General features: G+C 71.5%; 30 protein-coding genes and 1 tRNA gene. 10 read left to right on the top strand and 21 right to left on the bottom strand.

All coding sequences use genetic code 11. From position 1 onward, the window contains the following. The first annotated feature begins 136 nt into the window (after positions 1-136). Complete coding sequence (locus BQ9890_RS10545; RefSeq protein WP_075893055.1) at positions 137-778, top strand: anthranilate synthase component II; 642 nt, start codon at positions 137-139, stop codon at positions 776-778. 136 nt (positions 779-914) lie between these two features. Here BQ9890_RS10545 and pknB read toward each other — a convergent pair whose 3' ends face one another. The 10 genes from pknB to BQ9890_RS10490 form a co-directional block, all read right to left on the bottom strand. Next, positions 915-2,909, bottom strand: coding sequence for a Stk1 family PASTA domain-containing Ser/Thr kinase (gene pknB / locus BQ9890_RS10540; protein WP_075891394.1), 1,995 nt, complete (start codon positions 2,907-2,909; stop codon positions 915-917). Next, positions 2,882-4,834 carry a serine/threonine protein kinase gene (locus BQ9890_RS10535; protein WP_075893053.1) on the bottom strand — a complete coding sequence of 651 codons (1,953 nt, stop codon included), beginning with the start codon at positions 4,832-4,834 and terminating at the stop codon, positions 2,882-2,884. Before BQ9890_RS10535 ends, pknB begins: the two co-directional genes overlap by 28 nt. 23 nt (positions 4,835-4,857) lie before the next feature. After that, positions 4,858-6,315 (bottom strand): peptidoglycan D,D-transpeptidase FtsI family protein, encoded by a 1,458-nt coding sequence (locus BQ9890_RS10530; protein ID WP_075891392.1) that lies wholly within the window; start codon positions 6,313-6,315, stop codon positions 4,858-4,860. Further along, entirely contained in the window at positions 6,312-7,922 is a 1,611-nt protein-coding gene (locus BQ9890_RS10525; protein WP_078062384.1) for an FtsW/RodA/SpoVE family cell cycle protein, read from the bottom strand. Before BQ9890_RS10525 ends, BQ9890_RS10530 begins: the two co-directional genes overlap by 4 nt. Next, the gene (locus BQ9890_RS10520) at positions 7,922-9,253 is read right to left on the bottom strand and encodes a PP2C family protein-serine/threonine phosphatase (RefSeq protein ID WP_075891390.1); all 1,332 of its coding nucleotides are present in this window, start codon (positions 9,251-9,253) and stop codon (positions 7,922-7,924) included. Before BQ9890_RS10520 ends, BQ9890_RS10525 begins: the two co-directional genes overlap by 1 nt. Before the next feature lies 1 nt (position 9,254). Continuing rightward, entirely contained in the window at positions 9,255-9,752 is a 498-nt protein-coding gene (locus BQ9890_RS10515; RefSeq protein ID WP_075891388.1) for an FHA domain-containing protein FhaB/FipA, read from the bottom strand. Further along, positions 9,752-10,462: an FhaA domain-containing protein gene (locus BQ9890_RS10510; RefSeq protein WP_075891386.1), complete on the bottom strand. Its 711-nt coding sequence runs from the start codon at positions 10,460-10,462 to the stop codon at positions 9,752-9,754. The genes BQ9890_RS10515 and BQ9890_RS10510 overlap by 1 nt, the downstream gene beginning before the upstream one ends. A gap of 206 nt (positions 10,463-10,668) precedes the next feature. Further along, positions 10,669-10,755 (bottom strand) — tRNA-Leu (locus BQ9890_RS10505). A 540-nt stretch (positions 10,756-11,295) separates the two neighbouring features. Then, positions 11,296-12,150, bottom strand: coding sequence for an energy-coupling factor transporter transmembrane component T family protein (locus BQ9890_RS10495; protein WP_195907666.1), 855 nt, complete (start codon positions 12,148-12,150; stop codon positions 11,296-11,298). Between the two features lie 56 nt (positions 12,151-12,206). Then, positions 12,207-14,579 (bottom strand): ABC transporter ATP-binding protein, encoded by a 2,373-nt coding sequence (locus BQ9890_RS10490; RefSeq protein WP_230297904.1) that lies wholly within the window; start codon positions 14,577-14,579, stop codon positions 12,207-12,209. Positions 14,580-15,154: 575 nt separating this feature from the next. On the opposite strand from BQ9890_RS10490, the gene BQ9890_RS10485 reads away from it, so the two are divergent. Genes BQ9890_RS10485 through BQ9890_RS10470 form a run of 4 tightly spaced genes read left to right on the top strand, consistent with a single transcriptional unit; the run spans position 15,155 to position 22,613 of the window. Further along, a complete protein-coding gene (locus BQ9890_RS10485) occupies positions 15,155-16,615 on the top strand; it encodes a DUF3375 domain-containing protein (protein WP_075891384.1) in 1,461 nt (486 codons plus the stop codon). Further along, positions 16,602-17,471 (top strand): DUF4194 domain-containing protein, encoded by an 870-nt coding sequence (locus BQ9890_RS10480; protein WP_078062381.1) that lies wholly within the window; start codon positions 16,602-16,604, stop codon positions 17,469-17,471. Before BQ9890_RS10485 ends, BQ9890_RS10480 begins: the two co-directional genes overlap by 14 nt. Before the next feature lie 44 nt (positions 17,472-17,515). Next, entirely contained in the window at positions 17,516-21,187 is a 3,672-nt protein-coding gene (locus BQ9890_RS10475; protein WP_075891382.1) for an ATP-binding protein, read from the top strand. Beyond that, positions 21,174-22,613: a DUF3322 domain-containing protein gene (locus tag BQ9890_RS10470; protein ID WP_195907665.1), complete on the top strand. Its 1,440-nt coding sequence runs from the start codon at positions 21,174-21,176 to the stop codon at positions 22,611-22,613. The genes BQ9890_RS10475 and BQ9890_RS10470 overlap by 14 nt, the downstream gene beginning before the upstream one ends. 48 nt (positions 22,614-22,661) lie before the next feature. Here BQ9890_RS10470 and BQ9890_RS10465 read toward each other — a convergent pair whose 3' ends face one another. Further along, positions 22,662-22,979: a YbjQ family protein gene (locus BQ9890_RS10465; protein WP_075891378.1), complete on the bottom strand. Its 318-nt coding sequence runs from the start codon at positions 22,977-22,979 to the stop codon at positions 22,662-22,664. 215 nt (positions 22,980-23,194) lie between these two features. Then, entirely contained in the window at positions 23,195-24,175 is a 981-nt protein-coding gene (locus tag BQ9890_RS10460; RefSeq protein WP_075891376.1) for a DUF1684 domain-containing protein, read from the bottom strand. A gap of 22 nt (positions 24,176-24,197) precedes the next feature. Between BQ9890_RS10460 and BQ9890_RS15420 the strand changes: the two genes are divergently transcribed. After that, on the top strand, positions 24,198-24,392 hold the full coding sequence (locus tag BQ9890_RS15420; RefSeq protein ID WP_075891374.1) for a hypothetical protein: 195 nt from the start codon (positions 24,198-24,200) through the stop codon (positions 24,390-24,392). A gap of 24 nt (positions 24,393-24,416) precedes the next feature. Here BQ9890_RS15420 and chaB read toward each other — a convergent pair whose 3' ends face one another. Together chaB and nrdF are read right to left on the bottom strand one after the other, a co-directional pair. Then, complete coding sequence (gene chaB, locus BQ9890_RS10450; protein WP_075891372.1) at positions 24,417-24,650, bottom strand: putative cation transport regulator ChaB; 234 nt, start codon at positions 24,648-24,650, stop codon at positions 24,417-24,419. A 267-nt stretch (positions 24,651-24,917) separates the two neighbouring features. Then, complete coding sequence (nrdF, locus tag BQ9890_RS10445) at positions 24,918-25,922, bottom strand: class 1b ribonucleoside-diphosphate reductase subunit beta (RefSeq protein ID WP_075891370.1); 1,005 nt, start codon at positions 25,920-25,922, stop codon at positions 24,918-24,920. 661 nt (positions 25,923-26,583) lie between these two features. Between nrdF and BQ9890_RS10435 the strand changes: the two genes are divergently transcribed. Continuing rightward, entirely contained in the window at positions 26,584-27,951 is a 1,368-nt protein-coding gene (locus BQ9890_RS10435; RefSeq protein ID WP_230297903.1) for a magnesium transporter, read from the top strand. 90 nt (positions 27,952-28,041) lie between these two features. Here the strand turns inward: BQ9890_RS10435 and BQ9890_RS10430 are convergent, their stop codons facing one another. The 3 genes from BQ9890_RS10430 to BQ9890_RS10420 all read right to left on the bottom strand — a co-directional run bounded on the left by BQ9890_RS10430 (position 28,042) and on the right by BQ9890_RS10420 (position 31,368). Further along, positions 28,042-29,145, bottom strand: a complete 1,104-nt coding sequence (locus BQ9890_RS10430) for a ketopantoate reductase family protein (RefSeq protein ID WP_075891366.1) — start codon at positions 29,143-29,145, stop codon at positions 28,042-28,044. 149 nt (positions 29,146-29,294) lie between these two features. Further along, positions 29,295-30,056: a TetR/AcrR family transcriptional regulator gene (locus BQ9890_RS15930; protein ID WP_078062377.1), complete on the bottom strand. Its 762-nt coding sequence runs from the start codon at positions 30,054-30,056 to the stop codon at positions 29,295-29,297. Beyond that, positions 30,049-31,368: an alpha/beta fold hydrolase gene (locus BQ9890_RS10420; RefSeq protein ID WP_075891362.1), complete on the bottom strand. Its 1,320-nt coding sequence runs from the start codon at positions 31,366-31,368 to the stop codon at positions 30,049-30,051. Before BQ9890_RS10420 ends, BQ9890_RS15930 begins: the two co-directional genes overlap by 8 nt. 268 nt (positions 31,369-31,636) lie before the next feature. On the opposite strand from BQ9890_RS10420, the gene BQ9890_RS10415 reads away from it, so the two are divergent. Continuing rightward, positions 31,637-33,079: an amidohydrolase family protein gene (locus BQ9890_RS10415; protein ID WP_075891360.1), complete on the top strand. Its 1,443-nt coding sequence runs from the start codon at positions 31,637-31,639 to the stop codon at positions 33,077-33,079. Between the two features lie 152 nt (positions 33,080-33,231). Here BQ9890_RS10415 and BQ9890_RS10410 read toward each other — a convergent pair whose 3' ends face one another. Both BQ9890_RS10410 and BQ9890_RS10405 read right to left on the bottom strand, forming a co-directional pair. Further along, on the bottom strand, positions 33,232-34,206 hold the full coding sequence (locus BQ9890_RS10410) for a ribonuclease H family protein (protein ID WP_075893045.1): 975 nt from the start codon (positions 34,204-34,206) through the stop codon (positions 33,232-33,234). A gap of 247 nt (positions 34,207-34,453) precedes the next feature. After that, a complete protein-coding gene (locus tag BQ9890_RS10405; protein WP_230297902.1) occupies positions 34,454-35,119 on the bottom strand; it encodes a LuxR C-terminal-related transcriptional regulator in 666 nt (221 codons plus the stop codon). Between the two features lie 204 nt (positions 35,120-35,323). Between BQ9890_RS10405 and BQ9890_RS10400 the strand changes: the two genes are divergently transcribed. Continuing rightward, on the top strand, positions 35,324-37,801 hold the full coding sequence (locus BQ9890_RS10400; protein ID WP_075891358.1) for a sensor histidine kinase: 2,478 nt from the start codon (positions 35,324-35,326) through the stop codon (positions 37,799-37,801). Positions 37,802-38,288: 487 nt separating this feature from the next. Here BQ9890_RS10400 and BQ9890_RS10395 read toward each other — a convergent pair whose 3' ends face one another. Beyond that, positions 38,289-40,637, bottom strand: a complete 2,349-nt coding sequence (locus BQ9890_RS10395; protein WP_075891356.1) for a S9 family peptidase — start codon at positions 40,635-40,637, stop codon at positions 38,289-38,291. A 97-nt stretch (positions 40,638-40,734) separates the two neighbouring features. Here BQ9890_RS10395 and BQ9890_RS10390 point away from each other — a divergent pair, with 97 nt between their 5' ends. Continuing rightward, positions 40,735-41,634 carry a patatin-like phospholipase family protein gene (locus tag BQ9890_RS10390; RefSeq protein ID WP_075891354.1) on the top strand — a complete coding sequence of 300 codons (900 nt, stop codon included), beginning with the start codon at positions 40,735-40,737 and terminating at the stop codon, positions 41,632-41,634. A 113-nt stretch (positions 41,635-41,747) separates the two neighbouring features. Here the strand turns inward: BQ9890_RS10390 and BQ9890_RS10385 are convergent. Then, a partial coding sequence (locus BQ9890_RS10385) for an ABC transporter ATP-binding protein (RefSeq protein WP_143226444.1) occupies positions 41,748-42,583 on the bottom strand: 836 nt, incomplete at its 5' end.

The raw sequence follows: 42,583 nt of genomic DNA, 5'->3' as shown, positions 1-42,583 counted from the left end.
GTCGACGAGGGCGGCCCGGCTTCCGCTGGTCGGCGACTGGGCGACGAGGGCGGCCCGGCTTCCGCTGGTCGGTCACCGGAGGGCGGGGGCGGCGCACGCGTGGGAGGATCGCCCCAGTGGAAGGGGAGTGATCGTCATGGCGCGCATCCTGTGCGTGGACAACTACGACAGCTTCGTCTGGACGATTGTCGGGTACCTGCGCCACATGGGGGCCCAGGTCGACGTCGTCCGCAACGATGCGGTGGATCCCCGGTGGTGGGTCACCGGCTCCTACGACGGCGTCCTGGTCTCCCCGGGTCCCGGGGACCCCAAGGGGGCGGGAGCCTCGCTGCAGGTCATCGCGGACTGTGCGGAGCACGGCGTTCCCATGTTGGGTGTGTGCCTGGGCCACCAGGCCCTCGGTGAGCTCTTCGGTGGGACGGTGGGTCACGCCCCCGAACTGATGCACGGCAAGACGTCGTCGATCACCCACGACGGTCGCGGCGTGTTCGCAGGCGTGCCCTCACCGCTGACGGTCACGCGTTACCACTCCCTGGCGGTCGACCCGGCAACCGTACCGGACGAGTTGGAGGTGTCCGCGGCGACCGACTCCGGCATCGTCATGGGTCTGCGGCACCGGACCCTGCCACTGGAGGGCGTGCAGTTCCACCCCGAGTCCGTCATGACGGACCACGGTCACCTCATGCTCGCCAACTGGCTGGCGACCTGTGGCGACCTCTCCGCGCCGTCCCGGGCGGCCACGATGGCCCCCATGGTCGCTGCGCGCTCGACGCTGTGAACTCCTGACCCGCCGCACGCCCGCGGCCGCAGGCACCGGCGGACGCGCACGCCCGCGTCCTGCCCGGGGACACAGTGGCGGGGTGCCACGGGAGGTGGCCCGTCAGACCCCTCCGGTGACACCCCGCCCGTGTGCCTCAGCTGTCCGTGGGATCAGGTGTGGGAGACGTCGGTGCCGGCGAGGCCGGTCCCGTGGACACGACCACTGTCACGTTGGTGTCGATGGGCACCAGACCCGATGCACTGATGCTGATCACTTCGCCCGCAGGAGCCGCGTTCACCTCCTCCGTCACGGTGGTGTTGAGCTTGAGCTGGTTCAACTGGCCCACGACGTCGTCCCGGCTCTTGCCGACGAGGCCGTCGGGGATCCTCACGTTGCCGGAGCCGACCACGATGTTGACGCTGGAGCCCTTCGGGACGGTCTGCCCGGCGGCCGGATCCGTGGAGACCACGATGTCCTTGGCGACACCCGGTGCGTCCTGCGTCGTGAACTGACCGACCGAGAGTTCAGCGGCCTGCAGGGCCTGCCGTGCCGCGGACTGGGTCTGGTTGGTGACATCGGGGACCGTGGACGAGCTCGATCCCGAGGAGATGTTCGCGGTGACGGTGCCACCCTTGGCGATGGGTTCCCCGGAGGCCGGGGAGACCTTCGCGACCTTCCCCTCGTCGACGTCGTCGGAGGCCACCGTCGGGCCCTCCGCCCAGGTGAGCCCGGCGTCCTCCACCGCCTTCTGCGCGTCGGCGGGACTCATGCCCACGAGGCCGTCGGGGACCGAGATCGTCGAGGGTCCCGAGGAGAGGGTCGCCGTCACGGTGGAGCCCTCGTCGACCATCGTGCCCTCGGCGGGATCGACCTTGGCGACGTCGCCCTCGGCGACGTCGTCGGAGGCCACGGTGTCGTCCGAGACCTCCCACACGAGCCCGGCGGCCTCGACCTTCGCCTGGGCGTCGGCGGGGGCACTGTTGACCAGACCCTCCGGTACGGCCACCTGCTCGGGCGCACGGTTCTGGTTCATCGCCAACGCGATTCCACCGGCGACGAGGGCGACGGCCAGGATCACCAGGGCGATGATCCACCCGGTCCGCTTCTTCTTCTGCGGCTCCTGCCCGTCCTCCCCGTCCTCGCCCACAGCCGTCATCGTCGAGGTCGGTGAGGCGACCGGCGCGCCGGTGTGGTCCGGTGGGGGTGGCGGCGCGATGGCCAGGGTCTGGGTGGCACCGTCATTCGCGGCTGCTGCGGCCCACACCTGGGTGGCGGGGGCGTTGACATCTGCGCCGCGGACCGCGCGGATCAGGTCGGCGCGCATGGCGGCCGCCGAGGAGTAGCGGTCGTCGCGGTTCTTCGCCAGAGTCTTCATGACCACGCGGTCCAGTGACTCGGGCACGTCCGGGGTGATGGAGGAGGGGGTGGGCGGAATGGCTGAGACGTGCTGGTAGGCCACCGCCACCGCGGAGTCACCGCGGAAGGGCGGGCGCCCGGTGAGGAGTTCGAAGAGGACGACACCGGTGGAGTACAGGTCGGAGCGGGCGTCCACCTGCTCCCCGCGGGCCTGCTCGGGGGAGAGGTACTGGGCGGTCCCGACCACGGCGTTGGTCTGGGTCATCGTCGCCTGGGAGTCGGCCAGGGCCCTCGCGATGCCGAAGTCCATCACCTTCACCTTGCCGTCTGTGGTGAGCATGATGTTGCCCGGCTTGATGTCGCGGTGGACCAGGCCCGCGGCGTGGGAGTACTCCAGTGCGGAGAGCACACCGGAGACGATCTCGACGGCCTCGTCGATGGGGACGGGGGTGCCGTCGGCCAGGAGCTCCTTGACCGTGTGCCCCTCGACGTACTCCATGACGATGTAGGGCACGGAGACGCCACGGCCGTCAGGGGCGGTGATGACCTCCTCGCCGGTGTCGTAGACGGCGACGATGTTGGGGTGGTTGAGGGAGGCCGCAGCCTGGGCCTCGCGCCGGAAGCGGGCCTGGAAGATCGAGTCGCGGGCCAGGTCGATGCGCAGCATCTTGATGGCGACGATCCGGTGGAGGCGGGTGTCGAACCCCAGGTGCACCTCCGCCATGCCGCCCCTCCCGATGAGGGAGCGCACCTCGTAGCGTCCGCCTAGACGGTGGTCCATGGAATCGGACATGTCCGAGCCTCCTCGATGACGTGGGCTCCCGCTCCCAGGAGGGAGGTGAGGGACCCGAACCTGTTCTGGATCGTAGCGACTGCGATGAGGATGATCGTCAGGACGATGAGTCCGACGACCACCCACCGGCCGATCCGCTCCACCAGTGGTACGGGCGGGGCGACGACCGAGCGGTTGAACCTGGTGCGCGGCGGGCGCCGGTGGGGGGCGCCCCCTGTCACGACACTGCCGGGGTGGATGGGATGCCAGCCGGGCCGGGCGTCGGCACCGGTGGAGGGGCGTTCCGGTGTGCGCTGGCGACGGGTGAGGGAACGCCGCGTGACGGGCGCTGCCTGGGCGAGCGGGGCACCTGAGGACCGGTTCGACCGGGCACGTGTACCGGCAGGCGACCCGGCGCGTGACGGATCGCGCGACTCCGCCTGTCCGTGACGTCGGGACTGCCCGTGCAGTCGGGACCCGTCGTCCTGCTGGTCACCGCGCGGAGTCCTGTCAGGACGGGGGCCCTCAGCCGGTGGTCCGGCGTGGCGCGCGCGTCTCCCGGGTGTCGGGTGTCCGGAAGTCGTCTCCTGTCCGGACCCGGAGGGTGTGGCGGCCTGCCGGGAACGCCCGGGGGCCGCAGGGGCAGTCGGCGCGGCGCCCGCGCCCGTGCGTGTCCCGGGGGCGAGTGCCTGGCGGTGGTGCGGGCGGTCGGCGTCCCGGTCCACGGACCGGGCAGTGGGAGCAGAGGTGTCGGGTGCATCCGCAGTCGGGGTCGGGGTCGGGGCCGGGGTCCCGGTGCCGGTAGCGGGCCTCAGCGCGCGCCAGTGCCGCGGCGGCGGTGTCCCGTCACGGCCGGCAGCGGAGACGGACGAGTCCGCCTGCGGGGACTGCGGGGATGCCGGGGACCGTGGCGTCCGGGCAGGTGTGCGGGAGGCGCCCTCGTCGGTGACAGGTGTGCGGGAGTCGCCCTCGTCCGCGGTGGGGGGACGCAGCATCTCCTCGGGGAGGACCCGTCGCCGCTCGTGCAGGACCGGGGCCACGGGGACGCGGAGGGCCTCGGGGGGCCCCGCCGTGTCGGGAGAGGGGGAGTCCCCGCCGGAGGGGGCGGGGAGCGGGTGCGGATCGACCGGCATGTCGAGGGTGCGCGCCGCCGCGACGATCTCCCTGACGAGGGCGGCACCGGTGGTCGGTCGCCGGTGGGGGTCCTTCTCCAGGAGGTGGAGGACGACCTTCGCGAAGGGGAGGGGGACGTCCTCGGGGAGGGCGGGCACGGGGTCGTTGACGTGGGAGAACGCGATGTCCACCTGGGTGGCCCCGGTGAAGGGGCGGCGTCCCGCAGCTGCCTCGTAGGCGATGACACCCAGGGCGTAGAGGTCGCCGGAGGAGGTCGCCGTCTCACCCATGGCCTGCTCGGGTGGGAGGTACTGGGCCGTGCCCATCACCATGCCGGCAGCGGTGAGGTTGGCCTGGTCGGAGGTGCGCGAGATCCCGAAGTCGGTGAGCTTCACGACCCCGTCGGGACGGATGAGGATGTTCGCGGGCTTGATGTCGCGGTGGACCACGCCGGCGGCTGCCGCTGCGTCGAGTGCCAGGGCCACCTGGATGACCACCGGGACCAGGTCCTCCACCGGGACACGCGCGCCCCCTCTGAGGTAGTCGGTGAGAGGACGTCCCTCGACGAGTTCCATGACGATCCAGCCCCGGCCGTCCTCCTCCCCGGAGTCGAGGACGGAGGCGATGTTGGGGTGTTGGATGCGCATGGCATTGCGGGCCTCGATGCGCAGCCGTGACAGGGACAGTTCCTCGCCGGAGAGCTCCGGGCGCAGGACCTTGGCGGCCACCATCCGTCCGGTCTCGCGGTCACGGGCCTTCCAGACCTCGCCCATGCCGCCCTGGGCGATGGGCGTGAGCAGGGTGTAACGACCACCCAGGAGGTGGCCGGCCATGTGGCGCTCGGTGGTGGGAGGGGTCACTTCAGCCCCGCTTCCAGGAGGGCACGGGCGATCGGTCCGGCCACGGTGCCACCGTGGGGGGCGGGATCGGTGTCGTCGCCCTCGACGATGACGGCGAAGGCGATCTGCGGGTCCTCGGCCGGGGCGAAGCCGACGGCCCAGGCGTTGGCACGCCCCGATCCGTCACCGAGCTCGGCGGTGCCGGTCTTCGCCGCGACGTCGACGCCCTCGATCGCCATGGAGGTCCCCGTGCCGTAGGGCTGGGAGACGACGCCCTTCATGAGCTCCGTCATCTGTGAGGCGATGTCGGAGGAGATCGGGGTCCCCAGCTCCGAGGGATCCGTGGAGGAGCGGACCTGGAGGTCCGCATCGACGACGTCCTTGACCAGGTAGGGGTGCATCATGGTGCCCCCGTTGGCGATCGCCTGGGCCACGAGGGCCATCTGGAGGGGCGTCACCTGCACGGAGTACTGGCCGATGGCGGACATGGCGAGTTGCGAGGCGTCCGTCTCGGCGGGGAAGACCGAGGGGGTGACCTCCAGGGGGATGTCGATCTGCTGGCCGAACCCGAAGCTCTCGGCCACGTCGGCCAGGTCCGCGTGGGTCAGGTCCTGGGAGGCGAGGACGAAGGTGGTGTTGCAGGAACGGGCGAAGGCCTCGGCCAGGGTGGGTTTGCCGTCACCGCACGCCACTGACTCCACGTTGGAGATCTCCGTGGCCGTCCCGGGGAGAGTGGTCGTGACGGGGGAATCCATGGGGGTGTCCGTCTGGACGATCCCCTTCTCCAGCAGGGCGATGGTGGTGAGGATCTTGAAGGTCGAACCCGGGGCGTAGCGGTCGCCGGCGATCGCGCGGTTGACCAGGGGACGTGAGGCGTCCTTGTTGAGGGTGGTGAAGGCGCTGTTCGCGGAGGCCGAGTTGAACGTGGCCAGTTCATTCGGGTCGAAACTGGGCGAGGAGTACAGGGCGAGCACCGCGCCCGTCTTCGCATCGAGTGCCACGACGGCGCCCCGGCGTCCCTGGAGCTGGTCGGCCGCCACCTGTTGCACGGCCGGGTCCAGTGTGAGCACGACGCCTCCGCCCTGGCGTCCCGAGCCCGTGAAGAGATTGCGCAGACGCTGGGCGAGCAGGTCGGGGGAGTTCCCCTCCAGCACGGACTCCGCGGCCTTCTCCATCCCGGAGGAGTCGGCGAAGACGGAGGAGAAGTAGCCGGTGACCGGCGCGTAGAGGGGTCCCTGGGAGTAGACGCGCTGGTAGCGGGTGGATCCCTCCACACGCTGGGAGGAGGCGATGGCGTCACCGGCGACGATGATGGGGCCGCGGTCCAGCTCTGCGGCGTGCAGGATCGTGCGGGAGTTGCGTCCGTCCGCGTTGAGAGCGGGTGCCTGCAGGAACTGGATGTTGGTGGCGGCCAGCCCCAGGGCGGCGAACATCACCAGCACCACCACGAAGAGCTTCCTGATCTGTGCGTTCACGAGCGTGCCTCCCCGTGGTCGGGGGTGTCGGGCAGGCGGGGGTCGCTCGGGTAGTCCGGGTCCTCGGGCAGGTCACCCTCGATGATGTCCAGGCCGGTGTCCTGTCCGGTGTCGCGCGGGGACGGGCCCACGGTGTGGGCGTCCTCCGTGGAGGGACGGCGGCGGGTGGGGGTGGTCGGCGTGTCCGTGGCGCCGGGAGCGGGGTCCGTGATGGCCGCCTGGAGGCCGGTGGTCCAGGGTGCGGGGGTGGAGACGGGGCGCCGCGCGGCGTCCGAGATGCGCACGAGGATGGCGACCGTCAGCCACGAGGACACCATCGAGGAGCCGCCCGAGGCAAGGAACGGTGCGGTCAGACCGGTGAGGGGGATGACACGGGTGATCCCGCCCAGGACCACGAAGACCTGCAGTGCCAGGGAGAAGCTCAGGCCGGCGGCGAGCAGCTTCCCGAACCCGTCGCGCACACCGATCGAGGCGCGCAGCCCCCGCTCGATGAGGATCAGGTAGAGGACGAGGATCGCCAACAGGCCGGTGAGTCCCAGTTCCTCCGCCAGGGAGGAGAGGATGAAGTCGGACTGGGCGAAGGGGACCAGGTGCGGGTAGCCGCGTCCCCACCCGGTGCCCATCAGTCCCCCGGAGGCCTGGCCGAAGAGGCCCAGGACGACCTGGCCGGACCCGCCCACCGCGTCGTAGACCGCAGGATCCATGGCGTGGAGCCACACGGTGAAGCGTCTCTGCACGTGGGGGAACGTCCGCACGGCCAGCGCGGCGGCCGGGAGGAACATCAGCGCCCCGATGACCAGCCAGGACACCCGGTCCGTGGCCACGTACAGCAGGGCCACGAAGAGCCCGAAGAAGAGCAGCGAGGTCCCGAGGTCGCGCTGGAGGACGAGGACCGCGATCCCGATCAGCCACACGACGAGGATCGGACCGAGGTCACGTGCGCGGGGCAGACGCATGCCGAGGACCCGGGGTCCCCCGATCGCCAGGTTGTCCCTGTTGGTGACCAGGTACCCGGAGAAGAAGACGGCCAGCGTGATCTTGACCAGCTCGGCGGGCTGCAGGCTGAGGGGCCCGAGCTGGATCCAGATCCGCGCCCCGAGGTGCTCCACCCCGATGCCCGGGATGAGCGGGAGCACCAGCAGGAGCAGCGAGGCCAGCCCGAAGAGGTAGGTGAAGCGGCGCAGGACCTTGTGGTCCCGGACCCAGACCAGCAGAACAGCAGCCGCCACCAGCGCGACACCCACCATCATCAGCTGCTTGGTGCCCACCACCGCGTACTGGTGGGAGGGGTCGGAGATCGACTGGTTGAGCGTCAGGTAGGACAGGTCGATGCGGTAGATCATGGCCAGTCCGATGCCCGTCAGGGCGACGGCGATGGGCAGGATCACCGGATCCGCGTAGGGCGCGAGGAAGTGCATGCCGACCTCGGCCACGACCGCGACGATGACGAGGATGAGGACGTGCTGACCGAGGTTCTCGGGTACTGCGCCCGTACGGTTGAGCGCCGTGAGCGCGTAGCCCCCGATGCCCAGCGCGAGGGCGAGGAGCATGAGCGCCATCTCCAGGACGCGGCGCGGGCGGGCGGGGGCAATGGTGACGGTGGCCATCAGCGGCTCTCCGAGGGTGACGGCGCGGGGGAGGCCGTGGAACCCGGGTCGGTGGGAGCGGGGGTGACGGCGCTGGGTGAGGAGCTGGGTGAGGGTGTCGGCGAGGGCGTGGTGTTCCTGCTGGCCTGGTCCTCGAGCTGGGTGACGTAGGCGTCGATCTCCTCGCGGGAGGAACGCACGACGGGCTCCCTCAGCCGTTCACGGTCGACGCTGGAGAGGTCCGAGAGGGCGATGTCGGTGACCTCGGTGCGGTGTGAGAGACTCCACGGCCCCAGTGTCTGGGGAATCCCCTGGTAGATGACGACGCTCCCGGACTCCCCGATCGCGAAGTACTGCGTCTGGGTCCACAGGTAGCCGAGCCAGCCGCCACCGGCGACCAGGGCGGCGACGAGCAGTGTCAGGACGGGTGCCCGCCAACGGTGCTTGCCGTCCTCGTCCTCGTCCTCGTCCCCGTTGTCGTCCTCGTCCCCGTGGTCCTGGGAACCATTGGCGAGGGCGGCTGCGCGCGCCGCTGCACCGGATCCCCCGCGTGAGGGTGCGCTGCGGTCGATGGCCGCGGCACCCACGATCTGCGGGGCGGTCTGCCCGGACGTGCCCGAGGGGACCACGTCGGCGATGACGCAGGTGACGTTGTCGGGTCCCCCGCCCAGCAGTGCGAGATGGATCAGCTCCTCCGCGCAGGCACCCGGGTCGTCGAAGTCGGAGAGGACCTGGCCGATCGTCTCCGCCGAGACCACTCCGGAGAGTCCGTCGGAGCAGAGCAGCCAGCGGTCACCGAGGATGGCCTCGCGCACGGTCTCGTCCGGGGTGACATCGGCCTGGGAGTCGCCCAGGACCCGCAGGACGACATTGCGCTGGGGGTGGTGTTCGGCCTCCTCGGGGGTGATCTGGCCGGTGTCGACCAGGTACTGGACGAAGGAGTGGTCCGTGGTGACCTGGGTGAGCGTGTCCCCACGCAGCAGGTACGCCCGGGAGTCCCCGATGTGGACCATGGCCAACTTGTTGCCGGCACGCATGATCGCGATGCAGGTGGTGCCCAGACCCTTGAGCTCCGAGTCCTGGGCGGAGCGCTCGGTGAGGTCCTCGTGGGCGGCATTCAGCGCGGCCCGCAGGAGGGGGAGCATGGCCTCGGCGGGGTGGCTCTCCGAGTCGAGCGGTACGAGGTGGGCCAGCGCCACGGAGGAGGCGATGTCGCCTCCTGCGGGGCCTCCCATGCCGTCGGCGAGGACCAGGAGGTTCGGTCCGGCGTACCCGGAGTCCTGGTTGTTGCGCCGTGTCAGGCCCACGTCCGAGCGGGCGGCATAGCGGAATTCGACGGGCTCAGCCGGCATGTCACCTCACCAGTTCGAGCGTCGTCTGTCCGATGCGCACGGTGGTGCCGGGCTGGAGGGTGCGGGGCTCGGTGATCCTCTCGTCGTCGACGAAGGTCCCGTTGCGGGACCCGAGGTCCTCGATCACCCACTGGCCTCCCTGCGGGGAGAGCCTGGCGTGGCGGGCGGAGGCGTACTCGTCGTCAAGGACCAGCGTGGAGGCGGGAGAACGTCCGATGACGATCGGGGCGGTTCCCAGGGGCATCATCGTGCCGACCAGCGGGCCACCGGTGATGAGCAGGTTGTGGGGCGTGGTGTCGGCGGGTCCGGCTCCCTCGCTGCGACGTTCACGGCGCGACTTGCGGCGCTCCTTGTCGGCCCGTCGCCGGCCCTTCCCCCGCGGGGTGACGACCGTGCCGAAGATGTCGCGGCGCAGGATCGCCACGGCCCCGAAGACCATGGCCCACAGGAGTGCCAGGTATCCGATGCGGAAGACGGTGAAGGCGAGGTCGGAGGTCATCACCGGTCCTGTTCGTGATCGGATGCGGGACGTGTCCAGAACAGGATGCGAGTGCGCCCGATGACGATCTGGTTGCCGTCGACGAGCGTGGCTGCGTCAATGCGATGGCCCTCGACGAAGGTGCCGTTGGTGGAGCCCAGATCAGTCGCGATGACCCCGGTGGGGGTCACGCGCAGCTCCAGGTGTCGCCTGGACACACCGGAGTCGGGGACGGTGATGTCGGCCTCGGAGCCGCGTCCGATGACCGTGACCGGCTCGGTGAGCAGCCACTTCTCACCGTCGACCTCGACGATGGGGTGCTGGGGCGAGGCGGAGACGGCGGTGGCGGGCGCCGCAGCACCGCGACGCGTGGAGGCCTGGACGTCGAGCTGGCCGGAGGCCTCGTCCTCGGAGGCCTCGAACTCGACGGTGACGGGGCCCAGCAGCGCGTAGCTCTGGTCCTCGGCGTACTGCGTGGCTTCCTGCTGGAGCTCGTCGGCGAGGACCGTGAGCTCCTCGCCGAGGCCGGTCAGATCGGCCGGGGAGATCCTCACGACGAAGTGGTTGGGGGCCACGAACCTGTCGGCGGAGAGCTCGCGCACGTTGTCGTCCATCGCGCGCCGGATCGCCGTGTTGATGTCCACAGGCTTGAGTCCCGACTTGAAGACCCTCGAGAACGCGTTGTTGACGCCCTTCTCGACAGCATTCTCGAAGCGGTCGAAGATGCCCATCCTGCCTCCTTCCCCGAGGTGCCCGGGGTCCACCCGGGAAGCCCGGGACGTGGTGCGGGCCGAGCCCGCACGTGTCAGTCTAGTCGGGGGGTCCGTCCCTGCCGTGCAGGTCCGGCACTGCGACGTGTTCCGGACCGGAACGGTGCGCCCGGGCCGGAATGAGGAGAAGCTCCGAGACCCTGGGGCCTCGGAGCTCCTCACTCCACTGGTGCGCGAGGGGGGAGTTGAACCCCCACTCCATTTCTGGAACACGGACCTGAACCGTGCGCGTCTGCCTGTTCCGCCACTCGCGCGCGCTCAGAAACAATACGAGGCGGGTGCATCCCACGTCAAACCGGGGAGCTGTGGCGTGGGACGGGAGCGTCCGGAGGTCGGGACCGTGTGGGATCCCGGAACCCCATGGGCCTGCGCCCGGACTGCCGTGTGCGCCGTTCGGCCGGGAGTCCAGCCGTGGCGTGGAGTGCACCGCGAGGTGCCCCGGGAGGGCGCGTGTCGTCGGTCGGGTGGGTCCGGCTGTGGCGCGGAGTGCGTCGCGGGGCGCTTCGGGAGGGCGCGTGTTGTCGAACGGTGGACTTCTCACCGAGAGGTGGCCATATACCCCCACCGTTCGGTGAGAAGTCCACCACTCGGCGCGGGTGCGGCTGCGGGTGCCGGTGCAGGTACGGGTGCAGATGCGGGTGTGGGTCTGGTTCTGGGTGCGGCTGCAGGTACTGGTGCGCGTACGGGTGCCGGTGCCGGCGGTGCACGTGCGGGTACGGCCGCCCTCGTCTGCCGGGAGGCGGAACGGGGACCTGTGGCCGCCCTCGTCGGCCGGTCGCAGGGGAGCGGGCCCCTCAGGAGGGACCGAGGACCTGGAACGGATCGGGGATCGCCCCCACCGCCACGGCCACCACCAGTCCGGCGGCCGCCCCCGTGAGGACCAGCGCGATCCCGTCGCGCCAACCGAGGCGGACGCGCTCCCGTGGCACCGGGGGCACCCCGCCGCGCAGGGTCATGGCCCGACCCGTGTCCGAGGCCCGCCGGGAGGATGCCGAGAGGGAGGCCGTGATGATGTCGACCATCAGGCGCAACCCTTCCTTGAACCCGTCGGGTGGCTTGCCGCCCGAGCGCAGGCGCGCGGTGTCCGTGACGGCGGCGGCCTCGTCACGCAGGGAGGGGATCCCACGCAGTGCCAGTCCCATCGAGGCGGACCACTCGTCGACGGGGAGGCGCAGCCAGCGCATCGGCGTCATCAGGCTGCGGAAGGCGGGGGTGAGCCGGTCGGGGGCAGTGGACCAGATCAGGAGCATGGACCCCCACACGACGAGGGCGGCGACCACCAGTGAGCGGACGAAGATCCACAGTCCGCCCCCCAGCGTGGCCCCGATCATGGCGCCCCCGATCCCGCTCCAGAACCACAGGGGCAGACGGGGCAGTGCCTGCAGGGGGACACGGGCCGCCACGGAGCCCGCGAGGAGGAGGACTGAGACCGCGGCCAGGGTGGACCACATCGGGCGCAGCAGCAGGGCGCTGGTGAGGACCGTCAGGCAGATGATCTTGGTCCCCGGCCACATGCGTGTCATCGCGGACTCCCACGGCAGGGTGCGCGGCAGGACCCCGCCTGAGGGGCGTCGGGGACGTCCCCGGCCAGTGGCCAGGGCACGGATCCGTGCGCGGGTGTCGGCCGTGCCCGTCCGGTGTTGGTCCACGCCCGGACCTTCCCCACCCGGACCCTTCATATCCGGAGCACTCATGCCAGGATCCCTCATGTCAGGACCCCCGCCTCGAGGTGCATCTCACGCTGGCACAGGGCGCCGAGGCCCTCCACGTCATGGGAGATCACGAGTACCCCCAGGCCGCGTCGGCGCCGGGACTCCAGGGTCGCCACCACCTGGGCGCGGGAGTCTGGGTCGAGCCCCGCCAAGGGCTCGTCGAGTATGAGGACCTTCGGCTGCGAGGCGAGGAGCCCGGCGAGCGCGACGCGCCGCATCTGGCCACCGGAGAGCTGATCGATGCCGCGCCCGGCGATCCCGGCACCGAGACCGACCTCGTCGAGTGCCTCCTCGACGAGACGGTCACCGTCTGCCGCGGGCAGGTCATGGGGAGCCCGGGCCGCCGCGAGGATGTCGGAGCGCACGGAGGGGCGCTGCAGTTGCAGGCGCGCGTACTGCATGGACAGCGCCACCTCCCCCACCTTGGTCGTCATGGGCTCACCGTCCAGGGTGCAGCGTCCCCAGGTGGGCGCCATGAGACCGGTGAGGATGCGCGACAGTGTCGTCTTTCCGGAACCGTTGTCCCCGGTCACGAGCACTCCCTCGCCCTGGGAGAGGATCAGTGACACCTCGTTGATGACGGGCGTGGCCCACGGGGTGCCGACGTCGTAGACGTGCGAGACGCGATCCGCCCAGAGGCGCTCGACGCGCTCCCAGGGCTCCGGGATCCACTGCGGCGAGGGGGTCGCGGGGGCGGACGAGGGCGAGCCCGGAGTGCGACCGGAGTCCGTCGGTGCCAGCGGACTCCCGGGGGCGGACGAGGGCGACGCGGTGGTCGGTCCCGTCCCGGGTGTCGTCGGGTCCGGGTCGGACTGCCCTGTCGTGCTGGCCGGGTCGGGGTCGACGGCGGCAGTGTCCGGGCCGGGCCGGTCGCCCGCACGCTGCGGCGGGACCCATCCCGCCGGATCCGCGCACGGGGGGCCGTCGAAGGTGATGTGTCCGGAGTCCAGGCGCACCAGCCGGTCCGCGCCACACGCTTCGGTCGGGTCGTGGGTGATGTGGACGACCGTGGTGCCCCGTCCCGGCAGGGCGGCGAGGAGGCTGATCAGTTCCCGACGCCCGGCTGCGTCGATCATGGCGGTGGACTCGTCGGAGATGATCAGGCGGGGGTGGCGTGCGAGCACCCCTGCCAGGGCGAGGCGCTGGAGTTGGCCTCCGGAGAGGTTGCGTGTGGGCGTGTCCCCCAGGCCCGACAACCCGACCTGGTCCAGGAGACCCTCCACGTCCACGTCGTCCTGCTCCTGCACGGGCATTCCCCACACGACGTCCTCGGCGACGGTCTCCCCGAGCATCTGGAGTTCGGAGCGCTGGGCGAGCAGGGCCACCCCGCCGGGAAGGCCGAGTCCGAGAGGACCCGGACGGGTCACCGTACCGGAGGTCGGTTCGGCCCCCGACAGGACCAGGGCCAGGGTCGACTTGCCCGAGCCGTTCGGACCGGCGACGACGACGAACTCGCCCTCGTCGATGTCCAGGTCGATGCCGGCCAGCGCATCCTCGCCCGAGCCGGGGTAACGGAAGCGGACGTCGCGCAGACGGGTGGGGAGCGGATCGGGAGCGGTGGGGCCAGCGGTCGCCTCAGTGGCGACGGACCGGGCGAGGGCGGGGCGCAGCGGGTCCCAGTCATCGCCCAATTGCAGGCGGGAGAGGACGACTCCGATGATCCAGTGGGCCAGGAGCACGGTGACGGCGACACCGACGAGGGCGGAGAGGGGGATCCACAGCCACCACCAGCCCAGGACGACCTCCAGCAGCCGGATGGCTCCGTCACTTGCGGGCGCCAGCACCTCCCAGCGGCCCAGTAGCTGCAGGTAGCCCGTCGCGGAGACGCGGATGGACTCCAGCATGAGGTCGCGCAGATCGGCCAGGACCCACAGGAACAGGTCCGTGAACGCGCCGATCACCGCGCCGAGGAGCACTCCCACTGCCAGCACCCCGGCGCGGCGCGTCCCGCGGCGGTACAGGATGCCCACGACGGCACCGAAGATCGCGGACTGGCCGACGACCAACGCGGTGTGGAGTCCCCCGAGCGCCAGGGAGACCAGCAGTGTGGTGGCGACGGTCGCGACCGAGGCGCGCGTGCGCAGACGCACGGCCACCATCGCCACAGGCACTGCGGCGAGGACCTGGAAGAGCATGTTGAAGAAGGGCATGACGGCCGCGAGGAGGCCGAGGACGACAGCCAGGCCCGAGAGGATCCCACAGGTCGCGAGTTCCACCGGGGTCAGGGGACCCCGACGTGGGGCGACGCTGGTGCTGGTGCTGGTGCTGGTGCTGGTGCTGGTGCTGGTGCTGGTGCTCGTGCTGTTCTGCATGGCGTCGGTGGTGCCTGTCACCTCCTCGGCCCGGGTCGGTCGCGGTTTCCTCATGGTCACAAGTCTGCCGTGGATTCCTGGACGGGGCACTTGCGCAGCGCGTGGTGACACCCCGGGACGTGTCCGGCAACGCGTCCGGCAACCTGTCCGTGCAGCTGCCCGTGGACTCGTCGGCCCGCCTGCCCGGTTACCCGCCCGGCCGTCGGGCCGTCGGGTCGTCGAACGGCCCCGGACCACCCCAGCGCCACCGGGCCCCGGAGTCCTCAGCCCCGGTCGTGGTGGGGCCGGGGTGACAGGAGTGCGCTCTGACCACGAAGCCCGGGGGTCCATTTCCGCACACCCGCCCCCACCATCTCCGCGCACCCACACCCAGGAGACGATCCGGGCGGGGCTCCCCCCGGGACCCGGGACCCGGGACCCGGGCCCCGGCGCCGACCCAGGTGCACCCGGGGACCCATACAGTGGTGACCGGACTCGAAGGCGCGGCGTTCTCCGACCGTCATGCACTCAGGATTCCGTTGTCGTCCCGCATGCGCAGGACCCGGAGGGACCCAGGGGGCGTGCATCCCCCGGGAGACCGGACCGGTGGGAGCACTCGGACACCGGAGGAGAAATGGAAGGGGAGACGGATGTCGGCAGTGACGAAGGCGCTCGCGCTGCGCCGCCTGCGCGAGGACTCCCCCGTCATCTCGCTCATGCGCCAGGACACCATGGCGGTCATCGCTGCGGAGCTCTCGGAACACCTGGGTGGGGTCGAGCGTTCCGTCCCCTCCGCGGAGCTGTACGACCTGGTCGATGCCGATCTCGATGAGCTGCGGCGGCACGGCTTCGACCTGCCGCGCTCCGCCCAGGCCTACTGCGCCGACTGGCTGCGCGCCGGCTTCCTCTCTCGACACCCCGCAGCCAGCGGTCGCGGCGAGGTCTTCGAGATGTCCGCTGCCGGGCACGAGGCGATCCGCATCCTGGAGCGACTCTCCGAACCCCGGCCGGCTGCCACCGAATCACGCCTGTCCATGATCAGCAACGAGTTGGTGCGGCTGGCCACGGACACGGACGAGTCCATCACCTCACGCGTCTCGACCCTGGAGGCCGAGCGCGACCGCCTCGACGCCGCCATCGAGGAGACCCGACGCGGACACTTCGCCCCGGCGGACCCCGAGGTCGCCGCCGCCCGGCTGCTCGACCTCGCCCAGCAGGCCCGGGACGTGCCAGCGGATTTCGCCCGTGTGAGGGACTCGATGGACTCGCTCAACCGGCAGCTGCGCCACGACATCATCGAGGACGACGCGCCCCAGGGAGCGGTGCTCGACGACGTCTTCCTGGGCGTGGACCGCATCCACGACAGCCCGGAGGGCCGTTCCTTCGATGCCTTCCACGCGATGGTCATGGACCCCGAGGCGGACGCGCGGTTCACGGAGGCCGTCGAGGACATCGCGTCGCGCGACTTCGCCGCAACGGTGGACCCCCAGACCTTGGCCTTCCTCCGTGACTACATGGTCAATCTCCAGCACGAGTCCCTCGACGTCGCCCATTCCATGGGGTCCTTCTCGCGTTCCCTGCGCGAGTTCGTCCAGTCCCGTCAGTTCGAGGCCTTCCGGGAGCTCGCCGACCGACTGCGTTCGGCGCAGCGCACCGGCATTGAGGCCGCGCGGGTCCTGCGACTCCTCGACCGCATGCAGTGGCAGTTGGAGTTGACCAGTCCGGAACTGCGCTCCGTGGGACGCCTGGCACTCCACGTGCCCTCCGAGGTCCAGGCCCCCGAAGAGGTCATCAGCCACACCGTCGACAGCGTCGACTGGGAGGACCTGCGCCGCAGGGTGCGCGAGTCCGAGATCGACATCGCCGAGGTCCAGGGCTGGGTGGCGGAGACCGTCGGTGCCCGCGGTGCGAGCACGGTCGGTGAGGTCCTGGCACGTCATCCGGCCACCCAGGGGCTGGCCTCCGTGGTCGGCCTGTGCATCACGGGTGCGCGTCACGGCGTGGTCCGCGACCAACCGGAGTCCGTGTCCTGGCAGACCGACTCCCTTCGCGTCGCCGCTGTCCTGTCCACCACATTCACCTTCGAGGAGGTTCCCGATGAGTGGACCTGAGTCGTTCCCCGCCGAGCCGACTGACGAGGGCGGCGCCGCCCTCGTCGACGGGGACGCCCCGGCGGGCGGAGCGCGGCACGCGGGGAGCCGCCGTTCCCCGGTACCGGAGGAGGGAGGGGGTGCGTGGGAGGGTGGGCGACCCGGCGGGGAGACGGGGCTGTGGCCCGGCGACACGGGGGAACTGCCCGGTGAGGTCCGTCGGGTGCTCGTCCAGCTGGTGCGTGGCCCCTACGTCTCCCAGCAGCGCACTCCCAATCTCTGGGCGACACTGGTCGCGCACGAGGCGGTGGTGCGCTCCCGCCTGGCCGACCTGTTCCTGGAACTGGCCATCGACACGGACAATGAGATCGCCTTCGCGCGCAACGCCCGGGCAGAGGACGAGCCCGTGCCAGCCATGATGCGGCGCACCACCCTGTCCTTCGTGGACACCGCCCTGTTGCTGCACCTGCGCCACCTCCTCCTGCGGGCCTCCGCCCAGGGGGAGCGGGCCTTCGTCAGCATGGAGGAGATCGTGGACCACATCGCCCAGTACCGTGCTCCCGGCGACACGGACCGCGCGCTGGTGGCCAAGCGTGCGCGGGCCTCCGTCAAGCGGATGAAGGAGTACGCGATCCTCGACAAGACCGACACCACGGACCGGTTCGAGATCATGGCGATCCTGGGCCTCATCATCACCCCCGAAGTCGTGAGTGGCCTCGAGGGCGAGTACCGCGCTGCCCTCGAACACGGGGGAGTGACCACAGGTCTGGAGGGCCCGGACGGCGCGCCCGACGTGGATGACGGTGCCGATGCGGATGACGGTGGCGACGGGGTCTCCGGCGGGGGCGGGGACACCCGGGACCGCGAGGAGGTCTGAGCAGCGTGCAGGAGCACCCGGGGTTGCAGGGAGGGCACAGGAGCATGGGGACGAGCGAGGCGACACTGTTCGACATCGACGCAGGGTCGGGTGCCGGCACGGAGGCCGTCGGCAGTGCTGACGCGGGAGGACGGGCCGGAGGTGGCGCGGAGGCCGTGGAGGGTGCAGGAGCCCGGGGACGTGGCCGCGGAGGAGGCCGTGGAGCTCCCGGCGGGGGAACCGCGGTCCGTGGGGTCGGGGCCGGTGGGATCGATGCCGCCGGGCAGTGGCGGCTCGCACGCCTCCAGGTCCTGGACTGGGGCACCTTCTCCGGACACCACGACCTTCCCGTCCCGCGTCGGGGGTTGCTGCTCACGGGGGAGTCCGGATCCGGGAAGTCCTCCCTGCTGGACGCCATCTCCGCCGTGATGGTCCCTCCCGCCGAAGCCCACTTCAACGCCGCCGCCACCGATGCCGTCGGAGGTGACCGCGACCGGACCCCCATGTCCTACGTCCGCGGCGCGCACCGTCGCCTCACCGACGCCGAGACCCAGGAGATCCACACCGCCTACCTGCGCGAGGGACCGACCTGCTCGGCCATCGCCATGACCTGGGAGGACGGACGGGGAGAGGTCGCCAGTGCCGTGCGCGTCTTCCACGTGAGGGGACGCTCGCTGCAGGCCCAGGACCTGCGCACGGCCTTCGTCCTCCTGGACGACGAGGTCGACCTGGCCGAGTGGCGACCCGTGATCGCGGGTGGCATCGACCAGCGACGTCTCAGGGCCGCCTTCCCGGGGGCAGTGGTCGAGCAGACCTACAGGGGATTCGGACCCCGCCTGAGGCGCCGTCTCGGCATCGGGTCCACCACGGCCCTCAAGCTGCTCCACCGGGCCATGTCCGCCAAGAGCCTGCGCTCCCTGGATGCCCTGCTGCGAGATTTCATGCTCGACGAGCCCAGCACCTTCGGACTGGCCGACACGGCCGTCGAGCAGTTCGTCGAGTTGCGCACCGCGCACGAGACGGTCCTGGACGCGCGCGACCAGGTCGACGTCCTCGCTCCCCTGCGCCAGACGTGGCAGGCACGCACGCGTGCCCTGGAGCGCAGGGACGCGGCGGAGAAGGGCCTGGCACATCTCCCGATCCTCCAGGCCGTGGTCACCGAGCGTGACGCCAGTCGGGAACTCGACGAGGTCCTGGCCCAGCAGCGGAGGATCTCCGCCCTGCAGGAGGACCAGGAGGCAGGTGCCCGGGCCAATGACCAGGAGCTCGAGGCAGCGCGCAGCAGCCTTTTCGAGCAGGGCGGAGGCGAGATCGAGCGGGCCCATTCCGATGTGCGCACCCAGCAGGAGCACCTGGCGGAAGTCGAGGAGGCGCGGGGTGCGTTCCAGGCACTCCTGGACCGGCTCGACGCCCAGTCGCCCGGCTCACGTGAGGAGCATGCCCGGGTCGTGGACCTGGCACGCAGGGAGCGCGCGGAGCTGGGCGACGTCAGGGACTCGGGCAGGTTCGACGATCCGATGGGTCGGCGCATGGCTGCCCGCACTGAAGGCACGCGACTGGAGGAGGAGATCCGCTCGCTGTCCCGGCGGCGCACCCGGATCCCTGCCCGGTTGGCGGGCGTGCGTGACGCGCTCGCCTCCGAGATCGGGGTCCCCCCGGGAGGTCTCCCCTTCGCCGGGGAGCTGGCCGACATCTCCGACCGTTCCTGGGCGGGAGCCCTGGAGCGACTGATGGGTGGCTTCGCCCGTACCCTGGTCGTCCCCGAGGAGCTGTTCGCACCGGTGGCCTCCTGGGTGGACCGGCACCACCTCGGTCTCCGGCTCGCCTTCGAGCGTGCGGACCTCACCGGGGGCGAGGTCGCCCGGACCGACGTGGGCTCGGCCGCCCGCAAGCTCACGGTGGCACAGGGGAGATTCGAGCACTGGATGCTCCGCCAGCTCGCCCGCCGCTTCCCGCACGTCTGTGTCGAGGACGCCTCCGACCTGGGCGACCACGAGCGTGCACTCACCCGTCACGGCTTGGTCCGCGACCGTCGCCGTCACGTCAAGGACGACAGCTTCCGCATCGAGGACGAGTCACGCTGGGTGATCGGCACCGACAACGCGCTGCTGGTCGACCAGCTGCGCGCCGAACTGGAGCGGGTGCGTGAGCGGGGCGCCACCGCCCAGCGGGAGATCGACGCCATCGATGCCCAGACGGTGGCGCGCCAGGACCGCATCCTCACTCTGGACCAGGTCGCACGCACGCCGTGGGACGGGATCGATGTCGAGGGTGCCGCCCGTGGACTCGACCGGGCGCGTGAGCACCTCGACCTCGTCATGCGCTCCCACGCCGACCTGGAACCGCTGCGCCTGGAGGTCGCCCGTCTGGAGGAGGTGCGCGCCGCCCTCGTCCGCGACGGTCAGGACCTCGCAACACAGCAGGGGGCACTGCAGAACCGTCGTGCCGCCTGCGAGGCAGCGATCGCGGAGGCGCGGGTCACCCTGGACGCGGTCGAGCGCGACCCCGACCTGGAGGCCGACCTGCAGGCGCGTGTGCGGGCGCACGCCCGTACCGTCAACCGGGAGAGGATCGCGACCCTGGTGGAGGTCGTGCGTCAAGAGCTCCAGACGGAGGTCCGCAGCTCACAGGGGCAGGTGACGGCGGCGGAGAACGTCATCCAGCGCGCCCAGGTGGCCTACACGCAGCGGTGGCCCGGCCACTCCGCCGACCTGGTCGTCGAGGTCACGGGGACACCGGACTTCCTGGCCGTCCTGGACCGCCTCCAGACCGATCGCCTGCCCGAGTTCGAGGAGCGTTTCCGCAGGTTGCTCAGTGAACAGTCACAGCAGAACCTGGCGGCCCTCAACTGGCAGATCGGGAGGGCGTCGGAGGAGGTGGTCAAGAGGATCGCGCCCGTGAACGAGTCACTGGCCCAGACCCCCTTCGACCGCGAGCGGGGGCGATTCCTGCGTCTGGAGGCCAGAAGCGTCCACTCCGGTGAGGTCCGTGACTTCGTGGATGCCCTGCGCTCCGTCACGGAGGGGGCTTTCAACTCCTCCACGGAGACCGAGGCCCACGCCGAGGAGCGTTTCGCCCGTATGGACGACCTGCTGCAGAGGCTCGGTTCGACGTTGCCCACCGACCGCCAGTGGCGTGCCCGCGTCCTGGACACGCGCCTGCACATGACCTTCATCGCCGTCGAACGTGACGCCGAGGGAAACCAGACCGATGTCTACCAGGGCAGTGGCGGGAGGTCGGGCGGGCAGGGCCAGAAGCTGGTGACCTTCTGCCTGGCGGCGGCGTTGCGCTACCAGCTGGCCGACGCCGGATCCCTGGTGCCCCGCTACGGGACGGTGGCCCTGGACGAGGCCTTCGACAAGACCGACGTCAACTTCACGAGGGCGGGACTGGGGGTCTTCCGGACCTTCCAGTTCCAGCTGCTGCTGGCCACACCGCTGAAGATGCTCCAGACGATCGAGCACTACGTCGGGGGAGCCGCCATGGTGTCGAACGTGTCCGGCGCCGCCTCCACCCTCAGCTCCATCCGTTTCGAGGAGCTTGAGGAGGCCGGTGCGGGCGGCTCGGACGGGGAGACGGGTCAGCCCACGGGACATGGCGTCGCCGGGCACCCCCGGGGGGTCGTCGGGGGACCGGACCCGGGTCGCGAGGGTGGCGCGGACGGGACGGTGGCCGTGGAGTCAGACCCGTCCCCCACGGGCGATGGAGCCGATGGGGGTGCCGATGCGCACTCCTGAGGATGTCCGCACGGCCCTCCGCACCCGCTACCGACGCTCCGTGGTGTCGTGGCTGGCCCTGCCTCCGCCACAGTCCGGGACGGGTGTCGGCGTGCGGGTCTCACTGCCGCTGGACCCTCCCACCGCACGTGTGGCGCGCGATGACGCCACGGCAGTTGCTGCGTGGATCGGGTCGTGGACGAGGGCGACCGCTGGCTCGTTGCCCTGGTCAGTGACCTGGGAGGAGCGACGATGGGCCGGGTTCGGGATCCAGGCGCTACCGGTGCGTGTCGGGGTCGAGGGTCCTGCGGCCGTCGCCCGTCTGGCCGGTCAGGACACCGACTGGCGCCTGCTCTCTGCCCGGATCGAGGAACTGGTCCGGCGGTGGGTGCCGGATGCGGAGGAGTCCGACGGAGCGGGTGCGGGTCGCGGGGGACCGGTGTCCCCCCGGACCGGGGCCGGGGCCGGGGCCGGGACCGGCACCGGGAGCGAAGCCGGTGTCGGGACAGGGGGTGGAGACGGGATCGGACCCGCGCCGCGGCAGGTCCTGGCCCATGCGGTCGGCTCGTGCCTCGCAGACCTCCGGGCGTGCGAGGACGCCGACTTCGATCGCTCGCTGCGGGTGGTCGACTGGGTCGTCACCCACCCGGGTTCGGGTCTGCTGCTGCGCCAGGTACCGGTGGAGGGGATGGACACGAAGTGGTTGGAGCGTCACCGTCGGCTCGTGTCCGTGCTGGTGGCAGCCCTGCGGCGGCTCCGGGACCTGGAGGGTGGGGACGACCTGGGTCTGAGGCGTGAGGCGGAGGCCCGGGACGTCGTGGTGCTCGACCCGCAGCTCCGTCCCGGTCGAGGTCCCGGACCGGGGTTGCCCGGCCTGCGCCACGTGCGCCTCGACGTCACCGAGCTGGCCCACCTGTGGGCCGTGCCCGCAGCGCCGGTCGCGGCGGGACCCGGCCCGGGACCATCAGCCCCGGGGCCGCACGCGCAGGACGCCCCGCGTCCCGAGGTGCTCCTGGTCTGCGAGAACAGACAGTCGATCGTTGCTCTGCCAGACCTTCCCGGAGTGGTGGCACTGCACGGGGGTGGGTACGCGGTCTCGGAGCTGCACCACCTCGCCTGGGCGCGGGACCTGCCCGTCCTCTACTGGGGTGATCTTGACGTGGACGGGTTCGCGATCCTCAACAGGCTGCGCCACCACCACCCGAGGGTGGTCTCGGTGCTGATGGATGTCGCCACCCTGGACGAACACCTCGGACTCGCAGTTCCGGACCCGAACACCGGAGGGATCGAGCTGGGCGCGCTCACCGAGGGGGAGTGGCTGGCGCTGGCCCGACTGCGCGAGCTCGGTGGTCTGCGTCTGGAGCAGGAACGGCTCGCCTGGCCCTGGGTCGCCCGGCGACTGGGCGACGCCCTCGCCGATCTTCGGAACCCGACCACGGAGGACTGAACGGGGCCCCGGAGTCCTTGCTGCACGCCGCGTGCGTTGCCCTGCACCTCAGACCAGGACGGCGGTCCCGTTGGCCACGGCTGCCAGCATCCCGTTGTCGCTGCCCAGGGTGAAGTAGTCCACGCGCACGCCGACGACCGCATTGGCGCCCATGGCCTCGGCCCGCTGGCACATCTCATTGACGGCGGTGGAGTAGGCCTGCTGGAGCTCCTGCTCGTAGGCGGTGGAACGCCCACCGACGAGGTTGCGGAACCCGGCCCCGATGTCCTTGAACATGTTGACTCCGGCGATGGTCTCCCCGGAGACCAGTCCGATGTACTGGCGGATCGGTTGTCCCTCGATGGTGGGGGTGGTGACGGCGAACATGGTGCTTCCTCTTCCTGGGTTGGGGGATGGGGTCGGAGGGAGGGGACGGACGCTGGGGTCGCAAGTCCTCTTCCCGGGCTGGGGACGGCGGTGGACGCGGAGGTCGGTGTGCAGTGCGAACGGGAGGTGTGGCAGGTGGTCGTGTGGGTCCCGGGCCGACCCGGTGCCACGCGCGGTGCTGCGGTCCTCCCGACAGTGGGTGAGCAGCACCGACGTCACGGTGCGGGGGGTGCCGGTGCCTTCTCGCCCGCGCGCACGGGCACCGGTACGTCGTTGCCCTCGATGGGGGTGGGACAGGTCCCGTAGGGCGTGAAGTGTGCGGGGAAGTTGACGGAGCGGTTGAAGTCGACCTCTGCGGTGGCGTCCCCCGTCGGCCTCACGGGAGCCCTGCGCCAGCCGGAGGTCTCGGTTCCGTTGGTCGGGTCGTGGAAGATGACACCCCACTCGTCCTCGCCGGAACCCACGACGTCCAGGTCGACCGATGAACCATCGGGCAGTGAGACGTGCACACGGCCCGCGACGCTCAGCGATGTGGACCTCCCGGCCTGGGCGCCCGGGACCGTCCGGTCCACAGGAGTGTCCAGGCGGGTGAGTGCCGCAGGACGTACCCAGCTCGGGTCGAAGTCCCACACGGGGACGCCGGTGAAACCGGTCCGTGTCGGGGCGTGGGGATCGCGCACCCGCACGCACACACCGTCACCGCGGCGTGCGACCTCGGCAGTCACGTCGCCCCGCGCGAGGGACATGTCCTGCTCACCGGGTCCGAGCACCCACTCCTGGGGGCCTTCCACGGCGACGCCGTCGCGGGTGAAGCCGATGTCCTGACCGGGTTCGAACCTCACGCGGAACACGCCGGAGGGTCCACCCTCGCTCCCGGACACGCTCCCGGTTCCCGCACCTGCGGAGGACGCAGCGCTCGCGGCGGTCCCGGTGGCGCCCTCGCTCCCGGACCTGCTCCCGGCTCCGTCCACACCCTGGTCCTCACCGGCCTCCAGGGGCAGGGCGGTCCAGGAGGCCGGGAAGTCGGGCACGCCCGTGGGTTCGGGACCCAGCCAGGTCAGGGACGTCAGGGAGAGCCAGCCGGTGGGCCTGCGCAGCTCCTCCTCACGTCCCTCGTGCCACTTCGCCCATTCCTCCCGCGGATCCGGTGGACCGGTCGGGTCGTCGGAAGGTCCGTCCTGGGAGTGTGTGCTCATCTCGATCCCCATCATCGTGGCAGTGGCAGTGGCAGTGGCAGTGGCAGTGGCAGTGGCAGTGGCAGTGGCAGTGGCAGTGGCAGTGGCAGTGGCAGTGTTCGTGGTCGCGCTCGTGGTCAAGGCCCTGGCCGTGGTCGTGCATGTGCGTGTGCTCAGGGTCATGGGTGGCCCGCAGTCGGTCGCGCGGTGCCGGGGAGGTCCGGGCTGGACCCCGTGACACTGCAGGGCGGGACGGGGCAGCTCAGTCGGACCCCGGGTGCCACTTGTCGTCGTCGCCCTTGTGGTACTTGGCCTTCACCGCGGCCCAGGCGACACGGTGCGCCGTCTCCTCCCGGTCCTCGGAACCCCTGCGCTTCGAGGGATCCGCGTACTGCTCCCAGGCGCTGTCGTAGGCCTCCTTGTAGATGTCCTGTGCGTGCTTGGGCAGGACCCTGCGGACCGCGTCGGGCAGGTCCTCGATGCGTGGGTACGGCATCGCTCCTCCTCGGTGGGGACGGACGTGGTCGTGCCAGTGTCCACCCTCACACTGTGATGCGCGCGGCGGAGGCGTTGGCGCGCCCGCGCGGGCCGTGCGGCGGCAGCCGGAGGAGTCCGGAGTCCAGGAGCTCGGGAACCCGGGAGCCGAGGAGCTCAGGAGTCCAGTGGTCCAGGGCCCGAGGAGCTCAGGAGTCCAGTGGTCCAGGGCCCGAGGAGCTCAGAAGGCCAGTGGTCCAGGGCCCGAGGAGCTCAGGATCTCAGGAGCTCAGAAGTCCCAGTCCTCGTCCTCGGTCTCCACGACCTCGCCCATGACGTAGGAGGAACCCGACCCGGAGAAGAAGTCGTGGTTCTCGTCCGCGTTCGGGGACAGGGCGGCGAGGATCGCGGGGTTCACGTTCGTGGCGTCGTGGGGGAAGAGCGCCTCGTAGCCCAGGTTCATCAGGGCCTTGTTCGCGTTGTAGCGCAGGAACTTCTTGACGTCCTCGGTCAGGCCGAGGGGGTCGTAGAGGTCCTCCGTGTACTGCTCCTCGTTCTCGTGGAGTTCGAAGAGCAGCTCGAAGGTGTAGTCCTTGAGCTCCTGGCGCCGCTGCTCCGAGGCCTCGGCGAGGGCGACCTGGTACTTGTACCCGATGTAGTACCCGTGGACGGCCTCGTCGCGGATGATCAGGCGGATCAGGTCGGCGGTGTTCGTCAGCTTGGCGTGCGCGCTCCAGTACATCGGCGCGTAGAAGCCTGAGTAGAAGAGGAAGGACTCCAGCATCGTCGAGGCGACCTTGCGCTTCTCGGGGTCGTCGCCCTCGTAGTAGGAGTCGACGATGCGCGCCTTGCGCTGGAGCGCCTCGTTGGCCTCAGACCACTCGAAGGACTCGTTGATCTCCTCCGTGGACAGCAGGGTGGAGAAGATCGAGGAGTACGACTTCGCGTGCACCGACTCCATGAAGGCGATGTTCGTGTACACCGCCTCCTCGTGGGGGGTGCGCGCATCGGGGATGAGGCTGACCGCGCCGACCGTGCCCTGCAGCGTGTCCAGCAGCGTGAGGCCCGTGAAGACGCGGTTCGTCATCAGCTGCTCGACGGGGTTCAGGGTCTTCCAGGACTGGATGTCGTTGGACAGCGGGATCTTCTCGGGCAGCCAGAAGTTGCCGGTGAGCCGGTCCCAGACCTCCAGGTCCTTCTCGTCCTCGATGCGGTTCCAGTTGATGGCCTCGAAGACCGGGTTGTGGCGCACGGTTGCGTCCTCCTGTCGACATCCTGTGTGTGGTACGGGCATCCCCGACGAGGGCGACGCAGGTTGGTCCGTCGGCTCCTGGGGCACTGCGACCAGAGTAGCCGCGGGGCGGGCGCAGGAGCCGTCCGGGCGGGGTGGGTGTCACCACCCGCGGGTCCACACTCCTCGGAGCGCAGGTCGGGGAGCGGAGGTCAGTGTGTTCGGGGTGGGGGCGTGCGGGGCGGGGGCCTGGGTGGGGGCGTGCGGGGCGGGGAGGACCCCAGGTAGGCCTGCACGGCGGGGAGCAGTGACTGTGGCGTGGCTCCCATGGGGTGGTCCCCCCGCACGGCCGGGGGCATACTGGCCCGCGGACACATTGGATCGCGAACCGAGGAGGTGGTCCCGATGGAGGGTTCCGGTAGTCACCCGTCCCGGGATGACGACCTCGGTCGCGCCTTCCGCTGACGGGTCACCCGTCCGCGCCGTCCTCGTCATCTCCCAGTCCCGTGCGCCCCGCGCACACCTCCGGGCCCGGTCCCCGTGCGGACCGCCCATGGATCCAGGGAGAAACACCATGCGTCTGCACCTGCCCACGCGCGCCGTCGCGCCCACCCGTGCCACCCGTCCCATTCCCGCAGAGGCCCACTAGGTCCTCGCCGCCCGCACCCCGACCGCGCTGGCGCTGTGGCTCGCCGCCACCCCTCCCGACACCGTGGACGCCCAGGTGGTCGGACTGGAGCGCGCCGACCTGTGCGCGCTGGTCGACCTCCTCACCCCCGCCACGGCCCGTACCCTCATGGACTTGCTCTCCTCGCACACCGCCGCACACCTGGTCACCGCGGTGCTGGCCGCCACGGGTGCGGGCCTGCTCGACGTCCTCCCCGATGACGAGGCCTCCCGCATCGCCCGACTCCTCGAGGAGGGGGACGGCACCCGGGTCCTGGAGGCCCTGCCGCGATCCCGCTCGGCCCTGCTCAGGGGGCTCCTGGCCTGGCCGGACGAGTCCGCGGCCGCGTGGATGCGCCCCTCCTTCCTCCACGTGGGCCCCGGATCGACCCTGGCCGACGCCGTCGAGGCGGCGCGCCGCCGTCCCGAGGACCTCGACGAGGGCGTCTTCGTGCTGGCCGGGACCCACGCCACGGCACCGGGCGGGACGCCGTTCACCCCGCACGGCACGGATGAGGGGAGCACGCCGACGGGTGCACAGCACGCTCCGCGGACCACGGGTGGGGCAGGGGCCGTCGTCGCGGGCGTGTCCCACCCCGGGGAACTGCTCGGATGGGTGGCGCCCTCCGACCTGGTGCTCGGCGACCCGGACACCGTGGTCGACGAGGTGATGGTGGAGGCGTCCACGGTGCTGGGCTGGTCCGTGGCCGCCCTCGCCGACCAGGAGACGGTCGTCTCCCGTGCGGGGGGATCCCCCGCCGGGATGGTCCCGGTGGTCGACGGGGACCGGCTGATCGGGGTCATCATTCGGGAGGCCGTGGCCGACATCTCCCACGAGGAGTCGGGCGAGGACACGGCGCTGCAGGGTGGGACCTCACCGCTGGGCATGCCCTACCTGCAGGCCGGACCCCACCGCCTGTGGAGGACCAGGGTGCCGTGGCTGGCCGCCCTGTTCCTGGCGGTGATGTACACGGGGACCGTGCTGCGCCACTTCGAGGGCGAGCTCGAGCAGGTGGTGGCACTGTCCTTCTTCATCCCGCTCCTGATCGGCACCGGCGGCAACGTCGGGACCCAGATCACCACGACCCTGATCCGGGCCATGGGGGCCGAGGGGCTGCGCCTGCGCGACCTGTGGCGCGTGGTGTGGAAGGAGTTCGGCACGGGCATCCTGCTGGGGGCGTCGATGGCGGTGCTCGGGGGAGTGAGGGCATGGACCCTGGGTGTCGGTGGCCCCGTCATCGTCACGGTCATGGTGGCCCTGGCCTGCATCTGCGTGTGGTCCTCGCTGATCGCCGCCGTGCTGCCCATGCTGCTGCGACGCGTGGGGGTGGACCCCGCAGTGGTGTCGTCCCCGATGATCGCCACCATCGTCGACGGGACCGGGCTGATGATCTACTTCATGCTGGCCAAGGCCATCGTGCTGTGAGTGCCGGGGCCGTGGGGATCAGGGACGTGGGGGCCGGGAGTGCGGTCGGGATCGCTCCCGCGACCCGGCCCGCTCCCCCGACGGGTGCTGTCACCGGTGCCCGCGGAGTGCGATCCGGGCGATGCCCTGCTCGTACGCCGCGTGGAAGTGCGGGGTGGGCACGCCGAGGCGGCGGCCCTCCTCCTCGACGCTGCGGCAGATGAACACGAGGTCCGCAGGGTTCGAGTGCAGTGTCATGATCCGACGGGTCAGGGCGTTGCGGGCGAACATCCGCCTCATGACGGGCGCAGCCAGGAGTGCGGGGATCCGGTAGGGCGCGACCTCCCCGCGGAACCGGGCCAGGTCGACGCCTCTGGCCGCGACGATCGCGAGGCACTCCCGGATGGAGACGATGACGCGGCGAAGCCGTGACGTGCTGTCCATGAGCCGCTCGGCGGCGGCGGAGGGGTCGGAGAGGTCGGCGCCGCGTGCGGCCTCACTGATCACCGCGGCATTGATCGCCATGTGGACCCAGATCCACTGCAGCATGTCGGCGGGGGTATCGCAGGTGAGTCCCACGGAGGAGAAGGCACGCCGGGCTGCGGTGAGCGTGCCGGGATCGGCGTACCCGCCCCCGTCGCCGCTGTCCCCGTCCCGACGTCCGGCGTTCCCGCTGCTGTCGCCGTCGCCGCGACCCGTGTTCCGTCCGCGGCTTGTGTCCCCGCGACGTGCGTTCCCACTGAGCTCGTTCCCGCCCTCGAGCACCACGTGGTCGAAGACGACGGCGTCCAGCTCGCGCGCGGGTCGGTCCAGCCGACCACCCGCCACCGGGTAGCCGAGGGCGTGCGGCCGACCGGCCAGGGCCTCCTCGATGTGGGAGCGGTCCGCCCAGGTCCCGGAGAACAGGAGCAGCGGCCCCGCAAGGGAGTTCGTCGAGAGCGTGTCCACGACTGCGGGGAGGTCCAGGCACCCGATGGCGCACACGATCAGGTCGTAGGAGGTGCCGGGCCGGACGTGGGTGACCGTGTACGTGCCGGTCCACGGTGCGCCGGTGCGGCTGTCCTCGCGTCCGTCCAGCAGGTGCACGGCGACCTCCTTGATCCCCGTCGCCGTGGAACCGGGCCTGAGGACGTGTTCGACCTCGTGACCGGCTTCCTGGAAGAGCGTCCCGTAGGTGGCGCTGATGGCGCCGAGTCCCACCATGAGAATGTGCACACCGACCTCCTGGTCCCCGTCGTGCGGGGCGACGGATGGGTCCTGCCGGAGCGGGCGGGGCGCCGGTCGCGATGGCGTCCTCGTCGTCGCGGGCTTCCTGGTCCTGCCCGGGCGGGCGGGGTACCAGTGGTAAGTCCACAGCGTAGACATCACTGGTCCGCCCACTCCCAGCCACTCATGATCGCGCGGAGCCCGCGCTCGAACTGGGTGTCGGGCGAGAAGACGAAGCCCGTGGTCGCGGCATCGAAGGTCGGCGTCCCCGGGGAGCGGGGACAGCTGCCGCTCCCCGAGGCCCCTGCGGTGACTCCTTCGGTGGCGCCCGCGGTGGCCCCTGCGCCGGTGCCCGTGGCAGGGTCGGGGACCTCCGCCGCCAGGTGCCCGATGGTGAAGGCGGTCAACACGTTGAGCAGGACCAGGAGGTCGGGGCTCGGCCGGGCCCCCGCAGCCTCGAGGGCAGCCAGTGCGCGCTCCGCCATGGCCACCTGGTCGGAGGAGGAGACCGGTCGAGCCGCGACGAGCTCCAGGGCCCGGGGATGCACCAGGAGTGCTCGCCGCAGTTCTCGCATGGCTGTCATCGCCAGCTCCTGCCAGTCCTCGGACCGGGCGGACAGCGCCTCTCGGAGAGCACCCTCCCACAGGGAGGCGACGAGTGCGTCGAGGACGGCGGGCTTGTTCTCGAAGTGGCGGTACACGGCCATCGGGTCGACCCCGAGCGAACGCCCCAGGGACCTCATGGTGAGACCGCGGACGCCGTGGGTGTCGATGATGCCGAGGGCCGCGTCGAGGATCCTCCTGCGGCTCAGTCCCGCCCTCGTGGACCGTCCGCATCGTCCCACGAGGCCCCCGCGACGCGGCTCCCCCCGCCCCTCCCCGGAGCGCTCGGGTGGGGGAGGCGCGGTGCGCTCAGTCACGGACGAGGGCGAGGAGGTGGTCGAGGACCTTGCCGCCGGAGGCGCGGATGCCGTCGTGCTGGTACTCGTTCGTCACCCACACCCGGGTCCCGCGCACCAGTTCGGCGGTGTCCAGGGAGAGCTCGCGGGGCACGAACATGTCGTCGAAGTAGACGGCGGCCGCGAGCGGGACCTCGTTGCGGGCGAGGACGTCGGGCAGGTAGACGGGGGTCCAGTCCGTGCGCCGGGCGAGTTCCTCGGTGGCTCCCCTGAGGGGGACGAGGGCGGGGTCCTCGTCGAAGAAGGCGTGCATCATGTGCTCGCCCGTGAGGTGGTAGGGCTCCGAGATGTCCAGGGGATCGGCGTCGGGCTGGAAGCCCGGGATCTCCTCCGCCAGCCTCTGTGCGCTCCAGTTCGTGGCGTGACCCGCCAGGTCCGGTGTGGCGCCCGCGTAGATGGCTTCGTGGAGCGCGCCGTAGGCAGGGTTCATGGACACGTGTGCGGCGACGCCCTCGAGGAACTCCGAGGAGAGACGGCGCTCTCCGCGCACGTGCACCCACGGCCCCTCCAGGAGGTAGTGGAGCTGGTCGAAGCTGGTCGTCATGCCCAGGCCCAGGCCGATGAGGCGGAAGCGTTGGGTCGACAGGCGCTCACCGGTGGGCAGGTGTTCCTCGGTGTCGCGCAGGTGGGCGGCGACCTCGCGGATCGTCGCCTGGTCCCAGGGATAGCGCTCGAGGTAGGTGCGGTTGCGCTGGGCGGTGCGGGCGTAGGTGAGGCGGTAGATCTCGTCGATGTCGACCAGGCCGGGCAGACCGCCGGCGACGAGGGAGGTGCTCAGTCCCTCCGGCGCCAGCGAGAGGTAGGCCAGTGTCAGGAAGCCCCCGTAGGACTGGCCGAGGCTGACCCAGGGGCGACCACCCGTGATCTCCTGGCGCATCACCTCCGCATCGCGCACGATCTGGTCCTGGCGGAAGAACGTCAGGTGGTCCGCGCGCTCGCGGTCCGTGTCGAAGGCGGACAGGGACTGGGCGTCGATGCGCGTGGACTGACCGGTCCCACGCTGGTCGAGCATGACCAGGCGGAACTCCTCCAGGGCGCGCCCGTACCAGGACTCCTCCAGGAAGTTCCCCGCGCGGGGACCACGACCACCGGGACCACCCTGCAGGAAGACCAGGTGGGGCAGGTCCTCACCCCCGGGGCGCACGACCTCGCGCGCGAACACCTCGATGCCCGGATTGTCGGGGCCGAGGGGGCGCCCATGGTCCAGGGGCACCTCGATGCGGTGCTCGAGGACTGTGCAGGAGTGCTGGGTGTACGTCGCGGTCACAGGCATGTCCCCAGCGTATCGGTGTGTCCGCGGGCCGGGACTCCCGCCACGACCGACGCGGGAGCGTGCCCCGGGGAGTCCGGGCGGAGTGGGTGGGACGGGTGGACGCGGCACGGGCGTGTGGTCCCCTGGACCGGCCCCAGGTCTTCCGCGGAGCCTGCGCGAGGATCAGCCGATAGGCTGGACGGAGCGGACAGGGAATGGGTGACCCCTCCACGACGGGGCGGGCGGGGAGCCGAACGACGCATCGCCCCGCACCACCCGGAGGAGCACCATGTGCCCCACATCCACTGAACCCGGACCCCACCGGCGGGGCCGCGGCTACCCGGTCGGGGACGGCACTGCGCGGATCCCGCCGGCGGGCCCCGGTCCTGGTGCTCTCCGCGGTGACCCCGCCCGTCGCGGGACCGGTCACGATGTCGATCACGATGACGGCGACGGTGGCGGGGCAGGCATCCTGCTCACCGCTCCCCGTCTGTGGACGGGCACCGGTGACCCGGTCGAGGACGGGGCCGTCCTCGTGCGCGACGGGACGGTCATCTGGGCGGGACCACGGAGGGAGGCTCCTGCCGGGGCCGCCTCCGCCCGCAGGGTCGACCACCCGGGCTGCACGATCCTTCCGGGTCTGGTCGAGACCCACGCCCACCTCTCCCACGGTTCGCCGCCGCTGATCCGACCGACACTGGCGACCGAACGACACCAGGTGCCCTGGGATGTGCTCTCCTCGCTGCACACGGCCCGGGTGCTCGCCTCCCAGGGAGTGACGACCGTGCAGTCACTGGGGGCGCGCCACTTCACCGATGTCACCCTGCGTGAGGCCGTCAGCGCGGGAGTCGTCCAGGCTCCGCGCATTGTCGCCTCGGGGCCGCAGATCACGACCACGGGAGGTCACTCGTGGCGCAATGGTGGCGAGGTCGACTCCCCGGACGACATCCGTCACAGGGTCCGCGAGCACCACAAGTGGGGCGTCGACGTCGTCAAGGTGATGGCGACGGGCGGCTTCATGACCGAGGGCTCGGCACCGTGGAACCCCCAGTTCTCCACGGAGGAGCTGCGTGTCCTGGTCGGGGAGGCCCACCGGCTGGGCAAGCACACGGCAGCCCATGCACACGGGACGGAGGGCATCCGGCGCTCGGTGGAGGCCGGTGTCGACTACATCGCCCACGCCAGCTTCACCGGTGAGGACGGGGTGACGGGTTTCGACCCCTACCTGGCCGAGGAGATGGCCGAGCGGGGGACCTTCGTGGACGTGAGTGCCGTCCCCACCTTCCCACCCGTCGAGGGGGAGCACTTCGGCTCGCGCGCCCGGGAGCTGTGGGAGCACGGAGTGGGCATCGTGACGGGCAGTGACATCGGGGCCGTGCTGCCCCCGGAGGGGTACCTGTGGGCTCTGGAGCAGTTGGCGGCCTCGGGCATCCCGTCCCGGGAGGTCCTGGTCGCTGCGACCTCGCGTGCGGCGGCGTCCGCCGGTCTGGCCGGGGTCACCGGCGCCCTGCTCCCGGGCTACGAGGCGAACCTCATCGTCGTGGGTGGCAACCCGCTGGAGGACATCGCCGACCTGCGCGACCTCCGTCTGGTCCTCCTGCGTGGCGGGGAGTTCGTCCCCGAACCGTTCGAGGCGTACGAGCCGCCGTCAGGGTTCGGTGACCCGCCGGCCCGCATCGTGCGGATCCGGCGTGACCGGGAGGAGCGTGCCCGGCGACATCCCCTGGGGTGACCGGCTCCGGTCGGTGCAGTGGGGGTCGGTCCCGGGGCCGGTGTGGGCCGCGTTCGGGCCCGTGTGGTGGGTGAGGTCGACTGTGGGTGTCGGCGAGTGCGGTGGGAGTCGATCTCGTGGCCACTGTCCTCAGCACGGGCGGGTTCGTCCGCTCAGCTCCGGGGTGTGGACTGGTGCCAGACCAGGCGCAGGCTCCGCGCGCCCTCGGCGGACAGCGAGGGCGACCACAGGCTGGACTCCACGGAGGTCCCGTCCTCCCAGGACATCCGGTAGACGACCAACCAGGCACCGTCACCCGCCGCGGTGGCACGCATCCGACCGATGCGGAGCCCGGCGGGCACGGGACCCCCGAGACCCCGCGAGGAAGTTCCGTCCGGCCAGACCCTGCGGGCATCGGACCCGGACAGCGCGCGCAGTGCGTCGGCGTCCCCACCGGCCCATGCACGTACGAAGGCCTTCTCGGCGTTGAGCACTTCCGTCTCGCCTGCTCCGGGGTCCGGTGCACCGACGGGGCGGGTCGACCGGGTCGGAGGAGCGGAGGGGGTGTGGGCCCCTCCCTCGTCGGCGTGGTCCCTGCCGGGCAAGCCGCCGGAACCCCCTCGCCCACCCGGGTGCCCAGCAGAGCCGGACACCGCGCCACCACCAGGGGCCTTCCTGCCCGGGAAGCCGGGGCCTCCTGCAGCGACGCGCCCCTGTTGGTGGGCCTCGGCCGCTGCGCGCGCGAGGTCGTCGGCACGCTCGTTCAGGGCATGTCCGGCGTGACCGCGGACCCACTCGAAGGTGACGGTGCGCCCCTGCATGGCCTCGTCCAGGGCCTTGACGACGTCAAGGTTCTTGATGGGCTTCTTGTCGGCCTTCTGCCAGCCGCGCTTCTTCCACCCGTGGCGCCATTTGGTCACGGTGTTGATCGCGTACTGGGAGTCGGCCAGGACGTGCAGCGGTTCCTCGCCCAGCCCCGCCTCGGCCGTCGCGCGCAGGAGTTGCAGGACCGCGGTGAGCTCGCCGAGGTTGTTGGTGCCGTGGTCCCAGCCCCCGGAGTCCCAGCAGTCCTCCGAGACCACCCACGCCCATCCCGCGGGCCCGGGGTTGCCCAGTGCCGAACCGTCCACAGCCGCCGTGATCGTCATGGTCGCCATGGTATCCGGGGGCACGGGCGCCTCCGCCGGCGCACCGTGGGGCGTCAGTCCGTACGGGTGCACCGGAGTCCGACCAGGTCATGCCTGCAGGGCACCGCCCCCACCGGACCGGCCCCGGGCGTCCTCGGTCGGGCCGTCGGGCACCACCCTCGTCGCCAGCAGGGCCGGACCGGCAGCAGTCAGGATCCAGCCCGCGCAGGCCACGCAGTTCGCGCGGTCCCGAGCCAGGCGGCGACGTTCACGCGCCGGGATCGTAGTAGCTGACCAGTCCGTCCTCCGCGGCACGCCTGAAGAGGTCGATGCGGGACTCCGCCGCCCGTCCCACCGACCGGTACTTGTCGCGGATCCGCGAGACGTAGGTGTTGACGGTGTTGCGTGAGATGCCGAGCTGGCGGGCGACGACATCGGAGGCCTCGCCCGAGGCGTAGCGGGCCAGGACCTGCGCCTCCGTGGGTGAGAGGTGGGAGGAGACGAAGTCCTCGTCCGCGTCCAGTGCCGCAGCCCACTCCAGACCCGGCGTGGTCCGCCCCTCCGAGGCCTCCAACACGGCCTCGACCAGGTCACACGGGGGTGCGGACTTGCGCACGATGGACAGGGCGCCCGCGGCGATCGCCTCACGGACCAGGACCGGGTCGTCGGCGGAGGTGTAGACGACGACCGGGACACCCAGTTCCCCCAGTGCCTGGAGGTTCTCGGTGGGGGTGCTCCCGTCCGCGAGACGGAGATCGAGGACGATCACCACGGGCCCGTCCAACTCAGGGAGCGCGGAGACCGTCGGGACGTGGTGCACGGCGGAGATCCGCTCGGAGACCTCCACGGCCTGGGAGACGCCCAGGGCGACGATCTCGTGGTCGTCGACGACCACGACGGACAGGGGCTCCTGACACCCGGATGCATCGGTCACGACCCGAACCTCCTCCCGAACCCCGGCCGGGGCTGTCCCCAGTCTCCCTCGCCGGTCCGAGTGAGAAGGAGCCTTTCATGATTCGGACGGGTGGAGGGTCCATCGGGGAGACGACGGCGCGCCGCGCGGTGACCCACGGGCAGACTGGGCCGTGTGCAGGCGTGACCGTCGTGGTGGCGCGAGGTCGGGGGGGGGGAGACGTGCATGGTCGCAGTGGGACGCACGGGCGCGCGGGTGACGGACCGCGGGCGACCAGGCGGTGTCCTCGTCCGTTCCGTCCCCGGTCCCTACTCGGTCCGACTGCACCGCATCATCGCGGTCATCGCGGCGCTGGCGGCGCTGACGACGGACGTCCTCAGCATTCCCGTCATCCTTGCCCGGTTGGCCGTCGGTCCGGTCGCCCCCGGCTTCCTCCGACTGGCCCCGTTGGTCGGACTGCCCGTTGCCGCCGGTCTCCTGGTGTTGGCCGCCGCGATCCTCTCCCGCCACCGGGCCGCCCCGGACGAGGGGCGCACGACCTCGGATGTCCGACTCGGACCCGTGGACCGGTTCTGGCACCTCCTCCTGGCCGTCCTCGTCCTGTGGTACCCGCTCCTGCTGGCCATCGTCCCCTTCCCCGCCCAGGGGTTGACGGCGGCAGCGCCGGCCCTCGCACCCGACCAGGACTTCGTCGTCTCGTACAGCACACCCGTCGTGGTCGCGTCCCCCCTGGTGCTGCCCCGCAGGACACGGTTCGCCTATGCGGTCGCCCTGGCCCCGCTCTCCGTCCTCTTCCTGGTCCGCACCGGCAGCGAGGCCAGCCTGGGGACGCTCCAGGCACCGGTCTTCCTGCTCGCCTTCAACCTGCTGTTCCTCGCGGCAGCCACGTGGGTGCTCGACCAGGCCCGGAGGCTCGACGTGGCACACCAGGTCCGGGAGGGTCAGGAGGCCACCACACGCATCGCGAGCGCCCGCAACCGCGCGCGCAGACGGATGAACGACTTCGTGCACGACCACGTGCTCTCCGCCCTCGTCCCCCTCGCCAACGGGCTCGAGGACGACGCACGTCTCAGGGCGGCGGCCGGGCTCGCCGTCTCCTCCCTGGAGGGGACCGTCGCCGGTGACGAGGTCGCCACCTCGACCGCCCTCTTCGACACGATCGCCAGGCGATCGCGGATGGTGTGCCCGGAGATCCGGACCACGGTGAGGGTCGGGGTGGACCATGCCCTCCCACCCGATGTGGGCCGCGCGGTCCTCGACGCGGTGGGCGAGGCGATCACGAACTCCCTGCGTCACGCGGGCGGGCAGGATCCGTGCCTGCGGATCGGTCGCAGTGTCGCGATGCTCTCGGAGGAGGCGGGTGTCACCGTCGTCGTCGCCGACGACGGGAGGGGGTTCGACCCCCACGACGTCCCCACCGGGCGCCACGGGATCCGTCACTCGATCATCAGACGCATGCAGGAGGCCGGCGGCTGGGCACGCGTGGAGTCGGGCACCGGACGGGGAACCCGGGTGGAACTCGGTTGGCAACACCCCAGGGACGGGGCCGAGGGCGTCCTCATGGACACCGACCCAGGAGCGGTCGGCGCCGGGACCACCGCAGGACCGGGGAGGTCCGCGGTGCCGCCGGACGGGAGCGCGCGGCGACACGGTGAGTCCTGGGGGCGGCGCGTGGGTGTGGGACGTCGGACGGAGGAACTCCCCTGGGGCGTGAGCGTGTCCTCCTCCATGCAGACGCTTCCCGCGAGGGTCGTGGGTGTCTGTGCAGTGCTCGCCCACGTCTTCCTCCTCGTGGCGAACGCGCAGGTCTACACCCATCTGTCTCCCGTCATCGTCTCCCTGGGGGCCCAGGGCGTGGTGGCCGTGCTCCTCCTGTGGGAGTGGCCCGGCGCCAGGCTTCCCCGATGGGTCGCGGTCGCTGCGCCGCTCGTCATCGGAGCCACCAACATGGCGGTCCTCCTGGTCATCCCGACACCGGGATGGCCCGGGTACGCTGCCTGGACACTCGGCTCGGCGACGATGCTGTGCTGGGGGCTCATCATGCGTGAACGCAGGTGGGCGGCCTGGGCGGGGTGGGTGCTGCTGGTCGCGACGACGGTGGTGTGGGTCCTGGTCACCGGTCGACCCCTGGTCCTCGCTGCCTCGATGACTGTGGGGCACATGGCCACCATCGCCCTGTGGGACCTCGTGGCGACCTGGTCCGGGCGCGTGGCCGAGACGATTGCCGCCGACGAACGCCGCCAGATCGAACTCGTCGCGGAGCAGCGTGCCCAGGAGGAGGTCAGGCGGCTCCAGGACGAGGCCATGGCCTCGGTGGCGGACCGTGCGCTGCCGGTCCTGGAGGCCGTCGCGTCCGGGACGGACCTGACCCCCGAGCTGCGCACCCGGGCGCGCCTGCTGGAGGCCGAGCTCCGCGACGAGATCCGGGCTCCCTGCTTCACGGGGACCCGGGTGGTCCCCGCCGCCCGCGCTGCGCGCGGGCGGGGCGTCGAGGTGGTCCTCCTCGACGACGGACCCGAGTCCCCGGTGGGGGACGTCCTGGAGGGCGTCCTGGTGGAGGAGGTCGCCCGGGTCCTGGAAGGGGCGGAGAACGGTCGGGTGGTGGTGCGCAGGCTTCCCCCCGGTCGTCGTGTCGCGGCGACGCTCGTCACGCAGGGGACGCACCTGACCTTCTCGGCCGACGGGGACGTCTCGCGGGAGTGACCTCGCGTCGGCACACTCCCGGGACGGCGGGGCCGACCCCCGTGGTTCGCCGCACTCCCCGGGCCCGGTTCGCGAGCGTGTCCGCGGGTGGTCGCTGCGGTGCCGGGTGCCGGGGGAGGTGGGGCCGGCGTCGTCCGGCAGCCAGTACAGGAAATGAGACATCGACGTCGCACCGGTGCGGACCTATTGTGGGCACCGGTGATCCCCGAGGCGGTGGGTGCACCACTGGAACGTGGTCCGGGCACGGGCGGGTGCCCGGACCATTCCTCTCTCCCGGGGCCTTCGCTCGGTGGCATGCCGTCCGGCCGCCTACCACGGTCGGCCGCCTCGGAGCCGGCTGCCGGTCCGCATGACCTGAAGCGCCCGTCCGGGAACCCCGGGTGATCGGCTCTCACCGCCCACCGCGCCGCCGTGGCCCCCCGGACCCGTGGTCACGAGCCCGCAGTCGGGTCCCGTCACTCGGGCACCGGCGGCTGCGGGGCGCAGCTCAGTCCCGGACCCCCAGCTGACCCAGGGCGAACGCGAACTCCTCCGCGCGGGAGTCCCAGGCGCCGTAGCGCCCGGACTTGCCGCCGTGGCCCGCCACCATCTGTGTGCGCAGCACGATGGGACGCGAGACCGGGTCGTTGGTGGAGGCCTCCCGCAACCGCTGGACCCACTTCGTGGGCTCCACGAAGAACACGCGGGTGTCGTTGAGTGAGGTCGAGGCGAAGACCGCCGGGTACTCCACGCCGTCACGGACGTTCTCGTAGGGACTGTAGGAACGCATCACCCGGTAGATCTCCTCCGACTCGATGGGATTGCCCCATTCCTCCCACTCACCGACGGTCAGGGGTAGGGAGGGGTCGAGGATCGTCGTGAGGGCGTCCACGAAGGGGACGCCCGCCAGCACGACGCGGAAGGCCGAGGGGTCCAGGTTCGTCATGGCCCCCATGAGGAGCCCGCCCGCGGAACGTCCCTCGGCGGCGAGACGTCCCGGTGCGACCCACCCGGAGGAGACCATCCACTGGGCCACGTCGACGAAGTCGGTGAAGGTGTGGGGCTTGCGCTCCAGCTTCCCGTCCTCGTACCAGGCCCGGCCCAACTCACCACCGCCACGCACGTGGGCGACGGCGTAGACGACGCCGCGCTCCAGGAGTGGCAGACGCATGACGGAGAAGAACGGGTCGACGGAGACCTCGTAGGACCCGTACCCGTAGATCCATCCGGGCGCGGTCCCGTCGGCGTTCACACCACGGCGGTGCACCAGGGACACCGGGACGCGGGTGTGCCCGTCGCGGGCCGTGACCCACTGGCGTTCCTCCACGTAGTCCTGCGCATCCCAACCGGGGACCTCGAGCTCCTTGAGGACCCGGCGCCGACCGGTGCGGGGATCGACCTCGATGACCTGGGGCGGGATCGCCAGGGACTGGTGCTCGACACGGAAGGTCGTGTCCTCGAAGCGGGGTCCTGCGGCCGACTCGATCGTGCGCACCGGCGAGTCGGAGTCCACCAGCTGTCCGGCACCCCACACCGTGCTGAGCGCCGCGGGTGTCAGGGGATCGGTGCCCGCGGGCTGTTCCCTGAGACGGTACTCGACCTGTGTGAGGCCCTCGGAACGCAGGCTGAGCAGCATGAACGTCGAGAAGGCCTCGACACCCAGGAGGCGTTCGCCCTCGCCGGCCCCGCGCAGGGGGACCCAGGTCTGCGGCGGGGCGAGCAGGCGTGCGGGCGCAGCGTCCCCACCGTCCGCAGTGTCACCACCTGCGCGGTCCCCGCCGACTGGAGCGTCGCCGCCGGGCGCCGTGGGTGTCGCCGCCTGACCGCTCCGGCCCTCATCGAGGGGACGGAGGAAGGGCGTGAGGTCACGCGGCAGCGCGGCGGCCGCGAGCGTCCCCTCGCGCGAGGTGGCGGAGTGGACGAGCAGGAGGTGGTCGCCGGCGGGCTCGACATCGACGAGGACGTCCCTGGTCCGCCCCGTCACCGGGACCGGCGCGCAGGTGGGGTGGGCCGTGGGCCAGAGCCAGACCTCGGAGGTGGTGGTGGACTCGGCGATGACCTCCACCCAGGCGCGGTCGCGGCACGTGGCGAAGTAGAGCGCGAAGCGCTCGTCCGGCTCCTCCATGACCAGGCGGTCGGAAGCCGGGTCCGAGCCGATCTCGTGGAGCCACAGCTGGTGCTGGCGCCAGGCGTCGTCCACGCGTGGGTAGAGCAGGTACCGCCCGTCGGCGGACCAGGCCAGCCCCTGACCGGTCCCGGTGACGCCCTCGTCCAGGACCTCTCCGGAGGCCGCGTCCTGGACGATGACGGTCCATCTCTCGTCCCCGAGCACGTCTCGCTGCCGGGCGATGCGGGAGGCATCGGGGGAGGGGGCGAGCGCGCTCAGGCGGAAGAACTCCCGTCCGCGGGCCTGCTCCTCCTCGTCGACGAGCAGCTGCTCACCGGGCAGTGGTACGCCGGGGCGTACAGTGGGCGCCACGGGATCGGGGGTGGTGGTGTCCACGGGGACACGGTGGTGGGAGGCATAGGAGTGCCCCTCGGTGGTGCGCGAGAAGTACCACCAGTCGCCCTCGCGGACGGGGACGCTGGTGTCGGTCTCCTCGGTGTGGGAACGGAACTCCGCGACCAGCCGTTCGGCCAGGGGGCGCGTGGGCGCCGTGATGCGGTCGGTCCAGGCGTTCTCGGCCTCGAGGTGGGCGATGACCTCGGGGTCCTCCCTGTCGCGCAGCCACTCCCAGGGATCGGCGAAGGACTCCCCGTGGAAGGTGCGGGGGCGGCCGGGACGCTTGGGGGCGGCCGGCGGAGTGCCGGGGGTGGTGGGCTGGGGGGCCGTCGAGGTGGTGGGGGGCTGACTCATGGTCCACCACACTAGACCCGGCACGCCCCCGCTAGGCTGCTGGGAGCGCGGGCGCGGGCGCGCGAGGAGGACGGATGGTGGACCCGGTGGTGGACGGATGACGACGACCCAACTCACGACGAATGTGCACGACACGGCGCTCATCTTCGAGGGCGGGGGCATGCGCGGCGCGTACACGGCGCCCGTCGTGTCGACCCTGTTGGAGGCCGGCATCCATGTCGAGTGGTTCGCCGGCATCTCGGCCGGGTCCACGCACGTGTGCAACTACGCCTCCCGTGACGCGGCGCGTGCGAGGCGTTCCTTCGTCGACATCGTCTCCGACCCGGAGTTCGGCGGGATGCGTTCCTTCCTGCGGGGGGACGGCTACTTCAATGCCGCCCACATCTACGAACACACCTCCCTGCCCGACGAGTGGCTCCCCTTCGACTGGGCCACGTACCGGGACAACCCCGTGCAGCCACGCGTCGGTGCCTTCAACGCGACGCGGGGACAGGAGGTCTGGTTCACCAAGGAGGACATGTCGACCCTGGTGGACCTGACCGTGCGGGTGCGCGCCTCCTCGACGTTGCCCGTCCTCATGCCGCCGGTGACCATCGACGGGGAGGTCTTCGTCGACGGCGCACTCGGACCCGATGGTGGCATCGCCCTGGACGCCGCGGAGAGTGAGGGCTACGAGAAGTTCTTCGTGGTGCTGACCCGCTCCCGCACCTACGTGAAGGGTCCCCAGCGCTTCCCCTCCGCGGCCTGGTTGCGTCGGCGCTACCGGGACCTGCCCTCCGTCGCCGAGGGCATCCTCGCCCGCCCCGACCGTTACAACGAGACGCGCCGCAGGGTCTTCGAGTTGGAGCAGCAGGGCCGGGCCCTGGTGTTCGCCCCGGAGGACCTCCACATCACCAACACGGAGAAGAGGCTGTCCCGCCTGGAGCGGACCTGGGAGGCGGGTCTCGCCCAGGCCCGGAGGGAGCTGCCGCGCTGGCAGGAGTTCCTGGGGGTCTGAGCGTCGCCGTCGAGGGCGGGATCCGAGGGGCGCGCCCTCGTGCAGTGGGTCGGCCCGTGGACCGCGCGTCACCCGCCCCACCCTGCCCCGCCCCACCCGGGGCCCGGGATCGTTCAGGCGGCCACTGCCGGTGCGCGACCCCACAGGTCGGCGTAGGCGCCCCCGGCGCGTACCAGGTCCTCGTGGCGTCCGCGCTCGACGACCCGCCCCCCGGAGAGGACGAGGATCTCGTCGGCGTCCACGACGGTGGTCAGGCGGTGGGCGATGGTCAGTGTGGTCCGCCCCCGCGAGAGGCGGTCGAGGGCGTCCTGGAGCTCGTGCTCGGTGCGGTTGTCCAGTGCGCTGGTCGCCTCGTCGAGGATCAGCAGGGCCGGGTCGGCCAGGAGTGTGCGGGCGATGGCGAGGCGCTGCTGCTCGCCGCCGCTGAAGCGGTGGCCCCGCGCGCCCACGACCGTGTCGAGGCCGGCAGGGGTGGCCGCCACCGTGTCGGCCAGCCGGGCGGCGTCGAGTGCCTCCCACAGCTCCTCGTCGGTCGCGTCGGGTCGTGCCAGGCGCAGGTTCGCGGCGATGGTGTCGTGGACCAGGTAGGTCTCCTGGCTGACCATGCCGACGACGCGGGTGAGGTCGCGGCGGGTGAGGTCGCGCAGGTCCACGCCGTCCAGCGTCACGGTTCCGGAGGAGGGGTCCATGAGGCGGTCGGCGAGGGCGGCCACGGTGGACTTGCCGGACCCCGTCTCCCCGACCAGGGCCAGGGTGCGGCCGTGACCCAACTCGAAGGAGACGTCGTGGACGGCGTCGACCGGGGCGCCGGGGTGGCGGAAGGTGACGTGGTCGAAGCGCAGGGTGGCGGTGGGGTGGGTGGGGAGGGGCCGCGCGAGGTCGGTGGCCGGCTCGGGCACGTCCGTGCGCAGGTCCATGTAGCCGAACACGCGGGAGAGGATCGCCGTCG

This window comes from Actinomyces provencensis (assembly GCF_900155435.1).
Taxonomy (GTDB): Bacteria; Actinomycetota; Actinomycetes; order Actinomycetales; family Actinomycetaceae; genus Pauljensenia; species Pauljensenia provencensis.
The sequence above is the reverse complement of the archived record's forward strand: the minus strand, read 5'-3'. Positions and strand labels throughout refer to the sequence as shown.

Excerpts from the sequence above, each read along its gene's own strand:
- BQ9890_RS10545 (WP_075893055.1), top strand. The coding sequence starts at position 137 with ATGGCGCGCATCCTGTGCGTGGACAACTACGACAGCTTCGTCTGGACG.
- pknB (WP_075891394.1), bottom strand. The coding sequence starts at position 2,909 with ATGTCCGATTCCATGGACCACCGTCTAGGCGGACGCTACGAGGTGCGC.
- BQ9890_RS10535 (WP_075893053.1), bottom strand. The coding sequence starts at position 4,834 with ATGGCCGGCCACCTCCTGGGTGGTCGTTACACCCTGCTCACGCCCATC.
- BQ9890_RS10525 (WP_078062384.1), bottom strand. The coding sequence starts at position 7,922 with ATGGCCACCGTCACCATTGCCCCCGCCCGCCCGCGCCGCGTCCTGGAG.
- BQ9890_RS10520 (WP_075891390.1), bottom strand. The coding sequence starts at position 9,253 with ATGCCGGCTGAGCCCGTCGAATTCCGCTATGCCGCCCGCTCGGACGTG.
- BQ9890_RS10515 (WP_075891388.1), bottom strand. The coding sequence starts at position 9,752 with ATGACCTCCGACCTCGCCTTCACCGTCTTCCGCATCGGATACCTGGCA.
- BQ9890_RS10510 (WP_075891386.1), bottom strand. The coding sequence starts at position 10,462 with ATGGGCATCTTCGACCGCTTCGAGAATGCTGTCGAGAAGGGCGTCAAC.
- BQ9890_RS10490 (WP_230297904.1), bottom strand. The coding sequence starts at position 14,579 with ATGAGGAAACCGCGACCGACCCGGGCCGAGGAGGTGACAGGCACCACC.
- BQ9890_RS10485 (WP_075891384.1), top strand. The coding sequence starts at position 15,155 with ATGTCGGCAGTGACGAAGGCGCTCGCGCTGCGCCGCCTGCGCGAGGAC.
- BQ9890_RS10480 (WP_078062381.1), top strand. The coding sequence starts at position 16,602 with ATGAGTGGACCTGAGTCGTTCCCCGCCGAGCCGACTGACGAGGGCGGC.
- BQ9890_RS10475 (WP_075891382.1), top strand. The coding sequence starts at position 17,516 with ATGGGGACGAGCGAGGCGACACTGTTCGACATCGACGCAGGGTCGGGT.
- BQ9890_RS10470 (WP_195907665.1), top strand. The coding sequence starts at position 21,174 with ATGCGCACTCCTGAGGATGTCCGCACGGCCCTCCGCACCCGCTACCGA.
- BQ9890_RS10465 (WP_075891378.1), bottom strand. The coding sequence starts at position 22,979 with ATGTTCGCCGTCACCACCCCCACCATCGAGGGACAACCGATCCGCCAG.
- BQ9890_RS10460 (WP_075891376.1), bottom strand. The coding sequence starts at position 24,175 with ATGAGCACACACTCCCAGGACGGACCTTCCGACGACCCGACCGGTCCA.
- chaB (WP_075891372.1), bottom strand. The coding sequence starts at position 24,650 with ATGCCGTACCCACGCATCGAGGACCTGCCCGACGCGGTCCGCAGGGTC.
- nrdF (WP_075891370.1), bottom strand. The coding sequence starts at position 25,922 with ATGCCCGTACCACACACAGGATGTCGACAGGAGGACGCAACCGTGCGC.
- BQ9890_RS10420 (WP_075891362.1), bottom strand. The coding sequence starts at position 31,368 with ATGCCTGTGACCGCGACGTACACCCAGCACTCCTGCACAGTCCTCGAG.
- BQ9890_RS10415 (WP_075891360.1), top strand. The coding sequence starts at position 31,637 with ATGTGCCCCACATCCACTGAACCCGGACCCCACCGGCGGGGCCGCGGC.
- BQ9890_RS10410 (WP_075893045.1), bottom strand. The coding sequence starts at position 34,206 with ATGACGATCACGGCGGCTGTGGACGGTTCGGCACTGGGCAACCCCGGG.
- BQ9890_RS10400 (WP_075891358.1), top strand. The coding sequence starts at position 35,324 with ATGGTCGCAGTGGGACGCACGGGCGCGCGGGTGACGGACCGCGGGCGA.
- BQ9890_RS10395 (WP_075891356.1), bottom strand. The coding sequence starts at position 40,637 with ATGAGTCAGCCCCCCACCACCTCGACGGCCCCCCAGCCCACCACCCCC.
- BQ9890_RS10390 (WP_075891354.1), top strand. The coding sequence starts at position 40,735 with ATGACGACGACCCAACTCACGACGAATGTGCACGACACGGCGCTCATC.